Below are 54,972 nucleotides of genomic sequence, written 5' to 3'. Positions count from 1 at the left end.
GCGTGAGCCGGCCGAGCCGGTGGAGCCGGTGCGGCGGCGTGGGGCTCGTAAGGTGTCGGTGCCTGCGGGTTCGCCGAAGAGCACGCAGGAGCCGGAGGTGGTGGTCGTCACCGCCGCCGCTCCCGCGGCCGAGGCGGAGCCCGAGCCGGGGCCGTCGGCGCCCGAGGCGGCGGAGGTCGCGGAGGTGCGTGAGCCGGCCGAGCCGGTGGAGCCGGTGCGGCGGCGTGGGGCTCGTAAGGTGTCGGTGCCTGCGGGTTCGCCGAAGAGCACGCAGGAGCCGGAGGTGGTGGTCGTCACCGCCGCCGCTCCCGCGCCCCAGGCGGAGCCGGAGCCCGCGGGCGAGTCCGGCCTCGCCACCGTCGCCCCGCCGCCGCGCCGGCGGGTCTCCGCCCCGGCGGGGGCGCCGGAGGGCGCCACCGAGGCGGTGGTGACCGTGATGGCCCCCGGCGCGGGGAAGACCGCGGCCAAGACGGCGAAGAAGAGCGCGGCCAAGACGGCGAAGAAGGCGGCCAAGAAGGCCACCGCGAAGAAGGCGGCCACCAAGAAGACGGCGACGAAGAAGACCGCCGCCAAGAAGGCCGCGAAGAAGGCCACCGCCAAGGCGGCGAAGACGGCGGCGGCCGGCCAGGCGCAGCCGCCCTCCGTGTCCGCCACCGCGGAGGACTGAGCGCGACGGCGGGCCGCCGGCCTCACCGGCGGCCCGCCACCAGGCCGAATTTGACCGCCTTGTCGGCCCCTCCGTATCCTTGGCGATCGGCGTGTCGCCAGACGCGCCACGCTCCTGAGCAACTACCTCCCGCGCCGTCGGCCGCGTCCGCCTGGCGAAGGGGAGAGGCCGGGCCCTCGCCCGCTGCTGGCGTCGGGAGCTCCGAATCGAGCGAGAGAGAGTTCCGCGTGTACGCGATCGTGCGCACCGGTGGCCGTCAGCAGAAGGTCGCCGTCGGTGATGTCATCGAGGTTGACCGCTTGTCAGGCAGCGAGGTCGGCGACACCGTCGAGCTCTCCACCCTGCTCGTCGTGGACGGGGAGACCGTCACCAGCGACCCGTGGGTGCTGGCCGGCGTCAAGGTCAAGGCCGAGGTCCTCGACCACCACAAGGGCGAGAAGATCCGGATTCAGAAGTTCAAGAACAAGACCGGCTACCGCCGGCGGATGGGCCACCGTCAGCTGCACACCCAGCTGAAGGTCACCGAGATCCCCGCCCCGGCCGCGAAGTAAGGACGTCAGCGAGATGGCACACAAGAAGGGCGCCTCGTCCACCAGGAACGGGCGCGACTCGAACCCCCAGTACCTCGGCGTGAAGCGCTTCGGCGGCCAGGTCGTCAACGCGGGCGAGATCCTGGTCCGCCAGCGCGGCACCCACTTCCACCCGGGCGAGGGCGTCGGCCGCGGCAAGGACGACACCCTGTTCGCCCTCCGCGCGGGCGCCGTGCAGTTCGGCACCCACCGGGACCGCAGGGTCGTCAACATCGTGCCGGTGGCCGCCGCGTAAGCGGAGGGTAACGGCCGCGCGGCGCACCGGCCGCGCCCGCAGCACGCCGAGGGCGGACACCATCCCCGAGCGGGGGCGGGTCCGCCCTCGGCCGTTGGGCGCCCCGCCTGGCGGCCGGTGCCGCGGCGCCCGTACGACCTGCCGGTTTCCCCGCCTCGGCCCCCGCCCCCGCCTTTTCGGCCCGTCCGTTCCGTCTCCTTCGTCTCCCGTCGTCGCCGCTCTTCCTTTCGTCCCTTCCTTTCGCACCTTCTCCCTCACTCCTCCTTCCTTTCGTCTCTGTTCCCTCCGTCTTTCGCCCGTCTTTCGCCCGGCTTTCGCCGGCCCCTCTTCGCTCTTGCTCCCCTCTCCCCTCTCTCTCGCCCCAGCTCCTTCTCCGTCTTTCTCTTCCCCTCTATCCGCACGTTCGAGGACCCAGCCGGGAGGCACCGCTCATGACCACCTTCGTGGACCGCGTCGAACTGCACGTCGTCGCGGGTAACGGGGGCCACGGCTGCGCCTCCGTGCACCGCGAGAAGTTCAAGCCGCTCGGCGGACCCGACGGCGGGGACGGCGGGCGCGGCGGCAACGTGGTGCTCGTGGTCGACCGCGACGTGACCACGCTGCTCGACTACCACCACCGCCCGCACCGCAAGGCGACCAACGGCAAGCCGGGCGCGGGCGGCCACCGCACCGGCGCGGACGGGGAGGACCTGGTGCTGCCGGTGCCCGACGGCACGGTGGTGCTCGACAAGGCGGGCAACGTGCTCGCGGACCTGGTCGGCGAGGGCACCACCTTCGTCGCCGGGCAGGGGGGCCGCGGCGGCCTGGGGAACGCGGCCCTGGCCTCGCCGCGCCGCAAGGCCCCCGGCTTCGCGCTGCTGGGCGAGCCGGGCGTGGAGCGCGACCTGGTGCTGGAGCTGAAGACGGTCGCCGACGTGGCGCTCGTCGGCTACCCGAGCGCCGGGAAGTCCTCGCTGATCTCGGTGCTCTCGGCCGCCAAGCCGAAGATCGCGGACTACCCCTTCACCACCCTGGTGCCCAACCTCGGGGTGGTGACGGCGGGGGAGACCGTCTTCACCGTCGCCGACGTGCCCGGGCTGATTCCGGGCGCGAGCGAGGGCAAGGGGCTCGGCCTTGAGTTCCTGCGGCACGTGGAGCGTTGCTCGGTGCTGGTGCACGTGCTCGACTGCGCGACGCTGGAACCCGGCCGCGACCCGCTCACCGACCTGGACGTGATCGAGGCCGAGCTGGCCAGCTACGGCGGCCTGGGGGACCGGCCGCGGCTCGTCGTGCTCAACAAGACGGACATCCCCGAGGGCCAGGACCTGGCCGACATTGTCAGGCCCGATCTCCAGGCGAGGGGGCTGCGGGTCTTCGAGGTCTCCGCGGTCTCCCACAAGGGGCTGCGGGAGCTGTCCTACGCCCTGGGCGACCTGGTGGCGAAGGCGCGCGCGGCCCGCCCGGCGGCGGCGCCGACCCGGGTGGTGATCCGGCCCAAGGCCGTGGACGAGGCCGGGTTCACGGTGACGGCCGAGGGCGAGGGCCTCTTCCGGGTCCGCGGCGAGAAGCCGGAGCGCTGGGTGCGGCAGACCGACTTCGCCAACGAGGAGGCGGTGGGCTACCTGGCCGACCGGCTGGCCAGGCTGGGCGTGGAGGAGGAGCTCCTGAAGGCCGGGGCCAGGGAGGGCGACGGGGTGGCGATCGGCCCGGAGGACAACGCCGTGGTCTTCGACTGGGAGCCCTCGGTGAGCGGCGGCGCCGAGATGCTGGGGCGCCGCGGCGAGGACCACCGGCTCAACGAGCTGCGCCCGGCGGTGCAGCGGCGGCGGGAGCGGGAGGCCAGGCGGCAGGACGTGGCCCAGCGGGAGTTCGACGAGTTCGATCCCTTCGGCTGAGCCCCGCCCGCTGCGCCCCGCGGGCGGGGCCGGGGCGGGCCGCTGCCGCCGGTTTCCGGTTGGCTTCCCGTTGGTTTTCCACCGGTTTTCCGCCTGTTTTTGGCCATTCTCGACAGGTCTCGGCGGGTCTCGGCGGGTCTCGGCGGGTTTCGGCCATTCCCACGGGTTTCCCGGGGGCTCCGCCGGGGCGCGGCGCGGGCCCCCGCCCGTTTCGGGAGAGCTCAGGGCTGTCACGCATGTTCCGTGCGCGACAGCCCTTTTTGGTGCGCCGAAGACTCATACCTACCCATCACGAACGCGTAACAGTCAACAACGGTTCATCCGGCTTAGGGGTCAAGCTTCTACGGGGGTTAACCTTCTCCTCGCGTAGGCGACACTTCTTGATACCGGCAGGAGCTGACTTGACCAACCAACCCCAAGGACCGTCCCCCCACACCACAGCGGTCGTACTCGCCGGTGGTACGGGCCAGCGCGTGGGGCTCTCCATACCGAAGCAGCTGATCAAGATTGCCGGGAAGGCCGTCATCGAGCACACGCTCGCGGTCTTCGAGGAGGCCGAGGACGTCGACGACGTCATCGTGCTGATGGCCCCCGGCTACGCCGGGGACGTGGAGAAGATCATCGCCAAGAGCGGCCTGACCAAGGTCAGCCGCGTCCTCGAGGGCGGCGCCACGCGCAACGAGACGACCCGGCGCGCCATAGCCCACCTCAGCGAGGGCCTGGCCGAGGGCGAGGACCGCAACGTCCTGTTCCACGACGCCGTGCGGCCCCTGCTCTCGCAGCGGGTGATCGGCGACTGCGTGGCCGCGCTGCGGCACTACCAGGCGGTGGACGTGGCGATACCCTCCGCCGACACCATCATCGTCACCCGCACCCACGGCGAGGACGGCGAGTTCATCACCGACGTCCCGGACCGCTCGCGCCTGCGGCGCGGCCAGACCCCGCAGGCCTTCCGCCTCTCCACCATCCGCCGGGCCTACGACATAGCCGCGGGCGACCCCAACTTCCAGGCCACCGACGACTGCTCCGTGGTCCTGAAGTACCTGCCCGACGTGCCGATCCACGTGGTCACGGGCGACGAGTTCAACATGAAGGTGACCCAGCCGGTCGACGTCTTCATCGCGGACAAGCTCTTCCAGCTCGCCTCCACCGCGGCCCCCGCCCAGTCCGACGAGGCCGCCTACCGCGAGCTGCTGACCGGCAAGACCATGGTCGTCTTCGGCGGCTCCTACGGCATAGGCAAGGACGTCGCCGACCTCGCCCAGCGCTACGGCGCCACCGTCTACCCCCTGGGCCGCTCCACCACCGGCACCCACGTGGAGAACCCGCGCGACGTGGACGAGGCCCTGGCCAGGGCGTACGCCGACACCGGCCGCATCGACTTCGTGGTGAACACCGCGGGCGTGCTGCGCATCGGGAAGCTCGCCGAGACCGACGACGCCACCATCGAGGAGGCGCTGACGGTCAACTACCTCGCCCCGGTCCGCATCGCCAGGGCCGCCCACAAGTACCTCGCCGAGTCCGGCGGCCAGCTCCTGCTCTACACCTCCAGCAGCTACACCAGGGGCCGCGCCGAGTACAGCCTGTACTCCTCGACCAAGGCCGCGATGGTGAACCTCACCCAGGCGCTGGCCGACGAGTGGGCCGCCGACGGCATCCGCGTCAACTGCGTCAACCCGGAGCGGACCGCGACCCCGATGCGGGTCAAGGCGTTCGGCCAGGAGCCCGCGGGCACCCTGCTCTCCTCGCAGGCCGTCGCCCGCACCTCCCTCGACGTGCTGCTCTCCACCCTCACCGGCCACGTCATCGACGTCCGCCAGCAGGACCCCACCGCGGACGCCAGCAACGCCGGCTCCTTCGAACGCGCGCTGGCCGCCGCGCTGAACGCCGACACCCACGGGGAGGTGGCATGAGGGGTGTGCTGTACCGGCTGGCCGGGGTGACCACGGGAGCGGAGCTCGCCGCGGCGCTGGTCACCGTGCTCAGCTACCCGCTGATGCTCGGCGCGGCCCTGCTGCCCTCGGCCACCGGGTTCGCCGTCACCGCGGCGTTCTCGTACCTCGGCGACCACTACCTGCACCGCCGCGGCGTCTACCTGCTGGTGCGCATGGGCAAGGCCAGGGTCGGCCTCAGCATCCGGTTCCTCATCCGGCAGCTGCTGGTCGTGCTGCTGCTCGCCCGCTGCGACTGGGCCGGGGAGACCGTCTTCTCCACGGCAGTCGTCGCCTTCCTCGTCTTCTACGCCCTCCAGGCCCCGCACACCGGCCTGATCATGGTGATGCGCCGCAAGCGCAGGCTGCCGATCGCCACCCGCAACATCGACCTCTCCACCCTGCCGGTGCCCAACGGCGCGCCCCGCTGGCTCACCCACCGCGCGGTGGAGAAGGCGCTGCACACCGAGCTGCCGCTGACCCTCGGCCTGCTCGGCGTGATCTGGGCCGACGACGCGCGCTGGGGCTACGCCGGCATGCTGGCGACCTTCGCGCTGCTCCTGGGCTACCTCGTGGCGCTGGCCGCCTTCCTGCGGCCCTCCAGGTTCCCGCCGGGCCCCGAGCGCACCCTGGAGTGGTTCGACGAGTGGCTGCGCGCCCACCGCCCCACCGTCGCCCTGTACTTCTCGGGCTCCAAGGACTCCGCGTACCAGGTCAACATGTGGCTGGACACGATGGAGAAGCTGGAGGCCAAGCCCTTGGTGATCCTCCGCGAGCGCGCCATCCTCAGCCGGCTGGCCACCACCACGGTGCCCGTGGTGTGCGTGCCGAGCGCCGTGGACCTGATGAACATGGACCTGTCCATGCTGCGGGTGGGCCTCTACCCGGCGAACGTCGGCAAGAACCTCCACCTGCTGCGCGTGCCCACCATGAAGCACGTCTTCATCGGGCACGGCGACAGCGACAAGATCGCCAGCATCAACCCCTACGCCAAGGCGTACGACGAGGTGTGGACCGCGGGCCGGGCCGGGCGCGACCGGTACGCACTGGCCGACGTCGGCGTCCGCGACGAGGACATCGTCGAGGTCGGCCGCCCGCAGCTGGCCACCATCGCCACCGGCGCCGGCCCGGGCGCCGCCCCCGGCCGCATTCCGACGATCCTGTACGCCCCCACCTGGGAGGGCTGGACCGACGACCCGGGCAACACCTCGCTCCTGCTGGCCGGCGAGAACATCGTCCGGCGGCTGCTGACCTCGGAGCGCCCGGTGCGGCTGCTGTACAAGCCGCACCCCTTCACCGGCTCGCGCAACCCGGAGGCCGGCGTGGTGCACCGGCGGATCGTCGCCATGATCGCGGAGGCCGCCGCCGCGCGCGCCGCCGACCCGCGCTGGGCCGCGGAGGCCGACCGCACCGCCGAGGAGCGGGCCAGGGCGCAGGCGGTGCTGCGGCGCATCGAGGAGGAGCGGCCCGGCCTCTCGCAGCTCGCCTTCTGGGACGACGCCTCGGTCTCGCGTGACGCGCTGACCCCGCCGGAGGAGGCCGCCGAGGAGGCGCGGCGCGACCGGGAGTGGAACGACGCGTACTGGCGCTCCGCCGGCTGGTGGGAGCACCGGGTGATCACCGGTCCCGAGCCGCAGCTCTTCGACTGCTTCAACGAGTCGGACGCCCTGGTCTCCGACATATCCAGCGTCGTCTCCGACTTCATCGCCAGCGGCAAGCCCTACGCGGTCACCGACTCGGCCGCGCTCGGCGCCGAGGAGTTCAAGCGGCAGAACACGGCGGTGCGGGCCGCGGTGATCCTGTCCAACGAGGCCGCCGAGCTGGAGGAGCTGCTGACCGCCGTCACCGTGCCGGAGGCCGACCCGCTGGCGCACGACCGGCTGGAGCTGAAGCGTTATCTGCTCGGCCCGGACGAGCCCACCTCCCTGCAGCGGTTCAACGCGGCGATCGCCGCACTCGCCGCCCGCGCCGAGGCGCGCAACCGGGCCCAGGGCGAGGCCGATCCCGCCGCCGTGGTGCGGGCGCCCTAGACGCCGGACGGCCGGCGGCGCCGGGGAGACGGGAGCCGCGCAGCAAGAACAGGAACACCGGAAAGACCGGAAAAGCCGGAAGAGAAGGACCCGAGTCCGTGGTAGCGAAGCCAGAAGACATCATTCCCGAGGAACTGCGCCGGCAGTTGCGCTTCCTGCCGGAGTCCTCAGCGGAGGAGCGCGGCGCGTTCTTCGACGCGGCCGCTGCGTTCCTGGGCTCCGCCGACCCGGCCAAGCTGCGCAAGCTCCCGCCGCTCGCCCGCATCAAGTGGCACCTGACCCGGGAGCGGCAGCTCGACGCGCTGCTCGCGGTGCTGCGCTTCGAGCGCGAGAACCCCGGCGCCCTCCCGGTCCGCGGGCGGCTGCGGCCCTACGTGGCCGTTCCCGGCGTGCCGGGGAACCTGGTGCCCGCCTCGGTCGGCAGGCTGCGGCTGCGCGAGATGCCCGTGCGCGCCAAGGCCACCGAGGTCCTCTGGCAGGACGGCAAGCTGATCGTCCGCGGCTACGCCTACGTGCAGAACCTGCCCGGCGGGGGCCTCGGCCCGATGCCGCGCCTGGCCTGGCTGCGGGCGCCCGGCGGGCGGCGGGTGCCGGTCAAGTACCGCTCCGAGGAGTCCCTGCGCGCCACCAGGGACTCCAAGCAGGCCCTGCACAACTACGACGACGCCGGCTTCGAGCTGGTCATCGACCCGGCCAAGCTGAAGTCGCGCGGCAAGTGGCGGGCCGGCACCTGGGGCCTGACCCTGGCGCTGCCGCGCCCGGGCGGCTACGTGCCGGGCAAGGTGGAGCGCGTCGACATCGGCTCGGCCGGGCACTCCCAGGCCCACTACCTGGGCGACGGGGCACGTCTGGTGGCCGGGTTCGCCGACGACAAGTTCCAGGTGACGATCGACCTGCCGGAGGCCGAGGTCGTCGACCAGACCGGCACCGCGGACGCGCTGCGGCTCGGGCTGCGCGCCCCGGCCGCGGGCAAGCACCCCACCAAGCTGCGGGTGGTCCGCAAGGGCCAGAAGGGCGGCGCCGAGTACCCGCTGACGTCCGCCGGGACGGAGGGCCGCTGGGCGCGGTACTCCGCCGAGATCCCCTTCGAGGACCTGAGCGTGGCCACCTCGGCGAAGGAGAAGACGCTCGACTTCCTCACCCACATCGAGTTCGCCGACGGCTCCTCGCGCCGGGCCACCGTGGTGGAGGGCTTCCTGCCGGGGCGCTACCTGCGCCCGAACGGCCGGGAGATCGCCGTCACCACCGACGGCCCCGGCCTGCTGAAGCTGCACGACCGGGCGCGGCAGGCCGTCGTCGACCGCCTGGAGTGGGTCGGCAAGGGCGAGTTGCTCGTCGAGGGCTCCTACACGGGCCCGGGCGAGCGGATGCACTTCGTGCTGCGGCACGGCGAGCGCTTCGAGGAGCACCACCTGCCGCTGACCTGGTCGGAGTCCCAGAGCCGGTTCAGCGTGACCCTCGCCCCCGACAAGATGCCGCAGTACAACGCGCTGCTGCCGCTGCGCACCGGGCGCTGGTACTTCTCGCTGCGCGACCGGGACGCCTGGGGCCACACCGGCGACGTGCCGGTGAAGCTGCGGGCCGACCTCATCGACCGGATACCGCTGAAGAAGCGCGTCGCGGGCCGGACGTACACCGTCAACCGCCGCTACTTCGACCGGATCTTCCTCGGCTCGGGCTCCGCGCTGCGCGCCGACGAGCGGGGCGCCTACCGGCAGCGGCAGCTGCGCGAGGTGCTGACCCCGCAGTTCAAGCGGGAGCCGCTGCGCGAGGCCGTCTTCTACAACAGCTTCGGCGGCAAGCAGTTCTCCGACTCGCCGCGGGCGGTCTACGAGGAGTTCGTGCGCCGCGGCATCGAGGTGGAGCACCTGTGGTCGGTGGCCGACGCGCAGGTCGACCTGCCGCCCGGGGTGCAGCCCCTGGAGTGGCACAGCAAGGAGTGGTACGAGGCCCTGGCCCGCAGCCGCTACGTCGTCACCAACGTGGGGCTCGGCGACTGGTACCAGCGGCGCGAGGGGCAGGTCGTGGTGCAGACCTGGCACGGCACGCCGCTGAAGAAGATCGGCGCCGACCTGCTGGGCACGCCGCGGGCCAACCTCCAGTACATCGCCAGCCTCCCGCACCGCTTCCGGCAGTTCGACTTCGTCGTCTCGCCGAACGCCTTCACGACCCCGATCATGCGCAACGCCTTCCGTTGCGAGGGCGAGATCCTGGAGTCGGGCTACCCGCGCAACGACATCTTCCACCGGGAGGACCGGGAGAAGATCGCGCACCGGGTGCGGGCGACGCTCGGCATCCCCGAGGGGCGCAAGGTCGTGCTGTACGCGCCCACCTGGCGTGACGACCAGCGGCACACCGCCTCGAAGTTCAAGCTCGACCTGCAGGTGGACCTGACGGCGGCGCGGGAGGCGCTCAGCGAGGACCACGTCTTCCTCTTCCGCAAGCACCCGAAGATCCTGGACGCGATCCCGGGCGCGGGGCAGGGCTTCGTCTTCGACGTGTCGGCCTACCCCGACATCGCCGAGCTGTACCTGATCACGGACGTGCTGATCACGGACTACTCCTCGGTGCTGTTCGACTACGCGCACTCGGGGCGGCCGATGCTCTTCTTCACCTACGACCTGGAGCACTACCGGGACACCCTGCGCGGCTTCTACTTCGACTTCACGGAGAAGGCGCCTGGCCCGCTGATCAAGACCTCGGCGGAGCTGATCCACTCCATCCGCACCATCGACACGGTGCGGCGCACCTACGCGGAGAAGTACGCGGCGTTCGTCAAGGAGTTCTGCGAGCCCTCCGACGGGCTGGCCACCGCGCGGGTGGTGGACCGGATGCTCGACCTGGGCAGGCGCTCCCGCTGAGCCCCGCCGCAGGCGAGGACCCCGTCCCAGGCGAGGACCCCGGCGCCCCGGCCGATGCCGGCGGGGCGCCGGGGTCCCCTGCGTTCCGGGTGGGCCCGGCGTGGGGCGCGCCCGGTCCTCAGCGGGCCGCGTGCTCGCGGCGGAAGGCCCAGTCGAGCCTGGGCTCGACGATCGGCCGGAAGATGCGCTGGACCACCGGCGTGCACAGCAGCGTCATCCCCAGACCGGCCACGACCGTCGTGATCAGCAGGGCGGCCGGCTCGTGGTGCATCACCTCGGGGTCGTACCAGCCCCAGTGCCTGGCGCCCTTGATCAGGAAGCCGTGCAGCAGGTAGCCGTACAGCGTTCCGGCGCCGAGCTTCGTGTACCAGCCGTGCCGCCCCGGGACCAGGGCGAAGAAGCAGGCGATCAGCACCAGCGAGCACGCGAACATGACGAGGGTCAGCACGATGCCCGTCCACCACGGCTCGCCCATCTCCTGCGCGCTCTCGCGGTGGTAGAACCACGTGTACTTCATCCGCGGCAGCACCCGGTAGGCGACCAGGACGGCGCAGGCGAAGACGGGCAGCGCCGCCAGCCGGACCGCCCGGGTGCGCACCCGCTGGAAGTGCTCGCGGCGCAGCACAAGGCCCAGCACGAAGTACGGCAGGAACTGGAGGATGCGCTGCAGCTGCAGGTCGTTGCCGATCGAGGGGGAGGCGGTGGCCGCCGCGGCGAGGGCCAGCGCCAGCGGCACCGGGTGGCGCACCGCCTTCCACAGCGGCACGGTCAGCCGCCAGGCCAGCAGCGCCAGCAGGAACCACATCAGCCAGTGCGGCTCGAACAGCGGCAGGTAGGTGTCCTCGTCGTCCTGGAGCCACCGCTGGAAGTAGGTGTAGGCGATCTGGAAGATCACGTACGGCAGGGCGACGCCGGTGAGGAGCCGCTGCACCCGGTCGGGGCGGCCGTCGAAGCTGCGGGAGAGGTAGCCGGAGATGAGGATGAACGCCGGCATGTGGAGCGCGTAGAGCGCCATGTAGCAGGCGGTGACCGTCCGCGAGTCGCCGCGCAGCGGCTCCCAGGCGTGTCCGGCCGCCACCAGCACGATGGCGAGGTACTTCGCGTTGTCGAAGAACGCGTCCCGCTGCTTCGGCGGCGCCGCCTGCTGGGGGAGGGCCGAACCGCGCGGCGGCGCCTGTTCCTGCAGCTGGTGGGAGTCGGTCACGAATGCCCCCGGAGGCGATCGAGAACAGCGAGCGGAGCGCGGCGAGCGCCGGGAAGGGACTCGCCACCCCACGGAACCTTAACGGCAGATGACCTCTCGGTGTCCTCCGGGGTTGTGGTCGGCCCTGCGCCAGACTGTCGCCATGACGCAGACGGTGCGGACACCCGGCGGGGACGCCAGGATCACCTGGCATGCGGCCTCCGGCGCCAAGGCGGTGCTCGCCCTGGGGCACGGCGCGGGCGGCGGCATCGAGGCGCGCGACCTGGCGGCGCTCGCGGCGGCGCTGCCCGCCAGGGGCATCACGGTGGCGCTGGTCGAACAGCCCTGGCGGGTGGCGGGCAGGCGCCTTGCGCCCGCCCCGCGCCGGCTGGACGAGGCATGGATCGCGCTGTGGCCCGCCCTGGCCGGGGCCGGCCTGCCGGTGGTGGCGGGCGGGCGCAGCGCGGGGGCGCGGGTGGCCTGCCGCACGGCGCGCGAGACGGGCGCGCGGGCGGTGCTCGCGCTGGCCTTCCCGCTGCACCCGCCGGGCAAGCCGGAACGGTCCCGGGCCGACGAGCTGCGCGAAACCGAGGTGCCGCTCCTCGTGGTCCAGGGCACCCGGGACCCCTTCGGGCGGCCGGAGGAGTTCCCCCGCGGCGTGGAGCTGCGGGAGGTCCCCGAGGCGGACCACGGCCTCGCGGTGCCGCGGCGGGCCGCGGTCTCCCAGGAGGAGGTGCTCGCGCGGCTGGTGGCGGACGTGGGGGACTGGGTGCTGCGGCGGGTCGCGGGCTGAGCCCTCCCGGCCGGCGTCAGGGGGTGGCGGAGGCCGCGGGCGTCCGGGGGCGGCGGGCCCCGGGAGCGCGGGCCTCCGGAGGTGCGGCGGGCCCCGGAGGCCGCGGGTCCCCGCGGGCGGCGCGCAGGCTCAGGCGTTGCGGTCGCCCTGGGGGCTGTGCGCGCCGTCGGTGCTGCCGCTCGGCTGCTGCTCGGTGCGGGGGCCGGTCAGCGTCACCACCTGGTGGCTGCCGGCCTCGGGGCGCGGGGTCGGCAGGCCGGGACCGCTCTCGGCGGGCCGCCTGGCGCGCCTGGCCTCCGCCGCCGCGCACAGGGCGTCGACGGCCGCCCGGAAACGGGTCAGCGAGGGCGGCTCGGCCGGCCCGAGGAGGTACTCCGCGAGGGCCGCCCGGTCCGCCGCGAGGGTGTCGCGCGCCGGGTCGAGGACGGAGGCGAGCAGGGCCGGGACCCCCGCGGCGTCCGGCGTCAGCAGCGTCGCCGCCCGCACCGTCGGATAGGCCGCGCGGAACTCGGCCTCCGCCAGCCCGCTCGTGTTGACCACCGCGTACGGCTTCCCGCTGGCCAGGAAGTCGGCCACCACGCTGGACACATCCGAGATCAGCAGGTCGGCCTGGTTGAAGCAGCTGTAGAGCTCGGGCCGCGCGCCGGTGAGGACCACGTGCGCCCCCGGGGGGCGCGCGTTCCAGAACGCCTCGTGCCAGGCCGCCGTCGCCTCCGCCACCGCCTCCGCGTGCCCGGGTTCCGGGGCGCCGCCGGCGCCCATGCGCTCCATCTCGTCCGCCCCGGGCCGCCAGGCGCGCGCCGTCAGGGCGTCCAGGGCCTCGGTGCGCCTGGCCAGCTCCGCCTCGGCGGCCTCCCGTGCGGCCTGGCCGCCCGGCCGTCCGCCGCCGTCCGCGCGCGCCGTCTCGGCCGCGGCGATCAGCTCCCTGATGCGGGCGTCCGCGGCCCCCGCGAGGGGGTTCACCGAACCGGTCATCGGATGCGGCTTGTAGAGCAGCCGCACCCTCCGGTCGGCCAGCAGCGCCCGCACCAGGTTCTCCCCGGCGAGAATCACCGAGGTGTTCCCCGGGTCGCTGGTCCAGCCCTCCCAGGTGGGCGCGTACAGCACGGTCACCGGGCCCTGGGCCGGCGGCGGGCCCGAGGCCCGCCGGATCGGCGCCAGCTGCGGGCGCCCGACCTCGACCACGTCCCGGTCGTCCACGCCGACCTCGGCGAGCGCGTACCTGCGCCGCGCCGCCGGGCCGGCCACCCACACCTCGTCGTACACCTTGGCGTACGGGTTGCAGCTGGAGAGCTTGTCGCTCTCCCCGTGGTTGGTGAACGCGTGCTTGATGGTGGGGATGCGCAGCACCTGCGAGGTCTTCGGGGCGTTCGCCGGGTGCAGCAGCATCCGCAGCGAGGACTGTTCGAGCAGCATCAGGTGCGCCACCCGCGGCAGGCAGACGACCGGCAGGTCCACGGCGGCGACCTGCTGGACCATCGACCGCTCCCGCAGCACCACCAGCGGGCGGCGGCCGAGCGCGGCCAGCGTCGGCAGCCACATGTTCGCCTGGTACGCGGTGCCCTGGCCGCCGGAGAAGTACAGCCCCACCTCGGGCCGGTACGCCTCAAGCCAGCCGAGGAACCACTCGACCATCCGCTCCTCGCCCGGCGGGCGCTTGCCGGGCAGCAGCCAGGTCGCCAGGTGGCAGGCCCCGCCGGCGAACAGCGCCAGGGAGAGGCCCACCCCGGCGAGCCCGGCGGCCGGATCGCCGACGGCCGCGGTGCCCAGCAGCCCTGCGGTGGCCGGCACCGAGAACAGCAGCGCCCGTCGTCCCGGCCTGGCCAGCAGCCGGGGCGGGGCGGGGGAGAGGCCGAGCCCGGAGGTGTCGATGTTGCGGGTGACGATCGGCAGCGTGCGCGAGCGCCTGACCAGCACGCCGAGCGCCCGGCAGGCGAAGTGCGCCGCGTAGCAGGCGAGAAGCCCGGCGACCAGGGCCAGCCTGGCCGCCGCGTCGAGACCGGGGAGGTGGGCGAGGCAGGCCACGGTCAGCAGGTCCCGCAGCAGCTGCCTGACCGCCTCGTCGCAGTGCACCCGGTTCAGCCCGCCCAGGGCGCCCGGCCGCCACTGGCGCAGCGCCAGGTCGAAGCCGAGGCCCGCGGCGCCCGCCGCGCACAGCAGCGGAACGTGCGGGAGCGCCGCGCCCACCAGCTGCGCGGCGTACAGGAACAGCAGCGTGCCGAGCACGGCCCACCGGCGCCCGGGCCGCCGCGCCCCGGCGGGCGGCGCGGCGGCAGGACGCGCCGGGGGCCCGGCGGCGGGACCGTCCGCGGACCGCGCGGTGGGAACCGTGGAGGGCGGTCCCCCGGACGCCTCCGCGGCGGCTTCCCTGGACTCGGCCTGGCCGGCCGGCTGCGCGGGGGGGCGGGGGGACGAGGGTCGGAAGAACAAGGACGGCTCCGGTGCGTGGAGAAGGGTCTGGAGAAGGGGCTGGGGAAGGGGCTGGGGAAGGGGCGGGAGAAGGGTGGGGAGTGGGCGGTGGGGGTGGTGGGGTGGTGGGGGAGGGCGGGACGGCGCGCGGGGGAGCGCGCCGCGGCGCCCGGGGGCGGCGCCGCCCGCACCGGCCCCGGGCATGCCGCGGCGCGCCCCCGGGGCGCCCGTGGTCGGATCGCGCGCCGGAGGTGGCGGCACAAGACGGCAGGTGACCGAAAGTGGCGGGATGTTGACCCGGCGTGACGACTTCGCGGCGTGGTCATCCCACGGCGTGGTCATCCCGCGGCCCGGCCGGAGGCGAACCGGCCGGAGGCGAACCGGCCCGTGGCGGACCGGCCCGCCCCGACGCGGCGGCGGCAGACGCGCACGAGGGCGCGCGAGCCGGGCACCGGCACGGCATGACCGCCGGAGAGGGTGGCGTGCGCGGCGCACGGAGGCCCGGTCGGGCGGGCGTGCGCCGGCGACGGCCGTCCCCGGCGGGAAAACGGCAGCTCACCCTGAGTGCGCGGCCGTGCCCCCGGATCGCCGGGTCGGGTGAAACCGGGCGGTTATATAAGCGGGCGACCCGTCAACGCGATGACATAGATTACGGAGGGCAGCCCGGTTCGGCCGAGCACCGAGGAACACGGAAACGAACAGGGAGCAGCGGTGGCAACGGCACGGCAGGACGTCTCCGAGGCCCGCAGGATCGTCGTCAAGATCGGCTCATCCTCGCTGACCACCGCGGCCGGGGGCATAGACGCCGACCGGGTGGACGCACTCGTCGATGTGCTGGTGAAACAGGACGGGAGGCAGATCGTACTGGTTTCCTCCGGTGCGATCGCCGCAGGGCTCGCCCCGCTCGGCCTCGTGCGCCGCCCCGCCGACCTCGCCAGCCAGCAGGCCGCCGCCAGCGTCGGCCAGGGGCTGCTGCTGGCCCGGTACACCGCCTCCTTCGCCCGCTACGGCCGCCGCGTCGGGCAGGTGCTGCTGACCGCGGACGACACCAGCCGCCGCACCCACTACCGCAACGCCTACCGCACCCTCGACCAGCTCCTCACCATGGGCGTCCTGCCGATCGTCAACGAGAACGACACGGTCGCCACCGACGAGATCCGCTTCGGGGACAACGACCGGCTCGCCGCGCTCGTCGCCCACCTGGTGCACGCCGACCTGCTGGTGCTGCTCTCCGACGTGGACGGCCTCTACGACGGGGACCCGGCCCGGCCCGGCGCCCGCCGGATCGCCGAGGTGACCGGCCCGGAGGACCTGACCGGGATCGAACTCGGCCGCGCCGGCCGGGCCGGGGTGGGCACCGGCGGCATGGTGACCAAGGTCGAGGCCGCCTCCATCGCCACCGCCGCCGGCCTGCCCGTCGTGCTGACCGCGGCGAGCCAGGCGGGCGAGGCCCTGGCCGGCGCCCCCACCGGCACCTATTTCCGCCCCACGGGCCGCCGTTCGGCCGACCGCCTGCTGTGGCTCGCGCACGCCTCGGCGCCGCGCGGCGCGGTGCTGCTCGACGCCGGGGCGGTGCGCGCCATCACCGAACGCGGCGGCTCGCTGCTGCCCGCGGGGATCACCGGCGTCGAGGGCGAGTTCGTCGCCGGGGAGCCGATCGAGCTGCGCGACGAGTCGGGCCGCGCCGTGGCCCGGGGCCTGGTCAACTTCGACGCCAGGGAAATCCCGCTGCTCATCGGCCGTTCGACCAGGGAACTGGCGCGCGAGCTCGGCCCGGCATACGAAAGAGAAGTCGTACATCGTGATGACCTGGTCCTGTTGCGGGCATAGTCCCTTCGGCGAGCGCGCGTATACGCGTGGTGCGCCGGCCGGTGCCTGATCCGCGAAAGACCAGTCTTTCCACCGAAGGTTCCGCGAAACGGCTCCGCCCTCGCGCGTGAGCTGGTCAACTCGTGCGGCGTGTGCCCGCGCCGCGCCGGCACTGCCCAGGACGACGTCAGCACCATGTCAGGAGGCCCCCGGTGAGATCACTGGCCGGCGTCCAGGGGACGGCCCCCCTGGCGCGGCGCGAGCGAGAGCACGACCTGCCGCGCCTGTGGCACGTCGTGCTGAACGTGGCGGGGCCCGAGGTGCCGCCGCCCGAGCTGCGGCGCGGCCTGGAACGGCTGGCGGAGGACCACCCCTTCCTGCTCACCAGCAGGTACGCGCCCGACCACGCGGAGATCAGGTACTGGGAGGAGGCGCGCACCCTGCACGACGCGGCGGCCCTGGCGCTGCGGCTGTGGGGCGAGCACCGGCGCACCGCGCAGCTGCCGGCCTGGGAGATCGTCGGCCTTGAGGTGATCAGCCGCGAGACGTACCACCAGCGCCTCGCCGAGGGGTACGGCCCCCCGCCCGCGGTCCCGATCGGCGTCCACCCGTACTGACGGTCCGCCCGAGCCCCCACCGGCCCCGCGCCCCGCCTCCCGCACCGGCCCGCGCCCGGGCACCTCCCGCACCGCCCGAGCCCGGTCCGCGCACCGGCCCCCCGCACGGGGCCCGCGCCCCGGCCCCGTCCGGCCGCCTCCCGCACGAGACCCGCGCCCCGCGCGGAGCGCCCCCGCGCCGGCGCGTGGCCGCCCGGCCGCGGCCCCTCCACGCCGCAGCGCCCGGTGCGCCGATCGGGCTACCCTGCTGGGTATGAGCAGCTCCGCGGATTCCGCCCCCTCTCGCCTCACCCCGGCCACGGAAGCCCAGGCGCCCTCGGGCCCGGCGACGGCCGGTGAGTCCCCCGTGCTCCTCGCCGCCCGCCGGGCCAGGACGGCGGCGGCCGAGCTGGCCCCGCTGCCGCGCACCGCGCGCGACGCCGCGCTGCTCGCCGTCGCCGACGCCCTGGAGGCGCGCGCGGAGGAGATCGTCGCGGCCAACGCCGAGGACGTCGCCAGGGCGCGCGAAAACGGGACCTCGGCGGCCATGATCGACCGGCTCACGCTCACCCGGGAGCGGGTCGCCTCGATCGCCGCGGACGTGCGGCACATCGTCTCCCTGCCCGACCCGGTCGGCGAGGTGGTCCGCGGCTCCACCCTGCCCAACGGCCTGGAGCTGCGGCAGATCCGCGTCCCCCTCGGCGTGGTCGGCATGATCTACGAGGGCCGCCCCAACGTCACCGTGGACGCCGCGGCGCTGTGCCTCAAGTCGGGCAACGCGGCCCTGCTGCGCGGCTCCTCCTCCGCCTACTCCTCGAACACCGCGCTGGTGGCCGTGCTGCGGGACGCCGTGGCCGGGGCGGGGCTGCCCGCGGACGCGGTGCAGCTGGTGCCGGGCACGAGCCGCGAGTCGGTGCACGAGCTGATGACGGCCCGCGGCCTGGTGGACGTGCTGATCCCGCGCGGCGGCGCCTCGCTCATCCAGACCGTCGTGCGCGACTCGACGGTCCCGGTCATCGAGACCGGCGTGGGCAACTGCCACGTCTACGTCGACGAGTCGGCCGACCTCGACATGGCCGTCGACATCCTGGTCAACTCCAAGGCCCAGCGGCCCAGCGTCTGCAACGCCGCCGAGACCGTCCTGGTCCACGCCGGCATCGCCGACCGCTTCCTGCCCCGGGCCCTGGCCGCGCTCGCCGCCGCCGGGGTCACCGTGCACGGCGACGGGGACTGGGAGAAGGCGGGGGCCGGCGTGGGCGTTCCCGTGGTGCCCGCGACGGAGGCCGACTGGGCCGAGGAGTACCTGAGTGACGACATCGCCGCGGCCGTCGTGCCCGACCTGGACGCGGCCGTCGCGCACATCAGGCGCTGGACCTCGGGCCACACCGAGGCGATCGTCACCAGGGACGCCCAGGCCGCCAGGCGGTTCGTGTCGCGGATGGACTCCGCCGCCGTCATGGTCAACGCCTCGACGCGTTTCACCGACGGCGGAAGGTTCGGCTTCGGCGCCGAGATCGGCATCTCCACGCAGAAGTTGCACGCCCGCGGCCCGATGGGGCTGGCCGAGCTGACCTCGACCACCTACGTGGTCACGGGGGACGGTCACACCGTGGAGTGAAATCCGGATCACCCTCCCCCTCGCGGGTTATTCGGCCTACGCTGGTGGCGTGCCGGACGACGTTGGGGGCCCGCCGTTGCCCGACGGCGAGGGGGCCGAAGGCCCCAAAGGCCCCGAAAGCAGGGACCGCTCGGCGGCGGAGGAGTTTCCCGCCGTGGTGCTCGACGACGCCTTCGTCGAGGCCGCCGAGATCCACGAGCCGACCGCGGCCGAGCGGCTGCGCCTCGCCTCGACCGAGCGCGCGGAGCCGGAGGCCGCGGGCGAGTTCGGCTTCGGCTACCTGGACGGGCCGGCGGCGTTCGGCGATCCCGGCGGGTATCCCGGCGGCGAGGAGGACCCGGACGACGCCCTCGGGGAGTTCGGGGAGCCGGGGGACTTCGGCGAGTTCGGCGCCGGCCCCTTCGGGCCGGGCGAAGGCCCCGGCGGATACGGCGAGTTCGGTCGGCTCGGCGGCCTCGGCGGCGAGGGGTTCGAGGCGCAGGGCGGCGGCTTCGACCGGCTCCCCGGCCCGGGACTCCAGGACGACGAGGGCCGCTTCGACCGCTCCGACTACCTGCACTACCTGCGGTATCTGCCCGAGCAGGACGAGGCGGAGGAGTTCGGCCTCGGCCCCTGCCTGCCGCCGGCCGGATACGGCGGCGCGCCGATACCCGCCCCGGGGCACCGCGCGCAGCCGCACTCCTGGCGGCCCGTGCGCTGGCAGCGGCCCGTGGCCTGCGTGCTGGCGATGGTGATGGGCATCAGCGTGATCGCCTTCGCCCTCATCGCCATTCAGCGAGCGGGCTCCGCCGGGTCGGGCGACCCCGGGGGCGGCGCCCCGCCCGCGAGCGAGCGGGACCAGCCGGAGGAGGAGGCGGCGGCCGACGCGGAGGTCGCCGAGGGCACCTCCTGAACGAGGGCGGAACGAGGCCCGGGGCGGGGAACGAACCAGGTCAGGACGAGGGCGGAACGCGCGCGGGAACCGGGGGCGGCTCCGGCGCGCGGGGCCGTGGGGCGAGCCGCCCCGGCGGGCGGGCACCGGCGCGCGGTGTGGGGAAAGTCCCTGAGGACGGGGGCTGTTTCCTCCGCGTTCAGCGACTTACGCTGGAAGGGTGGCCGGGCGTACAGACCCTCCCGAAGGGACCCCCGGGGGCGCCCCGGGAGCCGGGGACGAGGAATACCAGTCGATCGTGTTCGACGAGTCCTTCGTCAGGGCTGCCCGCCTTCAGGAGTTCTCGGCGCAGGAGCGCCTCGAGGACCACACGACCGCGGTGCGCCGCCGCTCTCCCGACTCCGGGCGCGCCCAGGCCCGCGCCGTGCCGAAGCAGGGCATAGCCCTGGCCCTGATCATCCTGCTCGCCTTCGCCGCCGCCATCTACCTCGGCAACAACAACCCCTACGCCTCCCACGACGGCATCGCCGCCGATCCGCCCGCCGCCACCGTGATCCTGCTGGCCCCCGAGGAAACGGAGGACGCCGTGCGGGGCTCCGCGGACCCGGAGGCCCTGTTCGCGCAGAGCCCGGCCGCGGACTACGGGGTGGGCGAGGGCGGCGTCTCCCTCCCCGACCCCCGGCCCACCGAGCACTTCTCCCGCGAGCAGGTCCTCACCGCGCTGACCCTGGCCAAGGAGTACGTGGTGGCCAGCGCCCTCAACGCGGAGGTGCTTGCGGGCGCGACCACCGCCCCGGTGCGTGAGTTGCTCGGGGCCGACCAGGAGCAGCAGTTCGACGCGGCCCTCGACGGGCGGGACCCGCGCTCGCGCCCGGTGGACTGGCTGGTGCGCTTCGACCCGGACGAGGTGGCCCTCGCGGCGAACGAGGTCCGGGTGGACGGGGAGTTCACCTTCGGCGAGATCAGCGAGGACGTCCTCCAGGTCACCGGGCGGCACGTCTTCGCCTACGCGGTGCGCCCCGCGGGCGTCCCCCAGGCGGACGCCACCCTCTTCACCCTTCAGCGCGACATCAGGCTGGAGTTCGGCGACAAGGAGCTGCGCGACCGGAACGTCGTGCTGCGGCAGGTCGACTCGCTGGCCGGGCCGATCGACTGCGCCGAAATCCCCGAGACCGCGCTGCGGCCGCTGCTGGCGGGGGAGGTCGCCGGCGAGCCGGGCTCCGAGGGCACCGACCCCTACGACCTCACGGGCGGGCGCCCCGTGCTGTGCGGCACGTACGCGGCCGAGGCCCTCACTCCGCCCGCCGACCGCCAGAGTCGCTAGCGCCCCCCGCCTCGCCGGTGTCCCCCGCGTCGCCGGTGTCCCTCGCGTCGCCCGGGTCCCCCGACGCGCCCGGAGCGCCCGCGTCCCCGCGCGGGCCGCCCCCGCGCCGCTGCGGCCCGCCGCCGGTGGCGAAGTTCCGCAGCCGGCCGCCGAGTTCGCCCGCGCCGCCGGCCACGTCGCTGACCAGCTTCAGCAGCGGGTCCCTGCTGGCCCGCACCGAGCGCGCGAACTGCCCGGCCGACTCCCGCACCGAGTCCGTGACCGAGACGTCCGCGTCCTCGGAGCGGCGCGGGTAGTGCCCCGCCACGATCCGCTGGTAGTCCCTGCTCCGGGACCAGGCGCGCAACTCGGCGGCCCGCACCACCGCGAACGGGTGGGTGCGCGGCAGCACGTTGAGGATCTTCAGCACCGAGTCGCGCAGGTCCCCGCCCGCCTCGTACTCGTCGGCCTGCTCCAGGAAGGCGTCGACGTTCATCTCGTGCAGGTGGTTGCCGCCGGCGAGCTTCATCAGGGCGCGCAGCGAGACCTGCGGGTCCTGCCCGGCCAGCAGCCCGGCCCGGTCCGCGGACAGCTCCGACGTGCGGAACCACTCGCGCAGCGCGCCGACGATCGCGCCGACCGCCACGTTCCCCAGCGGAATCCAGGCGACGCGGACGGCAACCCTGGTCAGGAACAGCAGGAGCGTGCGGTACACGGCGTGGCCGGAGAGCGCGTGGCCCACCTCGTGCCCGATCGCGACCCGCATCTCCTCCTCGTCGAGCAGCTCGACGAGCCCGGTGGTGAGCACGATCACGGGCTGGTCGAGGCCCACGCACATCGCGTGGGGCACCGGGTCCTGCGTGACGTACATCGGGGGGACCTTGTCCGCGTCGAGCACGTAGCACGCGTCGAGCAGCAGCTCGTGCAGGTGCGTGAACTGCCGCTCGCCGACCCGGACCGAGTCGGAGAGGAACAGCAACCGCAGGCTGCGCTCGGGCAGCATCCCGCTGAGCGTCCTGAACACCGTGTCGAAACCGGTCAGCTTGCGCAGGGCGACCAGCGCGGAACGGTCCGAGGGGTGCTCCCAGGCCCGCGAGGAGATGCCGGGGAAACGCCGCCGCTCCCGGCGCGGCCCGCATCCCGCCGCGCCCTCGGCCTCCCGGCCGCTCTCCGTGCCGTGGCCGGTGCTCTCGGTCATGGGTCCCCTCCAGACGCGCGGCCGGCTTCCTCGCGCCGCCGCCGTGTCACCACCCCACCGCACGGGAGGGGCGGGGGCAAGAGGCCGCGGCCGACCACTCCGCTTACGATGACCCTACGTTTCAGCAGTCCGCCATGTTCCCGAGAGTTCCGATAGGCAGCTCATGACTCCGCTCCTCGCCTCACCGGCCGCCGAGACCCTCCTGACCAGCCTCGCCGAGGAGGAGGGCGGCCACGGCCACGACAGCCTCAACGCGTACGGCATCGGCATCGGCGCCCTGGCCGCACTGCTCCTGCTGCTGTGGGTCGTTACGCGGCTCAACCGGGACCGTTAGGGTACGTCCCCATGCGAGACCCGATAGGTACCGGCAAGCGGCGCCTCGGCGTCATGGGCGGCACCTTCGACCCCGTTCACCACGGGCACCTGGTGGCCGCCAGCGAGGTGGCGGCCAGGTTCGGCCTCGACGAGGTCGTCTTCGTGCCGACCGGGCAGCCCTGGCAGAAGGAGCACCGGCAGGTCTCCGCCGCCGAGGACCGGTATCTCATGACGGTCATCGCGACCGCCTCCAACCCGCAGTTCTCCGTCAGCCGCATCGACATCGACCGCGGCGGCAAGACGTACACCATCGACACGCTGCGCGACCTGCGGGCGGCGAACGAGGACGCGGACCTGTTCTTCATCACGGGGGCCGACGCGCTGGCGCAGATCCTGGGCTGGCGGGACGCGGCGGAACTGTTCTCGCTCGCCCACTTCATCGGGGTCACCAGGCCGGGACACCACCTCGCCGACCCGGGGCTGCCCGGCGGCGGCGTCTCGCTGGTGGAGGTGCCGGCGCTGGCCATCTCCTCCACGGACTGCCGGGAGCGGGTCGCGCGCGGCGACCCGGTCTGGTATCTGGTGCCGGACGGGGTGGTGCGTTACATCAACAAGCGTCACCTGTACCGGGATCTGCCTCCGGCGGACGGAACGGGCTAGAGCGCGCGGAAGGGGCGGCACTGGTGAACGACGGGCAGGACCCGTACGGGCAGGTCTACGGCTACGACGAGTACGGCCGCCCGCTGTACCGCACGCCGCCGGACGGCCGGCCGGGCCACCCCCAGGGGCCGGGGCCAGGCGGGCAGGGGCAGCAGGCCGGGCCGCCGCGGCCGGACCCCGGCTACGGCGGCTACCCGTACCCCGCGAGCCCCCAGGCGCCGCCCCCCGGCTATCAGGACCCGTCGGGATATCAGGACCCCTCCGGCTACCGGGACCCCGGCTACGGGGCGCCGTCCGGCCCGGCGCGCCCCGGCTACCAGGGCTACGACCAGGGCACCGGGGAGCAGCCCCCCGTCCAGGACCTCACGCAGGACGGGTACTTCGGCGGCTACGACTACGGCACGGGCTCCCAGCAGGCCGTGCCGCCCGCCCCGCCCCGGCAGGCCGCCGCCCCCGCGCCGCCGGCCGCCCCCTACGGCCCGGGACCTGGCGCCCCGTACCAGGCCCCCGCCCCGGGAGGCGCCGGCTGGGACCAGGGCACCGGGCCGCAGCCCGCCGTTCCCCCGCAACGCCCCGCCCCGCCGCACCCGGGGCCCCAACCCGGCGCCCCCGGCGGCCCGAACCCGGGCGGCCCCGGGGCAGCGAGCGGCCCCGGCGGACCCGGCGGACCCGGCGGAACTGGGCAGCCCGGCGGACCCGGGCGGCCCGGCGGACCCGGGCGGCCCGGCGCGCCCGGCGGGCCCGGGGAGGACCAAGAGGGCTACCGCACCGAGCAGTTCGCGTTCGTCGACGAGGAGAACGAGTCCTCCGAAGACGTCATCGACTGGCTGAAGTTCACCGAGAGCCGCACCGAGCGCCGCGAGGAGGCCAAGCGCCGCGGACGCAACCGGCGCCGCCTGCTGGTCGTTGTGCTGATCCTCGCCGTCCTCGGCGGCACCGGCGCCCTGTGGGCCACCGGCCGGCTGCCCGGCGTGCCCGGGCCCGACTCCTCCGGCGACGGCGCCGCGGCCGGCGACCGGCGCGACGTCATCGTCGTCCACCTGCGGCCCACCGACTCCGAGGAGACCGCCACGGCCCTGCTCGTCGCCAACGAGGGCGAGGGGGCGGGCACCACCCTGCTGGTGCCCAACGAGCTCCAGGTCACCCCGGAGGGCGAGGAGGCCACCACGCTCGGCCAGGCCGTCGCCGACGAGGGCGCGGGACCGGTCAGGGACGCCCTCGGCAGCCTGCTGGGCGCACCGATCTCCGGCACCTGGCGGCTGGACACCCCCTACCTGGAGATCCTGGTGGACGCGGTCGGCGGCATCAGCCTGGACACCGACGCCGAGGTGCCGGGCGAGGGCGGCGGCGAGCCGCTCGTGCCGCGCGGCCAGGACGTCGAACTGGGCGGACCCGAGGCCGTGGCGTACGCCACCTACCGGGCCGAGGGCGAGCCGGCCGGCGCCCAGCTGCAGCGCTTCGGCCAGGTGATGCAGGGGGTGCTGGAGCACATGCCCACCACGGAGACCAGCGCCACCCGCGTGGTGCAGGCCCTCCACCAGATCGTCGACCCCTCGCTGAGCGAGGAGCAGCTCGGCGCCAGCCTCGCCAGGCTCGCCGGCTACGCGCAGGACGACGCGTACGAGACCACCCCCCTGCCCGTGGAGCAGGACGGCACGCTCAGTGACGAGACGGCCGACGGGCTGGTCGCCGACGTGCTGGGCGGCACCGTGGACGAGGCCGCGCAGGAGGATGCGGCCCCCCGCGTCGCCGTCCGCGACGCGAGCGGCGGGGACGCCGCGGAGAACGTGCGGATCACCCTGGTCAACGGCGGGTTCACGGTCGTGGACAGCCGCGCGGCCGACGAGACCGCCGCGGAGTCCGCCGTGACCTACACCGCCGACGCCTTCCGCGACACCGCCCTGGAGGCCGCCCGCACCCTGGGGCTGCCCGAGGAGGCCGTGACCCAGGGCGACGGCGCCGGAAATGCCGATGTGACAATCGTGCTGGGCGAGGATTATGGCGAGTGACTGTCAGCGGGGCGTGAGACGCTGTCCCGTGACCGTGCCCTCACCGCGCCATGACCGTCCCGCCACGCGGCCGTGGCCCGGCGCCCACCGCGCGCGCCGGCGGGCAGCCGCCCAAAGGAAGATCCCGAGGAGACCACCGCACCTGTGACCGCTACGGACCGCGCCACCGCCCTGATCGAGACGGCCGCCCAGGCCGCCGCCGACAAGCTTGCGCACGACATCATCGCGTACGACGTCAGCGACGTCCTCGCCATCACCGACGCCTTCCTGCTCGCCTCCGCGCCCAGCGACAGGCAGGTCAAGTCCATCGTGGACGGCATCGAGGAGCGGCTGCTCGCCGAGCTCGGCGCCAAGCCCGCCCGGCGCGAGGGCGAGCGCGACGGCCGCTGGGTCCTGCTGGACTACGTCGACGTCGTCGTGCACGTCCAGCACGCGGAGGAGCGCGTGTTCTACGCCCTGGAGCGGCTCTGGAAGGACTGCCCGGAGATCGACCTGCCCGAGGACGCCAAGGCCACCAGGGGCAGGGCGGCCGCGCACGCCGAGCAGCAGGGCGGCCCCGCCGGGGACGGCGCGGCGGGCGGTGAGCTCAGCTGAGCGGCGGCGTGGCCGGTGCCCCCGGCGACGGCGGCGCCCCCGGCGACGGCGCCCCCAGGCCGGGCGGCCCGCGGCGGATCGTGCTCTGGCGCCACGGCCAGACGGCGTGGAACCTGGAGCACCGCTTCCAGGGCACCACGGACATCGACCTCACCGAGACGGGCCGGGCCCAGGCCAGGCACTCGGCCCGGCTCCTGGCGACGCTGTCCCCGCACGCCATCCTCTCCTCCGACCTGCGCCGCACCCGCGACACGGCGGCCGAGCTCGCGGCCCTCACCGGCCTCGCGGTGACCCACGAGGAGGGCCTGCGGGAGACGTACGCCGGGGCCTGGCAGGGCCTGACGCACGAGGAGATCATGGCCCGCTTCGGCGAGCAGTACGCGGCCTGGAAGCGCGGCGAGCCGGTCCGGCGCGGCGGCGGCGAGCTGGAGACCGAGGTCGCCGACCGGGCGGCCCCGCTGGTGGAGCGGGCCGCGGAGAAGCTCCCCCCGGGCGGGGTGCTCGTCGTCGTCAGCCACGGCGGCACCATCCGCACCACGATCGGCCGCCTGCTCGGCCTGCCCCCGCGCAGCTGGGAGGCCCTGGGCGGGCTGTCCAACTGCTGCTGGTCGGTCCTCGGCGAGAGCATCCGCGGCTGGCGCCTGCTGGAGCACAACGCCGGCTCCCTGCCCGAGCCGGTCCTCGGCGACGACGTATAGCCGGCGCGCACCCGGCGGTCCTCCCCGGCCGGACCCGGCCGGGGCCCGTGCCACCCACCCGCGGACGCCCCGCCGGCCGCCCCGGGCGCGTCACGCTCACGGACGGCGGGCCGCCCCGGCCGCCCCGCCCCGGCCGACAGGCCCGGCGGGCCCAGGGACGGCGGCCCACCCGGCCGCCCCGCCCAACCTGACGCGGTCAGCGCACCACGGCCTGCGCGCTCAGCCGCTCCACCTTCGCCCGCGAGTCCTCGTCGGCCGGGATGTACACGACCAGCCTGGCCTCGGGCATGCCGTTCACGGAAAGCGACTCCGAGCGCAGCCGGATCAGGCCCTCCTCCTCGTGCCGGAAGGTCTTGGTTCTCGGGCCGGGCGGCACCACGTCCCCGCTCGCCCACAACCCGGCGAACTCCGGGCTGGCCAGGGACAGATCGGCCACGAAACGCTCCCAGACCGGGTCGCCCACATGCCTGCCGTAGGCCGCCCGCGTCGTGGCCACCATGATCTTCAGCTCGGAGTCGCGGAACACCAGCGGGCACCGCGTCGGCTCCGCGGTGAACAGCGCCCGCAGCACGTTCCGCGGCGCCTCCCGCGGCCAGCCGGGCGGCGCGAACAGCGTGTGGTACGTCGCGTTGTCCCCGAGCACGTCGTAGCGGCTGTTGTAGACGACCGCGGGCAGCGGGTTCAGCGCGTCGAGGACCCGCTGCACGTCCTCGCTCACCCCGGCCGCGTCCGCCGGGCCGCCCGCCGGGGAGACGAAGGGCACCCCGGCCAGCTGGTACAGGTGCTCGCGCTCGGTCGGGTCGAGCCGCAGCGTGCGGGACACCGCGTCCAGCACCTGGGCGCTGGCGTTGATCGGCCGGCCCTGCTCCAGCCACGTGTACCAGGTGACGCCCACCCCGGCGAGCTGGGCGACCTCCTCGCGGCGCAGCCCCGGCGTCCGCCGCCGCGGCCCCGGGGGCAGCCCGACGTCCTGCGGGCTGATCCTGGCCCGCCTGCTGCGCAGGAAGGAAGCCAGCTCCGGGCGGCGCCGGTCGGCCGCCGGGCGGTGCACAGTCGTCACGATCGCTCCCACGTCCTCAGTCTGCCCGCGCGCGGCGCGGCAGCCAGGTGTCTGTCAGTACCAGTATCACCGGGCTCTCATTACTGGTACCGGAACGCTCGCATCCTGAGCCCATGACCACCGCACCCACCCCGTCGACCACCCCTCCGCCGGGGCCCTCCGCCGCGCGCCCCGGCCCCGGGGCGACCCGCGGGGCCGCCCCGGGACATCCCGCGGACCCCGGCCTGGCCAGGCCACAGGGCCGCCCGGGGGCGCTGCTCGCCATCGTCCTCATCGGGCAGTTCATGGCCCTGCTTGACGTGTTCATCGTTAACGTCGCGGCCCCCACCGTCCAGGCGGACCTCGGGGCCACCGGCGGCCAGCTCCAGCTGGTCATATCCGGCTACACGATCTCCTACGCCGTGCTCCTGATCACCGGCGCGCGGCTGGGCGGCAGGTACGGCCCCGGGCGCCTGTTCCTCGCCGGGCTCGCCCTGTTCACGGCGGCCTCGCTCGCCTGCGGGCTCGCCACCTCGACCGGCCAGCTGATCGCGTTCAGGTTCATCCAGGGCGCCGGCTCGGCCACGATGCTGCCGCAGGTCCTCAGCCTCATCCAGCGCACCTTCTCCGGCTCGGCCAGGCAGCGCGCCCTCGCCCTCTTCGGCGGCGTGCTCGCCGTCGGCGCCGCCGCCGGCCAGATCGTGGGCGGCGTCCTCATCAACGCCGACCTCTTCGGCTGGGACTGGCGGCCCGTCTTCCTGGTCAACCTGCCGATCGGCCTGCTCCTGCTCGCCTTCGGCAGCCGCGCCCTGCCGCTGCAGCGCCCCGCGGGCGCCGAGCGCTCCCGCAGCCTCGACTTCCCCGGCCTGTCCCTGCTGACCGCCGCCGTCGTGCTGTTCACCGTCCCGCTGGTGCTGGGGCAGGAAGAGGACTGGCCCGCCTGGTGCTTCGTCTCGCTGGCCGCCAGCGCCCTGTTCGTCGCGCTCTTCGCCGTGTTCGAGACCAGGCTCGCCGGGCGCGGCGGCTCCCCGCTGATCTCCCCGCGGGTGCTGCGCAGCCCCGGCATGCCGACGGCCGCCGTCCGGGTCTTCCTCTCCATGGCGATCAACGCCGGCATCCTCTTCGCGTTCTCCCTGCACATCCAGGGCCCGAAGGCCGCCGAGGGGCTCGACTACGGCGCGCTGAGCGCGGGACTCTCCTTCCTGCCCACCGCGATCACCTTCGGCTCGATCTCCCTGTCCTGGAGGTTCCTGCCGCCCCGCAGCCACGCCGCCCTGGCCCCCCTGGGCTTCGCAATCTCCGCCGTGGCGATGCTCTCCCTCGGCCTGCTGCTGCGCGACGCGGACGGGCTCACCCCCGCCATACTGCTGCTCTTCGGCGTCAACGGCCTTGGCCTCGGCCTGGCGTACAGCCCGACGCTCGCCCGCTCCCTGGCCTCGGTCAAGCCGGAGTACGCGGGCGACGCAAGCGGGCTGACGGCGATGATGACCCAGCTCGGCATGCTCGTCGGAATCGCCACCTTCGGCACCCTGTTCCTCAACCGCGCCGAGGGCGCCCTCTCCACGGCCCAGGGCATCGAAACCACCCTGTTCGCCCTCGCCGCCACGGCCGCCGTGGGCGCCCTCACCGGCGCGGCGGCTCGTGTGAAGACCCGTTGAGACGATGTATCGATCCCGTCTCCCTTCCCAGGGAGGCGGGACCGGCGGCTTATCGCCCGCGCCCTGACGTGGCAGAATCGTCACACGGCAGGGGCAAGGGACCCGCCGGATCAAACCCACTGGCGAGCTGACGGGGGTATGCCTCGTGCGCACGGCCCACGACCGAGGGTGGAGCTGATCGCTCATGGGGGCACACAGCAGAAAGTGCGACTGGTGCGGCGCGGGCACCCCGATCGTCCGCGACCTCCAGCCGGTCAACGTCGCCTACCAGTACTGGTGCGTCGAGTGCGCCCGCGCGCTGATCATAAAAGGCGACCCCATCGAGGTCTACCGCGAGCTGGAGGGCGAGCCGATCTACGGGCGCCTGCTGGACGAACACTGCGCCCTCAAACGCTTCTACTCCTTCGCCAGCGTGTGACGCCGGAGCCGAAAGCGATTTGGCATTCGCCCAGGGAGGGCGTGTAGAGTAGGGGTCACCGCCAAGGGGAACCGCGAGGGGAACCGGAAACGGGACCGCAAGGGGCTATAGCTCAGTTGGTAGAGCGCTTGCATGGCATGCAAGAGGTCAGGAGTTCAATTCTCCTTAGCTCCACAGGTCGCAGGGCCCCTCCCGAACGGGAGGGGCCCTCTGCGTGACTAGGGCTGGGGGAGGCTGAGGCCGGCGTTGTTGACCAGGATGTCGACGGCGCAGGCGGAGAGGTGCTTCTCCACCGTGGCGCACCCGTCCGGGGTGGCGAGGTCCGCGCTGATCGCGTCGACGCGCACGCCGTGGCCGCGGCGGAGGTCGGCGGCGACCCGGTCGAGTCGGGGCTGGTTGCGGGCGGCGAGGAGGAGGTCGTGCCCGGCGGCGGCGAAGCGGCGGGCGAAGCCGAGGCCGATGCCGGAGGTTCCTCCGGTGATCAGGGCGGTGGTCATGTGGTGTGTCCTTCGGGCTTGACGACCGTCAGCCACAGCATGGCGCCTGAGGACGGGACGTAGAGCTGGGCGAGGTAGCCGGCCCAGTAGGCGACGGCGAGGACGCTGCCGCCGGCGAACAGCCTCAGGGACCAGGCGAGATCACGGTCGGCGGTGCGTGCGCTGTAGCGTCCGCACACCACGGTGACGACGAGGTCGGCGACCAGGTGGGCGCAGCAGACGAGCACCCAGTAGGCGGCGGAGGGTTGCGCGGGGCCGTCGGCCGGGGCGAGGGCGGGCCCGGGGTGGTCACCTCGGGCGAGATCCATCCCCACGAGCGTCAGCCCGATGCCGAAGGTGCCCGCGGCGATGAGCGTGCGCGTGTGCCGCGGGCGGGCCGAGCCGACGATGAGCAGCAGCATGAGCCCTGCCGCAACGACGCCGGTGACGTTGCGGGACACGGTGACGGCGCGGGCGTCCCCGGTGAGGTCGACGGCCCGGTCGACGACTTCGGGCAGGAAGAGCGTCGTGGCCGTCGCGGCGATCGTCTTTGTCCCCAGGGGCCGCAGGCCGCCGGGCAGCCCGGGGGGCTGCAAGGAGTACCTGCCGAGCGCGTTGATGTGAGGGCGCACGAAGGGGGAGAGGCGGGCGATGTCCTCGGGCTGCCCGCTACGAACGTGTGATCGGCCCTGAACGGCGATGATCTTTGAGTGTTGTGGTCCGGGCCTGGGGCGCTTCGGCATGATGTGTGGCATGGGGTGGCAGCGGGTGGGTGTGGACGAGCTGGGGCTGGTGGCGGGGAAGCGGGGCGGGACGCGGTCAGGTTGCGTGCTGCTGCTTGAGCACGGGGTGCCGTCAGCGTCGGGTGCCGCGTATGGCGCGGATCACCTCGGCGACGGCCTTCAAGACGGTGGCGCGGTCGGACGGGGCGGTGCCCTTGACCGCGACGATGACGACCAGGACCGCCGCCACGGCGACGATCAGGGCGACGGCCACAGGCGCCAGGACCCAGGCAGTGACATTCATGGCGTTCCCTTTCGTCCGCGCGGTTCCTGTCCGGACCGCGCGGACGACATCACAGCCGAGAATTGCGAGGCGATGAAGCTTCGCCGGACCGAACGGACAGCTGCGTCAAAAGTCCTGGTCACAGGCATTTCGTGCTCGCTGTCGGACGGATCCGACGGATCGATCCGCACGGCGCGGGAGGGGACACCGTGAGCAAGAGGACCGAGCTGAGCGCCGAACGGCGGGTACTGCGCGATGAGCTGCGCAAGCTGGAGGACGCGGCGCTGAGAGGCCGGACCCGTAAGGAGGCCATCGCCGAAGCCAATTGTCGGCTTCGGCAGGACCAGCTGCTCTCGTATACCACCGTCGGCGGCTGGTTCGAGAAGGGCATCCCGGCCAGGGACTTCCAAGTCCTGTGGGCCCTGGTCGAGGTGCTCGAGGAGTGGTCGGGCCGGCCGCCTGCCGATACTCTCACCGGCCGCGACCGCGCCGTGGCAAATGCGGGATGGGCCGTCAGGAAGAAGCTGTGGAAGACCTGGTGGGAAGACGCCAGCACTTCGCGGACTGTCACTTCCCGGTCTGCGGTGCCCACCCGACACCTGGACGCCTACCTGAAGGCCGCTGGGCGCGCGGCCCGTGACCACCCCTACCCGGGTGTGCTGCCCGGCACCACGCCGCCGCTGGCCTCCGTCTACCTGCGCCAGCAGACCGCCCCCTGGACCGAACAGACCCCCGGCGGCTCGGGCGGCGAGAGCCGCGGCCATCCTGGCCCGCTCCGCGGGCCGGCGGATACCCGTCCCGCCCTGCAGGTCCTGGCCGAGCAGCACGCATGTGTGGTCCTGGCCGGACCGGGCGGCGGTAAATCAAGCCTGCTGCGCACCCACCTGGCCCACAGCGCCGAACGCTGGATGGCCGGCCAGCGGGATGCGCCCGTCGCGGTGCTGGTCACAGCCGCAGACCTGGTCCACCGGCCGCTCACCTCGGCCCTGGCCTCGGCCGTGAACGCCCACCTGCCCCAGCACGGGCTGACCGAGAACCTGCCAGAAGAGTTCTTCAGCGCCCCACCCCAGCCGGGCACGCAGTGGCTGGTGCTGGTCGACGGCCTCGACGAGGTCACCGACCCCAAGGCCCGGCGTGAGGTGCTGCTCACCATCACGAATGTCGTCAAGGACAGTCCCGCCGGGCCGTATCGCTTCGTGGTGGCCACCCGCCCCCTGCCCGGCAACGAACTCGACGCCCTGGACCGGCAGTGGCCGCGCCACGAGCTGATGCCCTTCACCGTGGACCAGCTCCCGGCAGTGGCCGGCAGCTGGTTCCGCGCGGCGGGCCTGGACGACGCCCACAGCATCGCCGAGCGCTTCGTCCAAGACCTGCAACGCGCCAGCCTGACCGACCTGGCCCGCATCCCGCTGATGGCCTCCATGCTGTGCCAGCTGCACGCCGCCGACCCCAGCCGGCCACTACCGCAGAGCCGCGGCAAGCTGTATGGGGACTTCATCGGCCTGCTGCACAGGCACCAGGACACCCCCGGCCCGGCAGGCGCACGGCAGGAAGCCCAGCACGTCCTGAACCACCTGCACGACCTCATCGCCCATTTAGCGGCCGAGCGCCACAACGGGAACAATGAGCCAGCACTGGACATCGTGAAATCCCACCCCGAAGCCCAGGGTCCCCCACGCATACCGGAAGACCAGTGGCGGGAGTTCCTGAGCACCGCCCTGCGCCGCAGCGGCCTGTTGACCGTCCGCGCGGGCGAACTCGTCTTCCTGCACCAGACCCTCCAGGAGTACCTCGCGGCCCGCCACGCCACCCACGATCCGCACACCCGAGACAAGGCTGTTCACCGGGCCTTCCACCACCCTGCCCGATACCTGCCTTCCTATAACCGGGGGGTCGGACTGCTGCCCCCCGATGCGCCGGGGGTCAGGCCCCGACTGTGGCTCCGCCGCTACTGGCAACCCCCAACCTCAGACGATGGCAACCTGTCCTACATCGGATTCCTCCTCGACACCGCGCGCGAATTCGACCCCCACGCCGTCGACCCCTACCTGAACCGCCTGGCCTCCCGCCGCGCGGGACTGCACGGCTGCGAGTTCATCGCCTCACAGGTCCGCCTCGGCACCCTCATCCCCCCGGACACCGTCCGCGCCACCGCCGACCTGTTCCTCAGCCTGGCCACCGACACCACCCTCGGCAACGATGACCGGGTGTGGGCGGCCCGGGGGCTCGGCAAGCTGGGTGACCCACGCGCCGCCGACCTGTTCCTCGCCCTGGCCACCGACGCCACCCTCACTGACTGGAACCGGGTGGAGGCGGCCCGGGAGCTGGCCGAGCTGGGTGACCCACGCGCCGCCGACCTGTTCCTCACTCTGGCCACCGACACCGCCCTCGACAGCGGTGACCGGGTGTGGGCGGCCCGGGGGCTCGGCGAGCGGGGTGACCCACGCGCCGCCGACCTGTTCCTCAGCCTGGCCACCGACACCGCCCTCGACAGCGGTGACCGGGTGTGGGCGGCCCGGGGGCTCGGCGAGCGGGGTGACCCACGCGCCGCCGACCTGCTCCACACCCTGGCCACCGACACCACCCTCGGCAACGCCGGCGCCCGGGAGTGGGCGGCCTGGGGGCTCGGCGAGCTGGGTGACCCACGCGCCGCCGACCTGTTCCTCGCCCTGGCCACCGACACCACCCTCACTGACTGGAACCGGGTGGAGGCGGCCCGGCAGCTCGGCGAGCTGGGTGACGCGCCGCCGGCTTCCGCATTCGGCGATCAGCGGCGCAACGGCGCTGGGCCGCACGTGGGTAGGCAGGGTGAAGAAGAGTCAGGATGACGGAGCTGGCCGTCCAGTTTCTCGATCGCCTCACACAGGACGGGGTGATCCGTACCTCGTTCCCAGTGGTGGTCATCAGGGCATCGGCCGCCGCGGCGTCCCGGGGGCGGGCCAGATGGATGCGGGTGTCGGCAGGGAGCCTGTCGGCGGACAGCGGCGGCGTCCACTTGCTCTTCTTGGTGGTGTGCTTGCCCATGAGCGAGTGGGCCTGCCCAGAGCCGGCTTGGGGTGAGTGCGAGCGGCGAGGTGAAGCTTCGTGGGTCAGGCCGGTCCGCGAGCCGCTGTCTCAACGGCCAGCGGACGGCGGCTCACTTGTGCCAGTCCGCTTCCTGAGCCCTTCCTTCAGTGCTGACGGATGTTGGGCCGGTGGAGATATCGGTGCCCGGTGACCGGGACGGTTCCTTCGAGCACCGTTGCCGCCACCTCCCGCCGCCCTTTCCGGGACGAGGCCACCCGCACCCGGGCCAACGCCGCCGACCTCGCCCCGGGGGCGCACTTGCGCACGCCCGACGGCACCACGGCCACGGTGACCGCCACCCGCACCTACCACGACACCGTGAGGTTCAAGGGGGGCGAGGCGTCACATTGACGCCCGGACCCTGCAGATGCAGTGCGCGGCCCCGAGGGGGACGCCGGCTGCCACGCCGCGGCCGGGTAGTGCTGCGGCTGGGACGCGCCGCACCCCCCGGCGGCGCGGGACCCAGCCGTGTGGACCCGGGAACTCGGCTCCGTTGTGCTCGGGGACGACGAGGGACACGGCGGCGCCGGAGGCCCCGGATCTCGCCGGCGAGGGCGACGGTCCTCTCCGGCTCCGGGCGCTTGGTGGCGCGGGTGGAGTCTTCTCCGAGAAGTCCCGGGTGCCCGGCCGCTGCGAGGGAGCCGAGCGACTGCCGAGCGGCGGACGCGCGGGCGTACATCGGCTTTCCGGCTCCGAAGCCGGGGGCGCTTGCTGTATCCCGGGGGGCCCGGCGCACCGGCATGGCCCGGACAGAGCCCGGACAGGGAAAGGGCTCCGGGGCAGGGAAGAGCGCCCCCTGCGACGGACGCTGCCCGGCAGTTGGCCGTAGTCGGAAACCGAACTGCTGCAAGGACGCGTCTCCCGCGCCATGGTCTCCAGCGAGCAGCAGAAGCACGTGATGTCCGTCAGGCTGGTCTCGCCCTCCGCGGTGGGTGCCGAACCGTCGAAGGTCAACGACTACGACAGCTTCGCCAAGGCGTACGCGGCCGTGAACGAAACCAACCTGGTCAATGCCTACTACGAGCGTCCCGCGATGCTGGCCCTCGCCGGAGACGTGGCCGGCCGGCGGATCCTCGACGCCGGCTGTGGATCGGGGCTGCTGTCTGCCGCGTTGCGTGACCGTGGCGCCATGGTGAGTGGCTTCGACTCGAGCGCCGGGATGCTGGAGCTGGCCCGGCAGCGGCTCGGCGACGGTGCGGACCTGCAGGTGGCGGAACTGGGCGATCCGCTTCCCTACCCTGATGACACGTTCGACGATGTCGTCGCGTCCCTGGTGCTGCACTATTTGGAGGACTGGGGGCCCGCTTTGGCCGAGTTGCGACGCATACTCAAGCCCGGCGGTCGGCTGATCGCTTCCGTCGACCATCCCTTTGCCGTCACCCTCATGCACCGCGAGGCCGGCCGGGAGGCCGAATGCAACTACTTCGACACCATCAAATGGACCTCGGAGTGGACCATAGGCAGCCAGACCGCCCTGGTGAGTCGCTGGCACAGGCCGCTGCACGCGACGATCGAGGCGTTCACCACGGCTCGTTTCCGGATCACAGCCGTCAGCGAGCCGGATCCCGATCCCGCCGCCCACGAACTGTTTCCCGAGACCATCGCGGCCATGCCGCGCTTCCTGTCCTTCCTGTTCTTCGTCCTGCGGGCCGAGTAGCGACCGGAACGGCCAGTCCCTGGTAGAGCGGTCAGCTGTCCTCGTTCGTCGGCCGCTTCCCCATAGGCCAGGTGACGGGCGGCGGTGGTCTCCGAGTTCGGCTACGAGGGTGCCTCCCCGGCCGGGATCGCCGAGCGCGCCGAGGTCTCCAAGGGGCTGGTGTCGCACTGCTTCGGCGGCAAGGACCGGCTGAGGGAGACCGCTGCCAGCACAACCCCGGGGCTGACCCGGCGCAGCGCCTTGACGTGAGGAGGTGCTCGCCGGTGCTTGCTGCGTCGGTGACCGGGGAACGCCCGCATGCGTCAACGTATGCGCAGCGTTACTCCGTATACGGTGCGCAACCGGTGAATCTCCCAGTAGGCGATAGCGGTCACCGTGGTGGGCCCGCCGAGGATGAGCAGGTAGTCGATTGCCGTTCCCTCGGAGGGAAGTCCACCCAGCACCGTCCATTCCCAGACGAGGATGCTGGTCAGCAGGGCGGGGAGTGCGGCATTCACCTTCCCCAGGCCAAATCCGGTCCTTACCACTGCGATCGACGCGAACACGAACAGGGACAGCGACCACAGAGCGGCTGCCAGCACCACCAAGGCGAGCAAAGGATTTGTGGAGTCGGAGGCCGCGTATGCGTACGCCGTGACGGTCGCCGAGACGACCACTGCGCCGATATACGTGATGAGTGTCCGGAGTGGGTCGCGAAGCGAGGCCCGCAGCGCCGGCCTTGCGTGCGGCGCGGAGCTGAAGACGAAAACGGCAACGACAGCGGGTGCGGTGACGATGATCAAAAAGGGAGCGAAGAGGTACTGCGTATAGGACTCGCTGATTATTTCGAATGCGTCCTGTTCGGTGTCGAAGAACAGCGGAGCCGCGACGACCACCACGACTGCTGCCCACCAGCGGAGCCGCTTGACGTTCGCTATGAGCGCATCGTGCACGATGACGCCGGCATCCTGAGGGAAGAAGCGCAGGGTGAGGTGCCGGGCGTTGCGTATGATCGGGTAGAACCAAAGCATCAGGAAGACCAACGGCCCGCCGGGTAAGCGGCTGTAGAGCTCCCGTAACGACGGCCACCTCCTTCCTGGCGCCGGCCTGCGCGAGGACGGAGAGGGCTGCGGGCCCCGGTGGGGCCCCCACGGCCGTTGGCCGTCTCCGGGTGAGTTCGTCGTCATACCCCTCCGTTCGGTTCTTGTTGAGTTCTTCGTCCCAGGGCGCGGAAGCCTGGCTTATTCCTGCGTCCCCCTGGCGGTTCACCTTTGTCGGGCGCCGGCCCTCGATGGCCGGCGCTGCTCCGGCCGGTGAGTGCGGCCTGTGGCATCGCGGCTCTCCCGTGCGGAGGGCAGCTCAGCGTGTCAGCGGTCTCGCGTTTCTCCGTCCGCTGGCAACCCCACTCACACCCAGGAAAGCCCGGGGCGGCCGCGGTGGCAAGGCCGATGCGCCGGGGCCTGCACACCGGGGCGGGCCCCGATGCCGCCCCGATGCGGCGGTCAGGAGTTCAATTCTTCGTAACTCCACAGGTTGCAGGCCCCCTCCCGAACGGAAGGGGGCCCCTTGCGTGACCAACTGAGTGGCTACCGCCCGCGGATGGCTTTCGGCCGCGCAGCGGGTCGGGTGCGAAAGGATGCGGTCTGCTTCGTGGCCGTCGTGGCCGTCGTGGCCCGGCGATGGTGACGGCCTTGTGGCCGTGGCGGCGTGGCCCACGAGGCGGGTGAGGTCCTCGAGGCGGGTGAGGTCCTCGACGGGGACGTCGTGGCCGGGGGGCGCGGAAGCTGCCACGTGCGTGCGCGTGCCGGCCTCCTCGTCACCCTCCCGTTCGGCGTTCCTCCAGCCAGTCGTCGATCTCTTCCGCCAGGTACGGGCACGTGTCGACGGGGTGGGCGCTCGGGCAGGTGAGCAGGTGGTTGAGGTAGCCGCGGGCCTGCGCGAGGCGGGCGAGCTGCTCCTCGCAGGCGGCGAGGCAGCCTGCGACCGCGGCGCGCCAGTCCTCGTCGTCGCGGTCGCCCGCGATCAGGGCCGCGATCTCCGGCAGGCTCATCATCGCCGTGCCCTGCATCAGCTGGCGCTGGCGACGGGCTTGCGCTTCCTGCCGCTGACGGTCGCGATCTGGCTGGTGGCGCCCCGGGCCACCCGGCTGTGCGTCCGCTACGGCACGGAGCGGGTGATGACGGCCGGCTACGCGGTCTCCGGCGCCGCACTCCTCGGCCTCGTGCTGCTCGGCACGGACAGCGGCTTCGCCGTCTTCGCGGCGCTGTCGATGGCGCTGGGCGCCGGCATGGGCGCTTCCATCGGGCCGACCCAACTGGCGGGCGTGGCCGCGCTCCCGGTCCAGCGCTCCGGCCTCGCCTCGGCCTGCATCAGCACCACCCGGCAACTGGGGACGTCCATGGGAGTGGCTGTCCTCGGCCTGGTCATCGCGCACCACGCGGGCACGGACGCCGCAGCCCCCGGATACGCCGAGGGGTTCGTCCGCGGGCTGCACCATTCCGGCGTGGCGGCGGGTGCGGCGACCCTCGCCGCTGCGGTACTCGTGGCAGTCCACGGGTACCGCCGCCGCGACCCGGGGCCCATCGAGGCGGGTCGTGCGAGGACCCCGGCACCGGCGGCTTCCGGCGCGGTGACTCCGGATGCCGCCGGCGACGTGCCCGACGCGGAAGCGCTCGGCTGAGGGGTGGGCCCCTCGGGGTGTCCGTTCGGCTGTCCGCAGGCGCGAGGCGTGCGGTCGGGCCGCGTCCGCGAGGCGTGTGGTCAGGCCGCGTCCACGAGGCGGTGGCGGAACCACGCGGTCAGGGCGGCGTCCACCGCGCGGGCCTGCGGCAGTTGCGGCGCGGGTGCGATGCCGGGCTCCTCGGCGAGCGGGTGGGCCAGGTGCGGGATCGACTGGAGTTCGGCCCCCTGGCCCACGGCGTTGACGAGGTCGCGCGCGTCGTCACGCAGCGCCGCGTGGTCCTGCTCGCCGCTGACCACCAGCAGCGGCGCGCGCCCGGCGAGGGCGCCCGCCCTGGCGACGAAGTCCAGTTCGTCGGCGGCCCTTCCGGACTCGGCGTCATACGGGTAGTCGCCGGGGAACAGGGCGACGACGGACCGCACCCGGATGGCGGCGTTCACCACGGCGCCGGCGAGGACCGGAACGTCGGTGTCGGCGAGGATCCGCAGCGTGACGGCCCCGCCAAGCGAGCCGCCGAGCACGCCGATCGGGCCGTCGCCGACCGGCAATTGCGCCCGGAGAGAGGCCAGCGCGGCCGGGAACTCCTCCGCCGCCTGCCGGACGAAGGGGTACAGCGCGGACATCAGGACGTCCCTGCGGAGCAGTTCGAGGCCGGCGTCCATGCTGCCGTCGACCATGCGCGCCCCGCACATCGGCATGCCGAGGTGCACGCGCCAGGCGGGCAGGCCGTGCATCGGCAGCGCGGCGGCGAACGCGGCGTCCGACCTGGGCGCGTCGAGCATGTGCCAGGTGACGATCAGCGGCGCGGCGCCGCCGTCGGCCGGCGGCAGCGCGGTGAACGGCACGCCGGCGGCCGTGCCCGTGAGCGGTGCGTCCATGCGGCCACGCTACGACTGCGGCACCGCACGCGGAATCGATTGCGCTGCCAACGAAATCGGGGCGGGAGCTGCATGCGCCGAACCGCCTGAGGGCGCACCGTGCGGCGGAGGCCGCCTCGATCGGCCCGCTCGTCCTGCCGCCACCCCTCGCGGGGGCGGCCCCGGCCGTGTGGCCGGGGGCGGTCAGTCGTTCTGGGCGGCGGGCTTGGTGGTGAGGACGAGGTCGTTCGCTGCGGTGTAGCGGGGGCGGACCAGGAGGGTGCCGTGCGTGCCGGCGGGGTGGACGTCGATTCCCTTGCGGTCCGGGATGTCGCCGCCGATGCGGCCGACGGGCAGCGTCCGGCCGTCGGCGGTGTGCAGGAGAACGCGCCAGGTCAGGCCGGGTGCCACGTGCCGTGCGGCTGCCTCGGCGTGCGGGAGGGTCAGGCGGACTCGCCCGCGCTCCAGCGCCTCGAGGGCGAGGGGGAACTCCTGGTCGTCCTCGGTCCGGCAGGTGGCGCGCACCGTCTCGATGGTCTCGGGGGCGAGCACCGCGGCGGTCACGAGCGTTGTCTGCGGGCCGCTGGTGAGGGCGGTGACCTCGGCGTGCGCGGGGCGGTGCCAGGCGCGGATGCTGAGGTTGCCGTCCTTGGTGGGATAGGGGATCCAGGCGTGGACGCCGAGTGCGTCCACGGTGGGCGGCCGGTTGACGAGTGCGGCCTGCTGGACGATGCCGGCGGCGAGGCGCAGGGGCCGGAGGGAGTGGTCCGTGGCGAGGAAGGCGTCCCAGCGGCCCTCGTCCAGCTGCTGTGCGGCGCGGTGGACGGTGACCTGGCCGTCCTGGCCGAGGGGGAGGCGGATCGCGCGGCGGTCGGGCGACTTCCGCAGCCGCAGGACGAGTTCCCCGCCGGACTGTCCTCGCACCGCGACGTGGAAGCCGCCGTCGCCGGTGGCGGCGCAGTCGGCGACGGGGCCCGCTTCGCTCTCCGCCCGCGCGGGGGCGGCCGGTTCCTTGGCGGAGCGGGGGCGCACGAGGCCGCGGAGTCTGCCGGTGAGCGCGCCTTTGCCGTGCGGGCGCAGCGTCGCGAACAGGGCCTCGTACGCGCGGGCCACGACGTCGGGTTCGTAGCGGGCGGCGGTGGCCGGGGCGTTGGCGGCCATCCGCGCGCGCAGCTCGTCGTCCTTGAGGAGCGTGCGCAGGCCCTCGGCGACGGCGGTGGTGTCCACGGGCACCAGCAGGCCGTCGTGGCCGTGGGTGATGATCTCGCGGGGGCCGACGGGGCAGTCGGTGGACAGGACCGGGACGCCGCAGGCCATGGCCTCGACGAGGGTCAGGCCGAAGGACTCCCAGGAGGAGGTGACGGCCGCGAGGGCGCCCTTGGCCCATTCGGTCTCGATGGGGGAGACGGCCCCCATCAGGCGGGCGCGGTCGTTCAGGCCCAGGCGGTCGATCTGCTCACGCAGCGCCCCGCGCGCCGGTCCGCGGCCGTAGATGCGCAGCTGCCAGTCGGGGAACTCGTCGGCGACCTGCGCGAAGGCGTCCAGGAGCCGGTCGTAGCCCTTGGGCTCCACCAGCCGGCCGGCCGCCACGATCAGCCTGCTGTCCCCGGTGGAAGGCGAAACCGCCGGGCGTGGGCAGGAGTTGACGATGTGGACGATGCGGGTGCGGACCCGCGGCAGGGCCGCGCGGTAGGCAAGGGTGTCCGCCTCGGCCACCGGGCAGAAGGCGTCCAGCAACGGCACCGCCGCCAGCCGCAGATCTCTTGACGCCTCGGTGCGGGTGCTGAGGGTGGAGTGTTCCTGGCCGACCCGCAGGTAACGCCCGGTGCCGTAGCGGCCGAGATAGGTGTGCAGGACGGGCCGGGTGGAGATCACCACGTCGGCGTCGGTCTCGGCCAGGTGCGCGGCCATGCGCTCGTCGCTGAGCCGGGAGACGCCCTCGTACCAGTGCGGCATCACCTCGCTCGGCTGCTCGGCTGCTCGGCCGCCGGCAGCGCGAGGTCGGGCGCGCCTTCGCGCTGGTCGATGAGGGTCGTCAGGGAGACCCGCGGGTCGAAGGCGAAGCTCGTGACGTCCCGGTGGCGGTAGAGGCTGACGACCCGCACGTGATGCCGGGCGGCCAGCGCACCCGACAGGTTGGCAACGGCCCGGATGGTGCCGCCGATCCCGTACGCGTTGTTCAGCAGAAAGTCGATCTTCACCGCGGCCCCCCTCTGGCCCCCTTTGCATCGGCGCTCACGCCATCGTCACTGTGTGCGCCGCTTCTTCGTCATGTGACCGCGACACGATGCCACGAAGTGAACGATGTGATGGAAGGTGAAGCGATCTCGCGTCGGTGCTTCGACCCCGTTTGATCGAGTTTGCTGCTCGATTCTCGCGCCCGAATGTGGGATGGATCACACGATGCGCGGTGGCGGGCTCGTGGCACGGGTGTCGTGCACGTGCCTCGGGTGGCGCGCCGGATCGCCGCCGCGGAGGGTATTCGGCGACAGGCGGCCGGGCGGAGGTTGAACGCGAACTGCCTGGCGGCGCGTGACCTCACGTGGGGCGTCAGCTGGGGTGCGGGCGCGTGAACGGCCCTGACCGTCTCTCCTTGGAGAAATGGCTTATCAGAATATTCCGTTTGCCCCCGAATGTGCGCCACTTCTCGGCGTAAACATGACAAGGATCACGCTTGTATTTGCCGTGTGTTCAGGATGTGACTCCCTTCTTGTCCGCATTCGTTCGTCTGTGGTTTTCGCGTGTGCACACCTAAGGTCATCTTCGCGTTTTCTTCGTATGCGAGTGGTGACGGAGGGTGGGGAATGCGTCAGGGGCGCCGGGGCAGCTGGGGGCGAGTGGCGGCGCTGGGCGTGTCGGCTGCGGTGGCCGCGGGGCTAGTGCCCGGGCTGGTGTCGGCTTCGGCTGCAGGGGCGGCGGAGTCGGCGTACGTGCAGTCGGCGGACCCGGGCGCTCAGCAGTACGATCCGCAGGCTCGTCCGGAGACCGCCGAAGCCATTGCCCTGGCCGAGGCGCGGGACACGGGGGAGAACGTCGAGGTCGAATCGCTGCGCAGCGAAGCGGGCGAGGTGTTCGCCACACCAGAGGGTGAGCTCGAGGCTTACGAGTATCTGCGACCGGTCTGGGCGCGGGTGGATGGCGAGTGGCAGGCGGTGGACACCGACCTGCAGGTGCGGGACGACGGAACGATCGCGCCGCGGGCCGCCGCGGCTCAGCTGACGTTTTCCGGGGGTGGCGACGGGGCGTTGGTGGAGTTGGAGCGCAGCGGCCGACAGCTTGCGCTCGAATGGCCGGGAACGCTTCCCGAGCCGGAATTGGTCGGTAACGTGGCCATCTATCACGACATCTTGCCTGATGTGGACCTGAGGCTTGAGGCCCAGCCTGACGGTTTCAGTCAGTTGATCGTGGTGAACTCGGCCGAGGCCGCTGCCAACCCCGCGCTGACGCAGCTGCATCTGGGTCTTGACACCGCCGGGGTGGAGACCGAGGTCACCGAGGACGGCGGCATAGAGGCGCTGGACGCCAACGCCGATTCCGCTGTCTTCGAGGCCCCAGTGCCCTTGATGTGGGACTCGAGTGGCGGGAGCACGGATGGTGCGGCGCGTGCCGAAGCCGAGGACGATGCACCGGTGGGGGAGCCCGGGGCGGGCGAATCGGGGAATCTGGCGCGGGTCGGCGCCCAGGTGAACGTCGAGCAGGACACCTTGACCCTCACGCCGGACGAGGAAGTCCTGCTTGGCGAGGACACCGTTTATCCCGTTTACATCGACCCCCAGTGGCACACTCCGCGCTCGGCGGCCTGGACGATGGTCTCTCGGTACTGGGCGGACTCCCCGCAGTGGAAGTTCAACGGCGATTCGAATGCCGGGATGGGCTACTGCGGATGGGCGGGATGCAAGCCGCAGGACTTGAAGCGCCTGATGTACCGATTGCCTACGGACAGGTTTGCGGGCACGCGCATCCTCTCGGCTGAGTTCTCGGTCCGAAACGTGCATTCGACGTCCTGCGAGCCGCAGGACGTCGAACTGTGGCGCACGGGCGACATAGGGGCCGGCACGACCTGGAACAGTCAGGACAACAGCAGCTTTTGGGTGCAGCGTCTGGCGACCGAGTCATTCGCCTACGGGTACGAGGGGTGCGCCCAGGCGGACGCCGAGTTCGACGTGAGCGCCGCGGTTCAGGCCGCGGCTGACAGCGGCCGATCGACCCTGACCTTCGGGCTGAAGGCGGGCGACGAAAGCGACCCGCTGTCGTGGAAGCGCTTTTCCGACCAGGCGCACCTGCGGGTGAGGTACAACCGTGTGCCCGATCAGGTCAGGCCGGCTCAGCTGGTGATGGAATACGGGGGGGTCTGCAAGACCTCGGACAACGCCGCCAGGGTGCGCAGGCTCGGCCGGATCTTCGCGAACAATGTCACGGACCCCGACGGTGACTCTGTCGCAGTGGAATTCGCGGCTCGCTGGGACGCCGGAGACGGACGGGGCGATGTCGTCCGCTGGGAGTCCGGGCTGACCACTGCAAGAGAGTCCGGGGCGCAGTTCGGCGTGGATCTGCCCGACGACCTGCCTGGGGACACCGATATCGAATGGGCTGTACGCGCATACGACGGGAGCTCGTACAGTCGATGGTCTTCCACCGGAACGGGAAACTACACGTGCCATTTCGTGCACGACGTATCGGTGCCTGCGGGCCCAGACGTCTCTTCAGCCCATTACCCGGCGTCGGACCCCTCTGATCCGCTGGATGCCTGGTATCAAGGCACCGGGCACTATGGCGCGTTCACTTTGACCGCCGCTGACGACGACGTGAGCCGGTACCGGTACGCGTTGGACGCGGATCCGCCGGAGAGCGAGGTCGCGACCACTCAGGGTGCACCGCAGGTGGTGAATCTGGTCCCGCCCAAACCGGGGCTGCACTTCATCACTGCCCAAGCGGTGGACGGCGCGGGCCACGTGTCGGAGACGACCACCTACCAGTTTCGCGTCACGGCCGGTGCTTCTCCGCGGGGAAGCTGGCAGATGGACGAAGCCGCCGGAGCCACGGCCGCGGAGCCGGCCACCCAGGCGCGCTGGGCCACCGTGCACGGGGGCACCACCCTCGGAGTGGAGGGCGCGGTGGGAACCGCGGCACACTTTGACGGAACATCGGGATACCTGTCGACCGACGGGCCGGTGATCGGCACCAACAGCGCCTTCTCCGTCTCTGCTTGGGTGAAGCTGGACGAGAAGCCGGACAGCGCTGCGGTCATCGCCACACAGACGGGCACTTTCCGCCCCGGCTTCGAACTGTACTATTCCGCCGCACAGGACAGCTGGGCGTTCAACCAATACCGTTCCGATCAGGACGGAGACAACAGCACCGCGAGGGTGCTCGCCTCGGGCGTCGAGGTGGTGGCCGGCCGGTGGACCCACCTCGTGGGGTCCTACGACCCGGGCGGCGGGCTGCTGCGCCTTTTCGTGGACGGGCAGCTCGCGGGCACGGCCGCCTACAGCAACGCGTGGAACGCACGCGGCCCCGTGCAGATCGGTGCCGGGCGCTCCGGCGACCAGAATCGTTCGTTCTTCCCTGGGGCCATCGACGAGGTGCAGATCTTCGACCTCCACATGGCCTCGGAGGCAACGCACGTCGCCAAGCTCTACAACAAGGAAAGGCTGCATGACAGCGGCCGTCCGGCCGTGGCACTGTTTCCCCTTGACGAACAGTCCGGACAGCGCGTCTCCGCCTCCTCCGACGTCCTGCCGGCGACATTCCACGGGGGCGCGGAGGCGGGCGACGAGGGCGTCCGTGCTCGAGCACTTCGGCTGAACGGCACCGACGGCTACGCCGATACCGGCACCGCCCTGGTCAACACGGGAAGGAATTTCGCGATCTCCGCATGGGTGAAGCTGGACAGCAAACCGGGGAGCGCGGCGGTCGTTGCCACTCAGACCGGCACCTATGCGCCGGGTCTTGAGCTGTACTACTCGGCCGCGAACGACCGTTGGGCCTTCGACCAGTACAGCGACGATTCGCCCGACGCTTCTCCGGTGCGGGCCATGCAGCCGGAAGGGGAATCGGCCCAGGCCGGGGTGTGGACACATCTTGTCGGCGTCCACGACGCCTACCAGGACTCGCTGACGCTGTACGTGAACGGCGAAAAGGCGGGCACAGCCGCGCTCGACACTCCCTTCAATGCCACCGGCCCCGTGCAGATCGGCGCCGGGCGCTACAACGGCGCACTCGGCGCGTTCTTTCCCGGCACGATCGATGACGTCCGGCTCTTCGACCGCATACTCACCGACTACGAAGTGCAGCAGATCTACCACCAGGCACCGCGTGTCCAGGCCCGCTGGCAGCTGGACACGGTGGACAGCGAGGACGTCCCCTCCATGCCGGACGCGACCTCGCGTGGCAACGACCTGTTCCTGTGGGGCGGTGCCGGAGCGAGTCCCGGGTTCGTCGACGAGGCCTCTCTCTACGTGGACGGTGGCGGGGGCTACGCCTACACCCCGTCGGTTCCGGTCGACACCTCGACCAGCTTCACCGTCATGGGATTCGTCCGGGCCGCCTCCCCGCCTTCGGAACCCGCGTCCGTGCTCAGCGCCGTGGGCCGGCAGGAGAGTGCGTTCGCGATCCGGTTCATCCCCGACGCCTCTCAGGACGGCTTCGGACGGTGGGAGGTGACGCTCGCCGACCAGGACTCCCCGGAGGCGAACGTGACGCACGTGGCACATCAACGGCTGTACGACGTCAGAGAGTGGCATCATCTGGCGCTCGTCCACGACGGATTCGCCGCCCGGGCCCGGCTGTACGTGGACGGCGAACTCGAAGAGGTCACCTGTCTCGACGCGGAAGACTCGACCTGCAGCGCAGGTGCTTCCTGGGCAGACAACGTCTTCCCCTTCCAGGCGACAAGCAGTCTGCACCTCGGCCGTTCGATGACGGACGGTGTGTGGCGCGAGCCGTGGCCGGGGGCGCTCGACGACGTCTGGCTGGTACAGGGCGTGCTCTCGGACGAGCAGATACGTCACTTCAGCCTCGGCCTCCGGGACGCCCCGACAGCGATTCCGCAAACGGAGTGAGCACGGCCGGCCCGGGCGGGTGAGCAGCCCTTCTCGCCCACCCGGACCTGCATCACGCGACCCACCACTACCTGACCCGAGCCTGGACCGGCTGTGCTTGCCGCGCCGGACGCCATCCGAGGAGACCAGTGTTCAAGGGAAAAGCTGTGCGCGGCAGGTCGGCCTTCGCTTCCCTGTCCCCGGCAGGAGGCCGTGTGCCGTCCCTCCGGGGCGGGAGGCCGTCGTTGCGTCTCCACCCGTGGCGGCGCCGCATGCATGCGGCCGTGGCGGCCTTGATGCTGAGCGGACTGCTTCAGGGAGTCGCCGATCCCGCCCGGGCGGACGACTCCTGGCAGCCCCCTGCCGTCGATGCGGGAGACCCCGTCGAGGGACACGACGGCCTTGACGTGATACCGCGGGTGTCCGAGGAGGAGACAGGGGGCGTGGACGACGAGCCACGCGCCTCGTGGCCGGAAGCCGGAACGGCAGAAGTGGAGTTCGCCGGATCGGCCCCTTCACTCCTGCCGGCCCGGGCCGGCGAGCTGCCGATCCGCCTCACCGCACGTACCGAGCGCCTCCTTCCCGGGCTCCAGGAAGACATCGGTGCGGAACTCCGCGTCTTGGACCGGGAGAGCACCGAAGCAGCCGGCGTGAGCGGGATGCTGTTCAGCGTGGAGGGCTCCACCGAGGCGCACGTCGATGTCGCGGTCGACTACTCGGACTTCGCCGAAGCATACGGCGGCGGATACGGCTCCCGGCTGACCCTCGTCGAACTGCCCGCATGTGCCGTGGAGAGCCCGGACCGAGCAGAATGCCGAACCCGGACCCCGCTGGGCTCGGTACGCAACGACCGGGAAAGCGCAACGCTCACGGCTGCCTCGGTGCCGTTGAACCCATCGGCTCCTGTGGTCTTGGCCGCCGTCGCCGAAGAGGAAAGTCAGGACGGCGACTACACGGCGACCGACCTTTCGCCGTCGGCCACCTGGAACGTCGGCCTGAACACCGGTGACCTGACCTGGTCCTACGACATGCCGGTTCCCGACGTTCCCGGTAGCCTCACGCCCAGCGTCGGTCTTTCCTACTCCTCCGGGGCGATCGACGGCCAGACCGGGGGCACCAACAACCAGGCCTCCTGGGTGGGCGACGGCTTCGACCTCTGGCCGGGCTACATCGAACGCAAATACCAGCCCTGCGCCGAGGACGGAGTGGAGGACGCCGACGGCAACGAGGTCGCCGACCTGTGCTGGGAGTACGACAACGCCTTCATCTCCTTCAACGGCCAGGGCGGAGAGCTGGTCCCGGCCGGCGAGGACGAGTGGAAGTTCCAGCAGGACGACGGCAGCCGCATCCGGCACCTGACCTCCAGTGCGCGGGCGAACGGCGATGACGACAACGAGTTCTGGGAGCTGACCGACCCGGATGGCACCCGCTACTACTTCGGCTACCACCGCCTGCCCGGATGGTCCTCCGGGGACGAGACGACCGACTCGACGTGGACCGTCCCCGTCTTCGGCAACGACACCGGCGAGCCCTGCCACGCCGCGACGACGGCCGACTCCTGGTGCGATCAGGCGTGGCGCTGGAACCTCGACTACGTGGTGGACGTGCGCGGCAACGCGATCGCCTACTACTACGACACCGAGGCCAACTCCTACGGCCGCTTCCTCAAGGCATCCGACAACAGCCGCTACATCCGCGGCGGGACCCTCGACCGCATCGAATACGGACTGTCGGAGGATTCCGTCTACAGCCGGCAGGCACTCGCCCGCGTCGACTTCGACTCGGACACCCGCTGCCTGCCGCAGGACGGCGTGGACTGCGCAGCCTCCGCGATCGACGACAACCAGCAGTTCTGGTACGACACGCCGTGGGATCTGAACTGCGATGCGGACCAGGACTGCGACGCCGGCCGCTCCGCCCCGACGTTCTGGACCCGCAACCGCCTCACCGGCGTCACCACGGAAGTCCTCGTCGACGGCTCCTACCAGCCCGTGGACACCTGGGAGCTCACGCACCGCTGGGGCACCGCGGACGTCGACTACCAACTGCTCCTCGACAGCCTCCAGCACACCGGACGGGGCGCCGGGTCGGATGTGACGCTTCCGGAGACCACGTTCGCGTACACGCAGCTGGTGAACAGGCTGGACGAGACCGGCGACGGCTACGCCCCCTTCATCAAGTCGCGGCTGTCGGGAGTCGACGACGAGTACGGCGGGCAGCTGGCCGTCAACTACTCCGAGGCCGCCTGCGACGAAGACGCCCTGCCGGCCCCGCAGTCCAACACCACCCGGTGCTTCCCCCAGTACATCGGCGGCGACTCCTCCAGCGAGCCGGACCTGGAGTGGTTCAACAAGTACGTCGTCACCGACGTCACGGCCATCGACCGTACCGGCGGCTCCCCCGAGCAGGTGACCCGCTACCAGTATCTGGGAGACGCCGCCTGGCACTTCGACGACGACAACGGCATGGTGCCCGAGGACGAGAAGACCTGGTCACAGTGGCGCGGGTACGGCCACGTGAGGGTCCTGACCGGCGGGCAGGGCACCGACCGCATGATCGGCCAGCAGGACACCTACTTCCTGCGGGGCATGGACGGGGACCGCCGGGACGGCAGCGGCGGCACCAAGGCCGTCTCCGTCTCGCTCCCCTCCGGCGAAGGCGACCCGATCACCGACCACCCCGCCACCCAGGGTTTCGCCTACCGCACCGTCACCTATGACGGCGTCGACGGCGCCGTCCTGGAAAAGACGGTGACCAGGCCCTGGTATCACGAGACCGCCGGCGACGAGCGGGACTGGGGAACGATCAGCGCCAATTTCACCGGCGCAGCCCGCACCACCACGTGGACCTCCCTCGACCAGGGCGCCGGAGACGCCTGGCGCACCACCCGCGTCGACACCGCCTACGACACCGTCGCCGGCCGCCCGACCGAGGTCGACGACCGGGCCGACCTCTCCTCGGACGCGGACGACCGGTGCACCCGCACCACCTACGCCACCAACACCGACGCCAACCTCCTCACCCTGCCCGCCCGCGTCGAGACCGTGGCCGTGGCCTGCGACGCCACCCCCGACCGATCCACCGACGTCGTCAGCGACGAGCGCTACGCCTATGACGGCGGCGACTTCGGCCAGGCCCCCACCGTCGGGAACCGCACCGCCACCGCCGTCCTCAAGGAGCACGACGGAACGACCGCCACCTATCTGGAGTCGGGCGCCACCTACGACGCCTACGGCCGCACGCTGACGTCCACCGACCTCACCGCGGACCTCACCGTCACCGGCTCCAGCCTGACCAGAACCGCGCGCACCGACGGCCTGACCACCACCACCCGCTACACCCCTGCGGCAGGCATGCCGCTGAGCGTCACCGAAACCACTCCACCCGCCGACCCCGGCGAGCCGGACACCGCGCAGACGACCGTCACGGAGCTGGACCCGCTGCGCGGCCAGCCCATGCGGGTGACCGACACGAACGACAAGGTCACCACGCTGACCTACGACGCGCTCGGCAGGTCACGGCAGGTATGGCTGCCCGGCCGCGCCACCACGGACACCCCCACCTACGAGTTCACCTACCGCATCCAGGACGGGCACCCGGTGGCGGTGGGCACCAAGACCCTGGGCGCTGACGGCGAACAGGACACCGCCTACACCCTCTACGACGGCTTCCTGCGCGAGCGCCAGACCCAGGCCCCCGGCTCCGACGGCGGCCGGTTGCTCACCGACACGTTCTACGACGAGCGTGGACTTCTGGAGGAGACCTGGGCCGCCTACTACCAGACGAGCCCGCCGGGGAACGAGATCTTCCAGCCCGACGACGCGATCGACGTCGAGACACAGACCCAGCACCGCTACGACGGGGCGGGCCGGGAGATCGAAAGCCGGGTGCTGGGCAGCAACGACGGAACCTCCCACGTCCTCGCCGTCACCCAGACCCACTACTTCGGCGACCGCACCACGGTCATTCCGCCCGAGGGCGGCACCGCCACCACCACGCTCACCGACGCCCGCGGCCTGGTCACCGAGCTGCGGCAGCTCCACACGCCCACGCTCGACGCCGACTACGACACCACGCACTACTCGTACACGCCGCGCGGCGAGCTGGCCGAGCTGACCGACGCCGCGGGCAACGTGTGGAGTTACACCTACGACCAGCTGGGCCGTGCGCTCACGAGCACGGACCCGGACGCCGGCACCACCACCTCCACCTACGACGACCGCGGCCGGCTCACCTCCCGCACCGACGCCAGGCAGGAGACCCTCAGCTACGGCTACGACGGCCTGGGACGGCAGACCGAGCTGCGCCGGGGCGGCATGGACGGCGAGCTGCTCGCGAGCTGGGAGTACGACACCCTCGCCGGGGCGCAGGGGCAGTTGGCCGCCTCGGTTCGCTACCAGGACGGCGAGCAGTACACCAACCGCGTTCTGGAGTACGACGATCGGTACCGGCCGCTGCGCACGGCCGTCACCATCCCCGACTCCGAAGGCGCTCTGGCGGGCTCGTACGAGTCGGCGACCACGTACACGGAAGCCGGCCTGCCGGAAACCCTCACCTATCCCGCCGCCGGCGGCCTTCCGGAACTCACCCTCACCCCGGAGTACGAGGACGGCACCCTGTGGCAGACCGATCTGCGGGGTGATCAGGGGCTCTACGTCCACACGAACTACCGCTTCACGGGCGAGCCGCTGCAGCACGAGCTGAAGCACGACGAGTGGTATGACGAAGGGGTCTGGGCCACCTACACCTACGAACAGGGGACGCGGCGACTCGAGACCTCGCGCGTCGACCGCTTCGCCGTCTCCGGCGTCGACCGTTACGAGACCTACTCCTACGACGAGGTCGGCAACGTCCTCTCCATCGCCGACACGTCCCGCACCGGCACGGACGTGCAGTGCTTCCAGTACGACTACCTGCGCCGCCTGACCGAGGCGTGGGCCCAGGGAGCCGAAAGCTGCGCGGAGGCCCCTTCCACCGGCGCCATGGGCGGTCCGGCCCCCTACTGGCACTCCTACACCTACGACCTGGCCGGCAACCGCCAGACCGAGTCGCTGCACGAGAAGGACACCGCGCGCACCTACGACTACCCCGAGCCGGGCACGCCGCAGCCGAACGCCGTCACCTCCGTGACGCAGGAGACGCCGGAGGTGACGTCGCTCGAACAGTACGACTACGACGAGGCGGGCAACACCGTCGGCCGCCAACTCGGGGGCGACACCCAGACCCTCACGTGGGACACCGAGGGCCACCTCGCCTCCGTCGAGGACGCCGACGGTGACGTCACGGACTACCTGTACGACGCCGACGGCAACCGGCTGATCTCACGTTCCCCGACCGAGACGACGCTGTACCTCGGCCACACCGAGGTCACCGTGAGTTCCGGTGCCACGTCCGCCCGGGCAACCCGGTACGTTGCGCTCGGCGGCGGCCACACGGCGGTGATGGGGGACGACGGGACGCTGTCGTTCACCCTGGCCGACCCGCACGGAACCGGCCAACTCGCCGTTGACGCCTACACGTTGGACATCACCCAGCGAAGGACACTGCCCTTCGGCGGGATTCGGGGAGAGCAGCCGGGTTTCTGGCCCGGGAGCCGCGGCTTCGTCGGCGGAATCGCGGACGATACCGGGCTGACCCACCTGGGAGCGCGGGAGTACGATCCGGCGCTCGGCCGGTTCGTCTCCCCCGACCCGGTCCTGGTCACCGGGGACCCCCAGCAGCTGAACGCCTACCAGTACGGCGCCAACAATCCCGTCACGGTCGCCGACCCGACCGGAACGATGCTGCCCGAGTGCTGGTCGGGCCAGTACGCGTGCACTCCCAACAGCAAGGGACACGTCACCTCCAAGGGCCTGAAGTTCGGCAAGAACTACGGCCGCCAGACCCAAGCGGCCGGCGGAACTCCCGCCCCCCGCTGGGTCGCGCAGCAGCAGGCCGCGAGCCGGGCCTGCGCCAACGACCCCGGGTGCGTCGGCACGCGGTCGCAGGTCACGACCAGCGCCCGCAACCAGGACCGGGCCGCCTACCTGGCGGCCCAGCGCCTGGCCGAGGCGCTCGCCGCCGCGCAGGCGGCACAGGACAACAGCTCCTGGTGGCAAACGGGCTGGCAAGTGGTCGCCGACCTCACCGGCATCAGCGATGTGACCGGCTGCCTCGACGGCGACGTGATGTCCTGCACCATGCTGGGCCTCACCCTGGCCACCGGCGGCAGCGGCCGGGGCGCGGCCCTGGCCCTGCGCCATGCCGACGATGTGGTGGACGCCGCCCGTCACGCCGACGATGTGGTCGATGCGGCGCGTCACGGCGATGATGTCGTCGATGCGGTCGGCAGCTGTCTGCGGCATTCGTTCCTTGCGGGTACCGACGTGCTGTTGGCCGATGGCACGCGCAAGGACATCGACGACCTCGAAGTCGGCGACACGATCCTGGCCACCGATCCGGAGACAGGTCAGACCGTGCCCCGGCGGGTGGTGGCCACGATCATCACCGACTCCGACAAGGAGTACACCGAGCTCACCGTCACCGACGCGGAGGGCGAAGAGAGCACCCTGGTCGCCACCTCCCACCACCCCTTCTGGGACGAGGCCACCCACACCTGGACCAACGCCGCCGACCTCACTCCGGGCGCGCAACTGCACACGCCCGACGGCACCACGGCCACGGTGACCGCCACCCACACCTACCACGCCACCGCCCGCACCTACGACCTCACGGTCGAGAGCACGCATACGTACTATGTGCTCGCGGGCAGCACGCCGGTACTCGTTCACAATTCGAACTGCAACCCTATAGCGGGATCCTCAGATGCGCAGAGGCTGGCGGATGAATTGCGGCTAGCTTCTGCGAACTCGCCCTTCACTCCCGGTGGGCAGTTGACGCAGGAAGCTTTGGACAGTTCGAGGGTGATCATGCAGGGTAGCGATATGGGCAATAGAGAGTTGCTTGACCGGTTTGCGGAGAGGGGGGGAGTGGCGCAGTGGGGCAAGTACAGCACTCCAACGCATCAAAGCCCGTACGGCGACTTTCAGGTTCACTTTTACAGGAATTCGGTCACAGGTGAAGTGATGTACGACTATGACTATAAAGTGGTCATGAATCGGAGATAGTTCGATGCGAGTTAGATTCAAAGGAGTCGGGTCCTTTGAGCAGCGGATTCGGCAAGGTGCTGATGCGCTTCGTCCAGGGTTCGATTATACGGTCCTGGAGGTCTTGAGTAAGGCGGACGGGCAAAACTACTTCCGCATCGAGTTTTCGAAGTCCGAATTGCCTCCCCTCTTTGATTCGCGCTTGTTTGAGATGGTGGAGGCGGAGATCCACGATTCGTGGGTATTCTCACTTGAGTGGGACGGGTCAATGAAGCTAGGTCCTGCGGCTTGGCAGGTCGCAGGATTTTGGGAGGATTTCATGAACCACAGTGATCGGGCGGTTGATATCTACCGATCCGAAAGAGATCGGATTATGGGGATCAGGTAAAACGCAGCCGTAGCAGGTGTATGGGTGAATCGAAGGCCCTTGCCGATGTGCACATCGGCAAGGGCCTTGACGGCAATGGTGACGGCAACGTCAGTGGACGGCTGCCGGAGCCAGTGGGGTGTCGGGGTCCCCCTTATCGTCGAGGGCTGAGCCGAGCGTGTTGATCGATTAATGAGTCGGGAAACGCCCACGGATGCCATGTCTGTGGCTCGATGGATCCAGGAACAAGGAGCGGAAATTGGATTCCGGATCATCAGTTGTCCACTTCATTGGTCCCTCCGGGGTCACCGCAAACAGCTTTCCCGCACTGTCTCACGTACGCTCGACAGCAGGGCGGGATGGTCCGTTAATTGAATGCGGGGAGATATGTCTTCTGAAGCGATTCTACTTGGTTCTCTTGTGGCGTCGTTCGAGCACGGCCTGCTCTTGATTGAAGACTCTAAGAGCAGTGCTTCTCATGAGGATTGGGACGCGGCAACTGAATACGTGCACTTCGATGATGACTCGCTTTATGTCGCGGTGCAAAGTGTCGTCGACGGGCTCGTCTCGGTGACGGTTTACCGTGACGGGGTGCCGAGCGGGGCTGTTGAGGGGTTCGTCGAAGTCTTCTCTGGAGAGTTCCAGTGTCGCTCCAGGCGGATTTGTGTTCGTGACTCGGATGACAATGCCTTGCTGTCCATTGCGGCTCCAGGAGGTGATCTCATCCGGCTTCATGTCTTCGCCGATGCTTGGAATTGGGCTACTCGTGTGGTTGTCGGCCTTGAGCAATTGAATCACCGAAAGTAGCTATATTCGAAGCCGATCGTCTGTGGGCCCGACGTGGAGGTGCCCCGGCGGGTGGTGGCCACGATCATCACCGACTCCGACAAGGAGTACACCGAGCTCACCGTCACCGACGCGGAGGGCGAAGAGAGCACCCTCGTCGCCACCTCCCACCACCCCTTCTGGGACGAGGCCACCCACACCTGGACCAACGCCGCCGACCTCACCCCGGGCGCGCAATTGCACACGCCCGACGGCACCACGGCCACGGTGACCGCCACCCACACCTACCACGACACCGCCCGCACCTACGACCTCACGGTCGAAGATTTCCGCACGTACTATGTATTTGTTGGCGTGCAGCCAGTGCTTGTGCACAACTGTCCGACCGGGGGCAGCAGGAGTCGAGGACGGGGGCAGCACCTTCACTGGGATGAGGACGCAACTGGTGCCCACACCGTGTTCACACGCAATGGCGATGGCCTCGTCACTGAGCCTTTTTCAACCTCAGGCTGCGGGGTCCAGGTGAAGGGTAAGGATGGCTTTGACCAGGTTGGTTATGCGGGTCGTGCTGCATCGCAACTTTCGCAGTAGCCGCCAGGACTTCAGGGTGGCGAC

The 54,972-nt window shown here is 71.9% G+C and carries 39 protein-coding genes, 1 tRNA gene and 3 pseudogenes; 30 read left to right on the top strand and 13 right to left on the bottom strand.

All coding sequences use genetic code 11. The features are described 5' to 3' along the window. From D7294_RS32110 to D7294_RS29780, 7 genes and pseudogenes are all read left to right on the top strand, one after another. Positions 1–667, top strand: a pseudogene (locus D7294_RS32110) (ribonuclease E/G); the annotation flags it as partial. Positions 668–894: 227 nt separating this feature from the next. After that, the gene (gene rplU / locus D7294_RS29805) at positions 895–1,218 is read left to right on the top strand and encodes a 50S ribosomal protein L21 (RefSeq protein WP_120684929.1); all 324 of its coding nucleotides are present in this window, start codon (positions 895–897) and stop codon (positions 1,216–1,218) included. Between the two features lie 13 nt (positions 1,219–1,231). Continuing rightward, positions 1,232–1,492 carry a 50S ribosomal protein L27 gene (gene rpmA, locus D7294_RS29800; RefSeq protein WP_120684928.1) on the top strand — a complete coding sequence of 87 codons (261 nt, stop codon included), beginning with the start codon at positions 1,232–1,234 and terminating at the stop codon, positions 1,490–1,492. 431 nt (positions 1,493–1,923) lie between these two features. Beyond that, positions 1,924–3,366 (top strand): GTPase ObgE, encoded by a 1,443-nt coding sequence (gene obgE / locus D7294_RS29795; RefSeq protein ID WP_120684927.1) that lies wholly within the window; start codon positions 1,924–1,926, stop codon positions 3,364–3,366. Between the two features lie 401 nt (positions 3,367–3,767). Next, the gene (locus tag D7294_RS29790; protein WP_120684926.1) at positions 3,768–5,279 is read left to right on the top strand and encodes a bifunctional cytidylyltransferase/SDR family oxidoreductase; all 1,512 of its coding nucleotides are present in this window, start codon (positions 3,768–3,770) and stop codon (positions 5,277–5,279) included. After that, positions 5,276–7,327, top strand: a complete 2,052-nt coding sequence (locus D7294_RS29785) for a hypothetical protein (RefSeq protein ID WP_120684925.1) — start codon at positions 5,276–5,278, stop codon at positions 7,325–7,327. The genes D7294_RS29790 and D7294_RS29785 overlap by 4 nt, the downstream gene beginning before the upstream one ends. 98 nt (positions 7,328–7,425) lie before the next feature. Next, positions 7,426–10,188 (top strand): CDP-glycerol glycerophosphotransferase family protein, encoded by a 2,763-nt coding sequence (locus tag D7294_RS29780; protein WP_241562718.1) that lies wholly within the window; start codon positions 7,426–7,428, stop codon positions 10,186–10,188. 118 nt (positions 10,189–10,306) lie between these two features. On the opposite strand, the gene D7294_RS29775 is transcribed toward D7294_RS29780, so the two are convergent. After that, a complete protein-coding gene (locus D7294_RS29775; RefSeq protein WP_422070758.1) occupies positions 10,307–11,392 on the bottom strand; it encodes an acyltransferase family protein in 1,086 nt (361 codons plus the stop codon). A gap of 142 nt (positions 11,393–11,534) precedes the next feature. Between D7294_RS29775 and D7294_RS29770 the strand changes: the two genes are divergently transcribed. After that, entirely contained in the window at positions 11,535–12,164 is a 630-nt protein-coding gene (locus tag D7294_RS29770) for an alpha/beta hydrolase family protein (RefSeq protein ID WP_120684922.1), read from the top strand. 129 nt (positions 12,165–12,293) lie between these two features. Here the strand turns inward: D7294_RS29770 and D7294_RS29765 are convergent, their stop codons facing one another. Beyond that, complete coding sequence (locus D7294_RS29765) at positions 12,294–14,390, bottom strand: hypothetical protein (protein WP_194117777.1); 2,097 nt, start codon at positions 14,388–14,390, stop codon at positions 12,294–12,296. 894 nt (positions 14,391–15,284) lie between these two features. Between D7294_RS29765 and proB the strand changes: the two genes are divergently transcribed. The 5 genes from proB to D7294_RS29740 all read left to right on the top strand — a co-directional run bounded on the left by proB (position 15,285) and on the right by D7294_RS29740 (position 20,791). Then, positions 15,285–16,403 (top strand): glutamate 5-kinase, encoded by a 1,119-nt coding sequence (gene proB / locus D7294_RS29760; protein ID WP_120684921.1) that lies wholly within the window; start codon positions 15,285–15,287, stop codon positions 16,401–16,403. A 200-nt stretch (positions 16,404–16,603) separates the two neighbouring features. After that, positions 16,604–16,999: a hypothetical protein gene (locus tag D7294_RS29755; RefSeq protein ID WP_241562722.1), complete on the top strand. Its 396-nt coding sequence runs from the start codon at positions 16,604–16,606 to the stop codon at positions 16,997–16,999. A 253-nt stretch (positions 17,000–17,252) separates the two neighbouring features. After that, complete coding sequence (locus D7294_RS29750; RefSeq protein ID WP_120684920.1) at positions 17,253–18,596, top strand: glutamate-5-semialdehyde dehydrogenase; 1,344 nt, start codon at positions 17,253–17,255, stop codon at positions 18,594–18,596. A gap of 49 nt (positions 18,597–18,645) precedes the next feature. Beyond that, positions 18,646–19,488, top strand: coding sequence for an SCO2583/SCO2584 N-terminal domain-containing protein (locus tag D7294_RS32105; protein ID WP_158674721.1), 843 nt, complete (start codon positions 18,646–18,648; stop codon positions 19,486–19,488). Between the two features lie 199 nt (positions 19,489–19,687). Next, the gene (locus tag D7294_RS29740) at positions 19,688–20,791 is read left to right on the top strand and encodes an SCO2583 family membrane protein (protein WP_120684919.1); all 1,104 of its coding nucleotides are present in this window, start codon (positions 19,688–19,690) and stop codon (positions 20,789–20,791) included. Here the strand turns inward: D7294_RS29740 and D7294_RS29735 are convergent. After that, on the bottom strand, positions 20,760–21,968 hold the full coding sequence (locus D7294_RS29735; RefSeq protein ID WP_120684918.1) for a M48 family metallopeptidase: 1,209 nt from the start codon (positions 21,966–21,968) through the stop codon (positions 20,760–20,762). The genes D7294_RS29740 and D7294_RS29735 overlap by 32 nt on opposite strands. A gap of 163 nt (positions 21,969–22,131) precedes the next feature. Here D7294_RS29735 and D7294_RS32380 point away from each other — a divergent pair, with 163 nt between their 5' ends. The 5 genes from D7294_RS32380 (at position 22,132) to D7294_RS29715 (ending at position 26,244) form a co-directional block, all read left to right on the top strand. Beyond that, positions 22,132–22,302, top strand: coding sequence for a hypothetical protein (locus D7294_RS32380; RefSeq protein WP_174248472.1), 171 nt, complete (start codon positions 22,132–22,134; stop codon positions 22,300–22,302). A gap of 11 nt (positions 22,303–22,313) precedes the next feature. Continuing rightward, positions 22,314–22,943 carry a nicotinate-nucleotide adenylyltransferase gene (gene nadD / locus D7294_RS29730; RefSeq protein ID WP_120684917.1) on the top strand — a complete coding sequence of 210 codons (630 nt, stop codon included), beginning with the start codon at positions 22,314–22,316 and terminating at the stop codon, positions 22,941–22,943. 23 nt (positions 22,944–22,966) lie between these two features. Next, the gene (locus D7294_RS29725) at positions 22,967–24,952 is read left to right on the top strand and encodes an LCP family protein (RefSeq protein ID WP_120684916.1); all 1,986 of its coding nucleotides are present in this window, start codon (positions 22,967–22,969) and stop codon (positions 24,950–24,952) included. A gap of 144 nt (positions 24,953–25,096) precedes the next feature. After that, positions 25,097–25,546 (top strand): ribosome silencing factor, encoded by a 450-nt coding sequence (gene rsfS, locus D7294_RS29720; RefSeq protein ID WP_120684915.1) that lies wholly within the window; start codon positions 25,097–25,099, stop codon positions 25,544–25,546. Between the two features lie 8 nt (positions 25,547–25,554). Continuing rightward, a complete protein-coding gene (locus D7294_RS29715) occupies positions 25,555–26,244 on the top strand; it encodes a histidine phosphatase family protein (RefSeq protein WP_120684914.1) in 690 nt (229 codons plus the stop codon). A 196-nt stretch (positions 26,245–26,440) separates the two neighbouring features. Here D7294_RS29715 and D7294_RS29710 read toward each other — a convergent pair whose 3' ends face one another. Further along, a complete protein-coding gene (locus tag D7294_RS29710; protein WP_241562717.1) occupies positions 26,441–27,304 on the bottom strand; it encodes a helix-turn-helix transcriptional regulator in 864 nt (287 codons plus the stop codon). A 113-nt stretch (positions 27,305–27,417) separates the two neighbouring features. Here D7294_RS29710 and D7294_RS29705 point away from each other — a divergent pair, with 113 nt between their 5' ends. The 3 genes from D7294_RS29705 (at position 27,418) to D7294_RS29695 (ending at position 29,533) form a co-directional block, all read left to right on the top strand. Continuing rightward, a complete protein-coding gene (locus tag D7294_RS29705; protein ID WP_174248471.1) occupies positions 27,418–28,941 on the top strand; it encodes an MFS transporter in 1,524 nt (507 codons plus the stop codon). A gap of 184 nt (positions 28,942–29,125) precedes the next feature. Further along, positions 29,126–29,359, top strand: coding sequence for a hypothetical protein (locus D7294_RS29700; RefSeq protein WP_049575784.1), 234 nt, complete (start codon positions 29,126–29,128; stop codon positions 29,357–29,359). A 101-nt stretch (positions 29,360–29,460) separates the two neighbouring features. After that, a tRNA-Ala gene (locus tag D7294_RS29695) sits at positions 29,461–29,533 on the top strand. Positions 29,534–29,577: 44 nt separating this feature from the next. On the opposite strand, the gene D7294_RS29690 is transcribed toward D7294_RS29695, so the two are convergent. The 3 genes from D7294_RS29690 to D7294_RS32100 all read right to left on the bottom strand — a co-directional run bounded on the left by D7294_RS29690 (position 29,578) and on the right by D7294_RS32100 (position 30,861). Then, a complete protein-coding gene (locus tag D7294_RS29690; RefSeq protein WP_120684913.1) occupies positions 29,578–29,856 on the bottom strand; it encodes an SDR family NAD(P)-dependent oxidoreductase in 279 nt (92 codons plus the stop codon). Then, positions 29,853–30,467, bottom strand: a complete 615-nt coding sequence (locus D7294_RS29685; protein ID WP_120684912.1) for a hypothetical protein — start codon at positions 30,465–30,467, stop codon at positions 29,853–29,855. The genes D7294_RS29690 and D7294_RS29685 overlap by 4 nt, the downstream gene beginning before the upstream one ends. A gap of 223 nt (positions 30,468–30,690) precedes the next feature. Beyond that, positions 30,691–30,861: a hypothetical protein gene (locus D7294_RS32100; RefSeq protein WP_158674720.1), complete on the bottom strand. Its 171-nt coding sequence runs from the start codon at positions 30,859–30,861 to the stop codon at positions 30,691–30,693. Between the two features lie 188 nt (positions 30,862–31,049). On the opposite strand from D7294_RS32100, the gene D7294_RS29680 reads away from it, so the two are divergent. The 4 genes from D7294_RS29680 (at position 31,050) to D7294_RS29665 (ending at position 35,812) form a co-directional block, all read left to right on the top strand. Continuing rightward, complete coding sequence (locus D7294_RS29680) at positions 31,050–33,668, top strand: NACHT domain-containing protein (RefSeq protein WP_120684911.1); 2,619 nt, start codon at positions 31,050–31,052, stop codon at positions 33,666–33,668. 385 nt (positions 33,669–34,053) lie between these two features. Then, on the top strand, positions 34,054–34,257 hold the full coding sequence (locus tag D7294_RS31710; protein ID WP_147450939.1) for a hypothetical protein: 204 nt from the start codon (positions 34,054–34,056) through the stop codon (positions 34,255–34,257). Positions 34,258–34,774: 517 nt separating this feature from the next. After that, positions 34,775–35,563 carry a class I SAM-dependent methyltransferase gene (locus tag D7294_RS29670; protein ID WP_120684909.1) on the top strand — a complete coding sequence of 263 codons (789 nt, stop codon included), beginning with the start codon at positions 34,775–34,777 and terminating at the stop codon, positions 35,561–35,563. 84 nt (positions 35,564–35,647) lie between these two features. Next, positions 35,648–35,812: a TetR family transcriptional regulator gene (locus D7294_RS29665; RefSeq protein ID WP_120684908.1), complete on the top strand. Its 165-nt coding sequence runs from the start codon at positions 35,648–35,650 to the stop codon at positions 35,810–35,812. 53 nt (positions 35,813–35,865) lie between these two features. Here D7294_RS29665 and D7294_RS29660 read toward each other — a convergent pair whose 3' ends face one another. Further along, positions 35,866–36,585, bottom strand: a complete 720-nt coding sequence (locus D7294_RS29660; protein ID WP_120684907.1) for a hypothetical protein — start codon at positions 36,583–36,585, stop codon at positions 35,866–35,868. Between the two features lie 773 nt (positions 36,586–37,358). Further along, positions 37,359–37,610: a MerR family transcriptional regulator gene (locus tag D7294_RS29655; protein ID WP_120684906.1), complete on the bottom strand. Its 252-nt coding sequence runs from the start codon at positions 37,608–37,610 to the stop codon at positions 37,359–37,361. Positions 37,611–37,631: 21 nt separating this feature from the next. Between D7294_RS29655 and D7294_RS29650 the strand changes: the two genes are divergently transcribed. Further along, the gene (locus D7294_RS29650; protein WP_120684905.1) at positions 37,632–38,222 is read left to right on the top strand and encodes an MFS transporter; all 591 of its coding nucleotides are present in this window, start codon (positions 37,632–37,634) and stop codon (positions 38,220–38,222) included. 80 nt (positions 38,223–38,302) lie between these two features. On the opposite strand, the gene D7294_RS29645 is transcribed toward D7294_RS29650, so the two are convergent. The 3 genes from D7294_RS29645 to D7294_RS33530 all read right to left on the bottom strand — a co-directional run bounded on the left by D7294_RS29645 (position 38,303) and on the right by D7294_RS33530 (position 41,280). Then, positions 38,303–39,100, bottom strand: a complete 798-nt coding sequence (locus D7294_RS29645) for an alpha/beta hydrolase (RefSeq protein ID WP_120684904.1) — start codon at positions 39,098–39,100, stop codon at positions 38,303–38,305. 183 nt (positions 39,101–39,283) lie between these two features. Next, a complete protein-coding gene (locus tag D7294_RS29640) occupies positions 39,284–41,035 on the bottom strand; it encodes a glycosyltransferase (RefSeq protein WP_241562716.1) in 1,752 nt (583 codons plus the stop codon). Continuing rightward, positions 41,035–41,280 (bottom strand): hypothetical protein, encoded by a 246-nt coding sequence (locus D7294_RS33530; protein ID WP_241562715.1) that lies wholly within the window; start codon positions 41,278–41,280, stop codon positions 41,035–41,037. The genes D7294_RS29640 and D7294_RS33530 overlap by 1 nt, the downstream gene beginning before the upstream one ends. A 636-nt stretch (positions 41,281–41,916) precedes the next feature. Here D7294_RS33530 and D7294_RS29635 point away from each other — a divergent pair. The 4 genes and pseudogenes from D7294_RS29635 to D7294_RS33520 all read left to right on the top strand — a co-directional run. Then, positions 41,917–46,140, top strand: a complete 4,224-nt coding sequence (locus D7294_RS29635; protein ID WP_338325704.1) for a LamG-like jellyroll fold domain-containing protein — start codon at positions 41,917–41,919, stop codon at positions 46,138–46,140. 638 nt (positions 46,141–46,778) lie between these two features. Continuing rightward, positions 46,779–53,225, top strand: coding sequence for a polymorphic toxin-type HINT domain-containing protein (locus D7294_RS33820; protein ID WP_479681736.1), 6,447 nt, complete (start codon positions 46,779–46,781; stop codon positions 53,223–53,225). Between the two features lie 733 nt (positions 53,226–53,958). After that, positions 53,959–54,378, top strand: coding sequence for a hypothetical protein (locus D7294_RS31705; RefSeq protein ID WP_147450938.1), 420 nt, complete (start codon positions 53,959–53,961; stop codon positions 54,376–54,378). 33 nt (positions 54,379–54,411) lie between these two features. Next, positions 54,412–54,723 (top strand): annotated as a pseudogene (locus D7294_RS33520) (polymorphic toxin-type HINT domain-containing protein); the annotation flags it as partial. Positions 54,724–54,861: 138 nt separating this feature from the next. On the opposite strand, the pseudogene D7294_RS29615 reads toward D7294_RS33520, so the two are convergent. After that, a pseudogene (locus D7294_RS29615) lies at positions 54,862–54,972 on the bottom strand (IS5/IS1182 family transposase); the annotation flags it as partial.

Origin of the sequence: Streptomyces hoynatensis (genome assembly GCF_003626535.1) — a bacterium.
Lineage (GTDB): Bacteria > Actinomycetota > Actinomycetes > Streptomycetales > Streptomycetaceae > Streptomyces > Streptomyces hoynatensis.
This window is presented reverse-complemented; position numbering and strand designations above follow the sequence as displayed.

Coding starts and splice junctions, on each gene's coding strand:
- nadD (WP_120684917.1), top strand. CDS start 22,314: ATGCGAGACCCGATAGGTACCGGCAAGCGGCGCCTCGGCGTCATGGGC.
- rpmA (WP_120684928.1), top strand. CDS start 1,232: ATGGCACACAAGAAGGGCGCCTCGTCCACCAGGAACGGGCGCGACTCG.
- D7294_RS29750 (WP_120684920.1), top strand. CDS start 17,253: ATGAGCAGCTCCGCGGATTCCGCCCCCTCTCGCCTCACCCCGGCCACG.
- D7294_RS33820 (WP_479681736.1), top strand. CDS start 46,779: ATGCTGTTCAGCGTGGAGGGCTCCACCGAGGCGCACGTCGATGTCGCG.
- D7294_RS32380 (WP_174248472.1), top strand. CDS start 22,132: ATGACTCCGCTCCTCGCCTCACCGGCCGCCGAGACCCTCCTGACCAGC.
- D7294_RS29700 (WP_049575784.1), top strand. CDS start 29,126: ATGGGGGCACACAGCAGAAAGTGCGACTGGTGCGGCGCGGGCACCCCG.
- D7294_RS29735 (WP_120684918.1), bottom strand. CDS start 21,968: ATGACCGAGAGCACCGGCCACGGCACGGAGAGCGGCCGGGAGGCCGAG.
- obgE (WP_120684927.1), top strand. CDS start 1,924: ATGACCACCTTCGTGGACCGCGTCGAACTGCACGTCGTCGCGGGTAAC.
- D7294_RS32100 (WP_158674720.1), bottom strand. CDS start 30,861: ATGAATGTCACTGCCTGGGTCCTGGCGCCTGTGGCCGTCGCCCTGATC.
- D7294_RS31705 (WP_147450938.1), top strand. CDS start 53,959: ATGTCTTCTGAAGCGATTCTACTTGGTTCTCTTGTGGCGTCGTTCGAG.
- D7294_RS29785 (WP_120684925.1), top strand. CDS start 5,276: ATGAGGGGTGTGCTGTACCGGCTGGCCGGGGTGACCACGGGAGCGGAG.
- D7294_RS29655 (WP_120684906.1), bottom strand. CDS start 37,610: ATGCAGGGCACGGCGATGATGAGCCTGCCGGAGATCGCGGCCCTGATC.
- D7294_RS29670 (WP_120684909.1), top strand. CDS start 34,775: ATGGTCTCCAGCGAGCAGCAGAAGCACGTGATGTCCGTCAGGCTGGTC.
- D7294_RS29705 (WP_174248471.1), top strand. CDS start 27,418: ATGACCACCGCACCCACCCCGTCGACCACCCCTCCGCCGGGGCCCTCC.
- D7294_RS29640 (WP_241562716.1), bottom strand. CDS start 41,035: ATGCCGCACTGGTACGAGGGCGTCTCCCGGCTCAGCGACGAGCGCATG.
- D7294_RS29690 (WP_120684913.1), bottom strand. CDS start 29,856: ATGACCACCGCCCTGATCACCGGAGGAACCTCCGGCATCGGCCTCGGC.
- D7294_RS29645 (WP_120684904.1), bottom strand. CDS start 39,100: ATGGACGCACCGCTCACGGGCACGGCCGCCGGCGTGCCGTTCACCGCG.
- D7294_RS29770 (WP_120684922.1), top strand. CDS start 11,535: ATGACGCAGACGGTGCGGACACCCGGCGGGGACGCCAGGATCACCTGG.